This is a genomic window from Mesorhizobium sp. WSM4935 (assembly GCF_029625735.1).
In the GTDB taxonomy this organism is placed as follows: domain Bacteria; phylum Pseudomonadota; class Alphaproteobacteria; order Rhizobiales; family Rhizobiaceae; genus Mesorhizobium.
This window is the reverse complement of the sequence record NZ_JARTVR010000007.1, coordinates 1-53804: the sequence shown is the minus strand read 5'-3', so window position 1 is coordinate 53804 and position 53804 is coordinate 1. Positions and strand designations below refer to the sequence as shown.

The window sequence follows — 53804 nt, the reverse complement described above, 5'->3', positions numbered from 1 at the left end:
CGGCGAGAGCCGCGCATCGTCGGCCGCAACGGTGATCCAGTAGCTGCCGCCCCGGCGCAGAAGAACGTTCCACCCATAGGCGCCGCTCCTCTGCCAGAGGAACCATGCGCCCGAAATCAGGACGATCAGCAACAGGATAACGACGGTCGAGATTGCCTTGCGCAATGAATTTCCCCCAGGCCCACACCAGCAAGAAGCTGGCCGAAATTGTCGCCCGGATGATGTCGGATATGTGCAGAAACCGCGCAACAAAACCGGCGACAATCGGGCCGGCCACATGGGTGCCACTCACTATGCAGGTTGACAGGGCAGACGCACCGCCCTAGGGTTCGCGTTAGTGGCCACTAACGCGAAATACTGGACAGCGCTCGGCGACCCGACGCGGCGCACGATCTTCGAACTGCTGGTCGACCGACCCAGTTCGGTCAGCGGACTCGCCAACGTGCTGCCGGTGACAAGGCCGGCGGTCTCGCAGCATCTGAAGGTTCTCAAGGATGCCGGGCTGGTGGCGGACACGCGCTCGGGCAAGGAGCGCATCTACCGGATCGACCCGGACGGCCTCGCGGCCTTCCGGGCCGAGATCGACCAGTTCTGGGTGAAAACGCTTGCCGCCTACACGCAAATTGTCGAGCAGCCGACGGAGGACGAGACATGATCAAGCAGCCGGCACCCGCGCCCGTGAAACATTCCGTCGTCGTCGCGGCGCCGATCGCGCGCGCCTTCAAGGTGTTCACTGAGGGTTTCGGCAGCTTCAAGCCGCGCGAGCACAATCTGCTCGCCGTCCCGATCGCCGAAACGATCTTTGAGCAGCGGGTCGGCGGCCATGTCTATGACCGTGGTGTCGACGGCTCGGAGTGCCGCTTCGCGCGGGTGCTTGCCTACGAGCCGCCGAACCGGCTGCTCCTAAGCTGGGACATCAGCCCGCGCTGGCAGATCGAAACCGACCTGGCCAAGACCAGCGAGTGGGAAGTCCGCTTCACGGCCGAGGCGGAAGACCGGACGAGGGTCGAAATCGAGCATCGCCATATCGAGCGCCACGGCCAGGGCTGGGAAAGCGTGCGCGGCGGAGTCGATAGCGATCAGGGCTGGCCGCTCTACCTGCAGCGATACCAGGCGCTTTTTGCCCAGGCGGCCTGACAGCACCACGCAATACCGAACGGCGCGGCCGGCATGACAGCAATTGGAAGGAGCGCAGCAAATGGAAGCCTATTGGTTGAGCATTCTCGGCGTGCTTGCGCTCTGCCTGCTATCGGTGGCGCTGGCGATCTATTCCGGCTCGTCCAAGGGATTCGCGGGCAAGCTCTCGGGTCCGGTCATTCCGGCCGACGACGATAACCCGCTCTACCGGATCGACCGCGTCCACATGAACTCGGTCGAGGCGCTGGCGCCCTTCGTCGTGCCCGTGGTGCTGGCGATGATGGTCGGCGTCGGGCCGGTGACGCTCGCCGTGCTTGTCTGGATTCACGTGGCGATACGCCTCGTCCATATGGTGATTTACCTGCGTGGCGGAAACGCCGCCAAGGGCGGCAATGTCAGGACGATCCTCTATGTCTCGGGCGCGCTGGTCACGCTTGTGCTCGTCGTCGTGACGGGATGGGCGGCGCTTCACTGAGCGGCGCTCGCTTTTCGCTCCGTCGGCGGAACCCTCGGCCCGATAGGAGGTTCATCCCCTGTACAACCACGGGAGATGCGTCATGGACCACACCAGCCACGTAAGACTGACCAATGCCGAGCTCACGCCCGACATCCTCGAAGGCGCGACCATCTACGGGCCCGACGACGAAAAGATCGGCTCGGTCGACCACCTGCATGGCAGCCAGGTCGTCATCGATGTCGGCGGCTTCCTCGGTATCGGCGCCAAGCCGGTGGCCGTGACCGCCAGCCAGCTCGATTTCATGCGCGACGAGGACGGCGACGTGCATGCCGTCACCAGCTGGACGAAGGACCAGTTGAAGGCGATGCCGGAGCATCGGGACTGAAGCAGAAGCCCACCATTGTGAAATGAATGAGAAGAACCCGATCCGGCAATTGCCGGGTCGGGTTTTTTGCGCGGTGCGGCAAATAGGGTCGCCGGCGCCCATCGCCTGCCGCATCCGCTTCACACCAATCTCGCATCCGCTGAGCCGCTCCGAGGATCAGCGGCGCACGGCGCAGGCAGGCAAATACAGACCCCCCAATTGAGCGTTGCCCGCGAGCGCTAGCTTTGCCTAGACCGCATTGCCGCCCACGCCCAAAAGCAGCGCTCCGAGAAGGTTTTCGCTGACGGCAGTCCCGGCGCAAAAAACCCGCCCCGGCATGCCGAGGCGGGCGGAAATTCTAGGACAGCAATCTTACTTGCAGTCCTTGAGCATCTTCAGCGCCTTTTCGGCATTGGCCTGGGACGTGTAGGCTTTCGTCCCGGCATCGGTCAGTTTCTTGCCGTCCGGTTTCGTGGAAACCACCGAGCATTTCTTGCTGGTGGCGTCCTTTGCCACCCAATATTGTGTGGCCGCAAATGCCGGCATGCTGAAAAGCGCAACAACCGAAGCTGCAACCAGAACCTTGCGAATCATAGCGTTCTCCCAAGTTGAATTCGGCTCGGCCCATTCATCCGGAAGTGCCCATCACGCGGATAACCGAGCCGAACCGCTGGCGAGCCGTATCGCGAATTAACCGCCGAGGGCAATTTACAAAAATGTAAAGTACGGCGCGTCGGCGCTGGCGAGGTGAAGGGACTATCGGCGTACTGTCGCGATGAGACAGACGCAGAACCCCACATTGACGGTAGCGGCGACCGCGAGCGCGATCAGGACGAGATTGCCGCCGCCTGTGCCAAGAAGCAGCGCTCCGATGGAAGGAGCTGCTGCCTGGACAACGAGGCCGGGCGTCGCGAGCTTGCCCATCAGCGCTGCGTACTGCTGCGGGTCGAACAGCACCAGCGGCAGCGCGCCGCGCGCGATCGTGTGGATGCCGTTGCCGGCGCCGTAAAGGATCAAAGCTAGGGCAACGAATTTCTGGCTCGCCAGGAGCAGCCAGATTCCCGCCGCGAGCAGCGATACGGAGGTCAGCATCGTCCAGATCGGATGATGCCGGTTGCGGCCGATCAGCAGCTCCGACACCCGCGCGCCGACCTGTGACGGGCCGACCAATGCGCCGAGGCCGACGGCGGCCGCCAAGCCCACGCCGCGCAATTGCAGCAGCGTCAGCAAGTGGACGGAGAGCATGGATGCGATCATCGCGGCCAATGTCTGGATGCAAGCCAGCAGAATGAAGCGTGTCCGAGCTCTGCCCGTGGCCGACGCCTCCTTCGATCTGTCTTTCGTTGGCGCGGGCGCCGCGGGTGGAGGCGGCGGTATTATCCGGAGGTGGAGCGGCAGGCAAATCGCGAGGTGGATCGCCGCATAGGAGAGGCAGGCGGTACGCCATCCGCCATGCTCGACAAGAAAGGCGCTGAGCGGCCAGCAGACGGTGCTGGCGAAACCGCCGAACAGCGTCAGGTTGGTGATGGCGCCGCGCGCGCCCTGACCATAAAGCCGCCCGAGCGTCGCGAAGCCGGCATCGTAGAGGCCGCTCGACATGCCCAAGCCCATAAGCAGCCAGGCAATCAGGTAAAAGGGATAAGCAGTTGCCGTCGCCAGCAGCGAATGCGCGGCAGCCAGCAGCAACGAGCTCGCAGCAAGCACGGGCCGGCCTCCATGGCGCTGGATCAGCCGCCCGGTGACGGGAGAGACCAGGCCGGCAAGCAGAAGCCCGCAAGACAGCCCGCCAACGACCGACGCGAGCGACCAGCCGGTGTCCTCGGCAATAGGCGTGGCAAGCACCGCGGGTAGATAATAGGATGATCCCCAGGCGAGGATCTGCGTGAGGCCGAGGGCCGACACGAGGACATGGCGATTGTGCTCGGCTGTTGCAGACGCTTCGGGCTTCACGGATTGCTCAAAGCCCATTATCTGTCGAGGCTCGAGCGGGAGAGCAAATGCGTATCGCGGTAATCGACGAGGCCGAGGCAAAAGCGCAGCTCGGCGCCCTTGCCGAGATATTGATGCAGAGTATCGAGGATGGGGCGCTCGTCGGGTTCGTCCTGCCGTTTGGCACCGAGCAAGCGCGATCCTACTGGCAGAGCATCTTCCGATCCGTGGCGGAGCAAGAACGCCTCCTTATCTGCGCCTTTGTCGAAAACAACCTCGTCGGCACCGTCCAGCTCTATCTGTCGACGGAGCCGAATGCGCAGCACCGGGCGGAGGTCTACAAGCTTCTCGTTCATCGAGACTTCCAGCGGCAAGGCATCGGCTCGGCACTTATGGCGTCAGTGGAAGAGGAGGCAAGGAAGAGAAACCGCTCCTTGCTCCTGCTCGACACCGCGGAGGGCGGAGCGAGCGAACGGCTCTATCGGCGGATGAACTGGCAGGAGGTCGGCGTCGTGCCGCATCATTTCGTGGACCCATTCGGCAAACCAAGGGCGTCTATCTACTTCATGAAGCATCTGGCCCCGCCTAACTAATAGGCGACCTTCTCGCCATCCTCCTTAACGAATTCGCGCACCGGATCGTCGAGCAGTGGCAGCACCGCCTCCGACGGTCGGCAGAGTTTTGTCCCTTTCGGCGTTTCGACGATCGGCCGGTTGATCAGGATCGGATGGGCGAGCATGAAATCGATCAGCTCGTCGTCGCTCCATTTCGGATCGGCAAGGCCGAGTTCAGCGTAAGGGGTCCCTTTCTCCCGCAACAACTCGCGCGCAGAGATCCCCATTGCCGCAATCAGTTCGAGCAAGCGTTCGCGGCTCGGTGGCGTCTTCAGGTATTCGATCACCACCGGCTCCTCGCCGCTGGCGCGGATCATGGCGAGCGTGTTGCGCGAGGTTCCGCAAGCGGGATTGTGATAGATCGTAACCGTCATGGCTCTGCTTTCATTGGCTGGTGTTGCTCAACGGTTTCGGGCTTGAGCAGCCAGCCCATCAGCGCGAGCGCGATCAGCGCGCCGAGCAGTTGGGCGGCGATGAAGGCCGGCAGATCGACCGGTCTGATGCCCGAGAAGGTGTTGGTGAGCGAGCGCGCCACGGCGACGGCGGGATTGGCGAAAGACGTGGACGCCGTGAACCAATAGGCTGCCGTGATGTAGAGCCCGACCAGCCACGGCACGGCCCGCCGCTCGAAACGAAGGCCGGCGAGAATGACGGCGACAAGGCCGAATGTCGCGGCCACTTCCGAGAACCACTGAGCCGGTCCGGCACGCAGCTTTGTTGCGACCTCCAGCATCGGCAGGGCGAACATGAGGTGCGCCGCCATCGTGCCGGCAATGCCGCCGGCCAACTGCGCGAGGAGATAAGCAGGAAAATCGCGGGCTGGCAGCGACCCGTTTAGCCAGAACACCAGCGAAACGGCGGGATTGAAATGCGCGCCGGATATCGGGCCAAGGACGGTGATCAACACCACCAGCATGGCGCCGGTCGCGAGCGTGTTGCCAAGTAGCGCCAGCGCGGTGTCGTGCGTCAGCGTCTCGGCCATGATGCCGGAGCCGACCACGGTTGCTACCAGGAGGCCAGTGCCCAGGGCTTCAGCCACGAACCGGCGCGACAGGTCAAAAGTGTTCATTGGTCAGCCCTAGGGTCGGCAACGGGGAATTGTGCAACGGGCGTGACGATCATTGCCGGGTCCCCTCGCCCGGCGCGCAGCAAGGCGCCGCAAGCGCCGGCGCGCAGATTTCCGGGCGACCCGAGCAGCAATCCTCCATCAGGAAGCGGATCAGCCCGGACAGGGCATCGTACTCGGCGCTGTAGACGATCGAGCGGGCATCACGCCTCGCGGACACGAGACCAGACCGTTCCAATTCCTTGAGATGGAAGCTGACGTTGGACGGCGAGACCTCGACCTGTTCGGCGAGCGAGCCAGCAGCGATGCCTTCCGGTCCGGCAACGACCAGCAATCGCAGAAGGCGCAGGCGTGTATCCTGCGACAGCGCGCCAAAGGCGATCAGGGCTTGACGTTCATCCACGTTTCAATAATCCTTGAAATATTGAAATGATGAATGAGGAATAGCCGACATGCTCTCTTCTGACAACCGGAAAAACGTCGCCGCGATCGACCCCTCCGACCTGACCATTGGCGACCTGCTGGGCGCGCTGGCCGATCACAAGGACAGACCGTTGGTGTTCCGCTACGACGGACGACCGGTGAAGCCAGGCTACCATGTCACCGAGGTGAAGGCGGGACAGTTCGCGGCGCTGGATTGCGAAGCAAATCCGGAATCATGGTCGGAAATCTTCGTCCAGCTATGGGACGTGGACGAAGGCGGACCCGTGCATATGCCGGCCGGCAAGTTTACCGCGATCATTCGCAAAGTTTCGGACCATGTCGCTCTTGATGGGGCGGCGAAGCTGACCTTCGAGGTCAGCGACGGCGTCCGCCCCATGGAATTGCACCGGGCGGCTCAGCCAAGGATTGTTGGCGACGTCATCGAGGTCGAGCTGACGCCACTGCCGGCAAGCTGCAAGCCGCGCGACCGCTGGCTGAAAGAACAGAAGGCTGCAAGCCAGCCGTGCTGCGGGGCAAGCGGCTGTTGTTGACCTTGCGAATACGCCGCGCGCCGCCGTTGCTTCAGAACCGGATCATGCCATTGGCCTGCAACAAATAGAGGCCCACAAGAACGATGGCTATCAGCGCCACCCAAACGGCTGTCCCGCTCATGCACGATTCCCCGTTGACCGGCAGCCATGAACGCGCACCGCGACTGCGTCCCCGCACTTTGCCCCTGGGGCAGGATCAAACCACGAATTGCTGAGTGACGCGCGGCAGTGCATAGTGACTGCGGTGGCGCTTGGCTATGGACCGGCGAAATTGGCCATGGGCGACAAAGCGGACAATCCGGGGGTCGCGGTGTTCCCGCCGCTGCTCTTTCTCGTGGCGCTAATCGTGATGCTGGCGCTGCGCTATGTCCGACCGCTGGCAATCGGCGGCCGTCCGCTCACCATTGTGCTCGGCATCGTGGTGACCGCACTTGCGATTGCGATCATCGCCTGGGGACGCTCGACCATGTTGCGCGGCGGCACCAATGTGAATCCGACATTGCCGACCACCGCGATCGTCACCAGCGGTCCGTTCGGCTTCACCCGCAATCCGCTCTATGTCGGCCTGATGGGGCTGCTTCTCGGGATCGGCCTGCTGTTTGACACTTGGTGGGCCGTCATCGCCCTCATCGCGAGCTTCCCCATCCTGCACTATGGCGTGGTGCTGCGCGAGGAAGCCTATCTGGAGCGCAAGTTCGGCGAATCCTACCGCTCGTATAGGGCGAGCGTGCGCCGCTATCTTTGAGCGTCAGTCCTTCGGCGCGTTGCTGTAGAGCGCCACGCCGACGCGGTCGTTGCGCCGCCACCGCACCAGTGCGCGATAGGCCGTATCGTCGGCCGGAACCTCGAGCAGGAAGCGTTCCGGGACGTCCATGTCGGCGGCCACGCGCAATTCCGCACCCTGCTCGTGCTGATTCCTAAGCGAGCAGCCGATCCGGACGCCATTGGCAATGATGGTGGCCTCCTTGAGCACGAATTCGCGTACATGAAGACGGCGCTCGATCTCGGGATAATCGGCCATAGGCGACGGTCTCCTCGGGCAAGGCTCTCCTCGCCGCGAGACAGCACCATAGCAGCCAGGCGTTTCCGTTCCGTTAGCGATCGCTGAAATGGCGAAGTTCGTCTTCGCCGGCGGCCGCTCGTCGTCAGGTAAGCGCTTTCCCGGGCTATTTCGCGCCGACGACCATGCCGCTCGCATGCAGCACCCAGCGGCGGCCGTCGCTGCGGAATTCGGTGAGCGACAGCGGCTCGATGTCGATTTTCCAGACCGCGGAGAGCGGCGCGCCCAGCACATGCACCATGACGGCGCGGACCGGCACGGCATGGGTGAGCGCGACGGTGTGGCCGCTTGCGCCGGCCAGGCGCTCCATCAGCGCCGCGACGCGGTGGGCGACCGCGGCAAGCGATTCGCCGCCGTGAGGTGCCGCGTCCGGATCGGAAAGCCAAGCCGCCATCCCTTCCGGATCTTCCGCCTGCACCTCCTCGAAACCTTTGCCGGCCCAGCGCCCGAAATCCTGCTCGGCAAGCAGCGGCTCGACGGTTGCCTCGAGGCGGAGCGCGTCGGCCGTCTGGCGCGCGGCAAGCGCCGGGCTTGTCCAGACGCGATCGGCGCGGCGCAGCGAAGCGGCCAGCGAGCCGGCGCGATCGAGGGCCCGCGGCTCCAGCGCCTCGTCGTTCGGAAACCGGCCCTTGCGCGTGGCCTGCGTCGCGCCGCTTGCGATCATCGTCAGGCGGGCGAGCATCCCAAAACTCCGTGGCCCAGTGAAATTTCGGCCGCGCGAAGCCGCGTTGGCCATTACATGTCGTTGACAGGCGAACGAAGTGCTGACAAGTGTTTTAGCGCTATACGGGATTGGAAGCCGGTGCGAATCCGGCACGGTCGCGCCACTGTGATCGGCACCAGCCGAAAGTCAGGCCTTATTCCGCAGCATTGTTCGATCAACGGGACGCAGTATCCCACGGGAGGTCAATATGTCCGACACCACCTTCGCCCCCAGCTACGGTCCGGTTGCGATTCCGGTTCGCGAGCTTCTGCCCTGGGCCATCTTCGCGGGCCTGACGCTGATGATGGCGATCTATTTCGTCGGTGCGGAAGAAGGCGCCACCTCGCTGATCCGCGGCACGGCGGTGCACGAATTCGTGCATGACGGCCGTCACCTGCTGGGCCTCCCCTGCCACTGAAGCGGTTCAGCATCGCTGAACCCGCTTTCGACAAAGGGTTCTTGAACATGGTTGGAAAACTTTTGCTGCGCGGCATGCTTGTCGGGCTGGTTGCGGGGATTCTGGCATTCGCCTTCGCCCGAGTCTATGGCGAGCCGCAGGTCGACCAGGCGATCGCCTTCGAGGAACAGCAGGCCAAGGCCGCCGGCGAGACGCCGGAACCCGAGATGGTCAGCCGCGCCACGCAAGCCGGCATTGGCCTGGCGACCGGCGTGCTGGTCTATGGCGCTGCCCTCGGCGGACTGTTCTCGCTGGTCTTCGCCTATGCTTATGGCCGCCTGGGCTCGCTCGGTCCGCGCGGCACTTCGGCACTCATCGCGCTGCTCGGCTTCCTTGCCGTGATCGTGGTTCCCAGCCTGAAATACCCCGCGAACCCGCCGGCGGTCGGCAATGCCGAGACCATCGGCTACCGCACCGAGCTGTTCTTCATCATGATCGTGGTCTCGATCGCGGCGATGGTGGCGGCGGTCGGCCTGGCGCAGCGGCTATGGAACCGGCTCGGCGCCTGGAACGCCTCGATCGTCGCGGGCCTCGCTTTCCTCGTCGTCTTCGCGCTGGTGAAGGCGGCCCTGCCGGACATTAACGAAGTGCCGGAGAACTTCTCGGCGACGGTGCTCTGGCAGTTCCGCATCGCCTCGCTCGGCATCCAGCTGGTGCTGTGGACCGTCGTCGGGCTCGGCTTCGGCGCTGTTGCCGAGCGGGTGGTCGCAGTGCGCGACCAGCGCACCCCGACGCGCCGCTACGCCTGAAATCCGATGCGTTGGCCGCCATGGTTTCATGCCCTGGCGGCCAATTTCTTTTTGGCGACTACCCTGCTGGTCATTCTGGCCACATCCGCGCAAGCGCATAACGGGTCCTCGGCCCCGCCTCCCCCGGGCATCCAGATCCCCAGCCTGACCCACGGCCAGATGGCGGTGATCGCGCGCTATCGCGGCGATATCCTGGACCTTGCCCAGCGCCAGACCGCGACCGATCCGACCTTCAGACGGCTCTATAATCACGGCAATCTGCAGTTCACCTACTGCCTCTGGGGCCTGATGCCGGGCAGCCTTAGCGACGAGGAAAGCCCGTTCAACGAATGCAGCCACGCCTATCTCGCCACCGCCAAGGCGCTGCTCACCCATATGGCGACGATGCCGTCAGCCGAGCGCGAGGCCAAGGCTCTGATCTCCGACATCGATGCCGAGATGGTGCGCAGCGGCGCATCCTGGATCCTTTGCCAGTATAGCGGCGAGGCCTTCAGCACCGGCGCGGTCGTCGAACCACGCTGGCGGGATATGTTCTTCCACCTGCCGAGCCTGGCGGTGCTCCTTGCGACCATTGCAGCGCTGATCGGGGCCAGTTGGGTGATCTTCGGCGGGCCGCGGACCAGCACAGCCTAGCCGGGCGCTGCGCACCGGCGTAAGCATTGGCCATTGTCCGGCTCCCGGATTCGAGGACGGGCAGCTGACTTTCACGCGGTCGTTTCGTGATTCCGAAGGGCAGCTACGTTGGTCCGTTTGGCGTCGAACAGCCGAGCTGCGAGGCGGAAGGCAGACCATCTGCGCTGCGCGCCCTGTGTCGCGATAACGTCAGTTGGATTCGCGCCGGCACTCAAATGCCGCCCACATTACGCATGCGCGTGCTCATGGTGATGCCCTTCCGGCTCGGCCATGGCGAAAGGCAGATCCTCGCTGTCGGGACCCGCAACCAGTTGCAGCCTGGCGCTGAACTCGTGGGGCTCGGCCGGGGCGACCAAGCTTTGCAGATAGTGGTGATCGCCGCCGACCGGCGACAGCGGCAGGCTTTCGACCGCACCGTCCGCCCTTTCGATAGCGACGTTCGCCCGCAGACCCTCGGCGTGACGCGATAGGCGCAGCCGCATGCGCTCGCCTTGCGGCGTGTCGACGATTTCGAGCAGACCGCTGGCCAGCTTGCCCGAGACCAGGAACGGATCGGGCGCATGATGGTGGCCGCCTTCCGTCCGTGGCTCGGCAAAGCGCACCGTGGCGACGTCGAGCGCGGGAATGTGCGCGAACAGTTCGGCCTTGAGGGTTTCAGCGATATTGTTCGCGGCGGCGAGCAGCAGCCCGTCATTGACCGCGATCTCCACGTCGACATGCAGCTTGTGGCCGAGCCAGCGGGCCTTGGCGTCGGTCACCTTATCGATCCCGGCGACATGCTCGGCGGCGTGGTGAATCTCGCCGACAAGGCCGGGCTCGACACCGTCCAGCATACGCGTCAGGACCGAGCGCGCCGATTGCCAGACGATGCCGAAGATGGCGACCGTGATGATGAGGCCGATGACCGGATCGGCTAAAGGGTAACCGAGCCAGACGCCGACCGCGCCAGCAACGACGGCAAGGCTGGTGAGCCCGTCGGTGCGGGCGTGATAGCCGTCGGCGATCAGGGCCGCGCTGTTGATCTGGCGGCCGACGCGGATGCGGAACACCGCCACCGCCTCGTTGCCGAGGAAGCCGATCACGCCGGCCGCCGCCAGCCAACCCAGGAACTGGACCGGGCGCGGGTTGAACAGGCGGTTGACGGCTTCATATCCGGCCACAAGCGCGCTCGCCAGGATGATGAGCACGATGATGATGCCGGCCAGGTCCTCGACCCGGCCGAGGCCGTAGGTGAAGGTGCGGGTGGGCTTGCGCCGCACCAGCACGAAAGCGATCCACAGCGGAATGGCCGTGGTCGCGTCGGCGATATTGTGGATGGTATCGGCAAACAGCGCCACGCTGCCCGAGGCGATGACGACGACGATTTGCAAGGCGGCGGTGATCGCCAGGATCGCGAACGACCACTTGATCGCCCAGATGCCGCGATCGGTAGTGGCGATGGTGGCATCGATCACGCCATGCGTGTGACCGTGCGGTCCGTGACGGTCGTGGCGATGACCGCCATGGTCATGTCCGTCATGGTCAGGCCGGTCATGGTCATGGTCATGTCCATGCGCGCCGAAGCCGAACCAGTCCAGAACTTTTCCCCACATCGAACGCCTCACAGATATTTGGTGAGCTGCTTCAGCTCCTTGAGCGTATCCCTGGTCGGCTCGCCGCCTTCGACCAGGCAATGCTCCATATGGTCGTGGATCAGTTCGCGCTTGGCATTGCCCACGGCGCTTTCGACGGCATGGAGCTGTTGCGCGAGATCGAGGCAGGAGCGGCCCTGCTCGAACATGGTGAGCACGGCGGCGAGATGGCCGTGCGCGCGCTTGAGTCGGGCGATGATATCGGGATGGGAGCTGTGTATCGTCATGCCGCTATCCTATCCTCCAGGGTAGGATATAGCAAGCGATGCATCGCAGATCCACATGGACGGAACGGATTACCCGGCGATCCCGGCTTGGACGATTATCTCAGTCTTGATCAAGCAGACTTGCGGACCGGCTTCGCTTTCGACGGCGCCTTGATGCCTTCCTTGGCGAGGCTCTTCTTCAGCACCGCAGCCAGATCGATGACGTTTTCCTTCGGCTTGGGCTCGGCCTTCGGCAGCTTCTTGCCCTTGCGCTTGGCGTCGATCATCGCGATCAGCGCATCTTCATAGGTGTCCTCGAATTTCGACGGATCGAATTTCGTCACCTTCTTGTCGATCAGGAGCTCGGCAATCTCCAGCAGGTCCTTGTCGTATTTCGGCGACTTCAGATCCTCGAAGACGCTTTTCTCCGAAACCATCTCGTTGTGGGTGCGCAGTTCGGTGAGAAGCATGCCCTTGCCGAAGGGCTGGATCACCACCTCGCGGCCGCGCTGGTAGAGCACCACGCAGGACCTTGCAGCGACCCGCTTCTCCTTCATCGCCTCGCGCAGCAGGCTGAAGGCTTCCAGGGCGGCGCCGTCAGCGGGAATGAGGTAATAGGGTTTTTCCAGATAGCGAGTATCGAGGTCATCCAAGGCGACGAACTCGTCGACCTCCAGCGTATGCGCCGAAGTAAGCTTCAGCTTCTTGATCTCGTCGGGCTCGATCTCGATGAAATCATCCTTTTCCAACTCGAAGCCCTTGGTCTGATCCTCGGTCTCGACGACATCGCCGGTCTGCTCGTCGACATAAGCGCTTTTCACAGGCAAGCCGTCCTTGCGGTTCAGTATCTTGAAATGAACCTTTCCGGTTTCGCTGGTCGCGCCGACCAGCTTGACGCCGCACGAGACCGACCCGACCTTCAAAAAACCCTTCCAAACCGCGCGTGGCGCTACCATGTGCCATCCCTGGTGTCGTTTGTAATCAAAAGCAACATCTGGCGGCCCGCGTGGTTCCGCGCCACAGCAATCGGGGGCAAGACGGAAGGCATATGCGCGAGCGCGCTCGGTCTTGCGGCCGATCACCACATGCGCATCACCTTTCCGATGCCGTTGATGGCATCACCCGGCCATCGCGACTCCATGCAGTATCTGCCGCGAAATCCTTGCTTCATGTGAGCGGCCGGACCGCGGCGGCCGGCAGCCCGGAGGCAACCAAACACTTGTTTTCCCGTTTATTTCAGCAGGTGCCGGCACCAGCCGTGTCGCCAGCCAATTGGCTCCGGCCAACAACCGCACGGAGCAGAAAGGAGGCCGAAATGATACGGCCCGTTGTGGAAATAGGGGATAGGGTCGCGGTGGTCGCGACGGTGATGGAGCGCGTCAAGGACCGCGTGATGCTGACGCTCGACGGCGATAGCCATAATTATTCGATGGTCGAGCCCAACGCCAAGGTGGGCGACAAGCTCAGGTTCGAGGGAGAGGTCGTCCATGTCGATGAGGACCTCGGCCGCACGACCGTGCAGGTGCTGGGGCGCGTGAGCGTCGACACCAAGTCGGTCGAGATGATCACGCGACGTTGCGACCTCGACCATATCGGCTCCAATGTGCCTGGCCACCTGCGCCCACGCACGCCGCCGACACCACATGGCTGAACGAGCGGGTCGCGGCCCCTCTTCGCGTGCCCCTTTGGGCCGCGCCAAATCGTGAAGCTGCCTAATGGCGCTTGAAATATTGCACTTCGCGTTCGTGCTTTTCCGCGGCTTCGCGCGATTTAAAGGTGCCTAGATTGCGGCGCTTGCCAGTCCTGGGATCGACCTTACGCGAATAGAGCCGATATTCGCCAGATTTCAGCTTGCGGATCATGGCGGCCTCCTTGTGAACCAGGACTCTAACCCGGCCGGGACCGTCGCGGTTCCAGGCAGGCCGTCCCGCCCCCTTTGCGGCCCGGCAGCAAAAAGGCGCTGCTGTCGGTGAACCATTTCACGGACGCAAACGGCCAAATGTCGGAATCGACGCCGCAACGACACGATTTGGTCGGATTATTTGTATTCAAATTACTTTCGCGACGTTATGCGGATGTCGCTGAAGTGCCGCATCTGAGGAGGACGAGATGGTTACGGCGAAGCTTCATGGCGTTGAACTCGTCAGGGGCCAGAAGTGGACGGTGCGCGTCACCGCCTACGGCACGACGCTCACCTTCCCCTTCGAAGCCGAGCAGCATGCGCGCTCCTATGCCGACGGCCAGGCTTTCCGCCTCGGCGTCGAGGTTGTGGAATTGAAGGATTGCGCCTGAGCGGCCGAGCCATTGAGCGCCAAATGGCCTGGAGACCAGCGCAGCCGTATATAAGCGGCATGTCTATGCTCGATGCGGCAAAGCAGTGGGCGCGCAAGATCAAGCGCGACGTGGTGGCGCTCTGGATTGCCGCCCGCGATCCGCGTGTGCCCTGGTACGCAAAAGCCACCGCGGGTGCCGTCGCGGCCTATGCGTTGAGCCCTGTCGACCTCATTCCGGACTTCATCCCGATCATCGGCTACCTGGACGACCTGCTGATCGTGCCTGTCGGCATCATGCTCGCGGTCAAGCTGGTCCCGGCCGATCTGATGGGGGAATTCCGCGAAGAGGCCATGCGACGCGAGAAGCCGGTGAGCAAGGCCGGGCTCGCCTTCATGATCGCGCTCTGGACGCTGGCGGCGCTGACGCTCACCTGGCTGTGCTGGCCGAAGCCGGCCTAGCTACTTCAGCCGGCATGCTTGCGCATACGTTAGCGACGCCTCACCCAACAGCTGAATTAGCTATCACTTGTAATTGATGCAAATGAGGATCATGCTAGCGGAACGCGTGAAGTGACATGCGCAACGGGTGGTCAAAAAGGGGTCAGGCGTATGGAGTTCGCAGTCTGCTACGACCACAGCGGGTTTGATCTGGCGTGGTCGATCTTCCTCGATGTCACGGCTTTCTTCGCGCTCATGACGCCATGGGCGATCGCGCGGCTGGTCGAAATATCGCGCGAAGATGGCGCCGCCCGGCTACAGGCGGCCTGGGGCTGAAAGCCGCAAAAGTCTAGCCCTCGCGGATGACCTTTCGGATCGGCAAGTCGCCGAGCAACGCCGAACAATCGATCTCCTCATGGAAGTGCGCCTGCGGATCGAGCACCAGCCACGAAGCGTGGGTGCGAAGGTCCTTCAGCCTGGCGTTCTTTTCCGCGCGTGCCAGGCGCTCAGCCTCGGCAACCGAGGCCTGAAAAGGGCTTTCAGCCCTGTGACTATGAATGATCCTCGACATCGCGGCAGAAAACGCGCTTGCCCGCTCTTCGTTCCGTCGAAGGAGAAGGATCGGACGCCGCCCGTCCTGACGCGTCCCCTGTCCGAGGGAAGTGCCCCGGTCGCCATGCGTTACAATGTCGGCGCCGCAAGCATTTTAAGTTTGCGCCTTATCTCGAGCGGTATCGAGCGTGGGAGCGCGCCAGACCGGCGGCTGCGGAGCCCGGCTTGCCTTGGCGGTAAAAGAGTACGGCTCTTTGACAGGCAAGCCGGGCTGAAGCGCCGACCATTGGATTTCCTTGGGGGGAGCCGGCGCAAGGATAGAGTGTCGGCTTCCCTTTGCGCCGGCAATTGTTGCCGAGGTCCTATGCGCCAGCGCAATGGTCCGACCGGCCGGCCAATGAAAGCCATTCGGCGCCAGAGCGCCCGACCCGTCAAGTCCGCGTAAGACGGCCGCCTTTTTGCGATGTTTTCTTGACGAAAAGCTCGGCGTGCTGCGCCCATTCCGCTTCCGCGACATCGTTCTCACGGACAGACTGCCTGAAAGCTTCCCGCAGCGCCTCAAGTTCAAAGATCGACAACCGCTGATTACTTTTTTGCTTGTTTGTACCGGCGTCCATAATGCGTTGCCAAGATCCGCAAGGTTTCAGCTGATTATATAGACGGCGGTTGTTCGCCCCATCAACAGCTTGGCCATGACTTCTTTTGGGGGCAAATCTTGCTGCGTCTCCAGCGGCTTATGCCGGCACGGAGCAGCCAGCAGGGGCGCGGGGTGCGAGCGGCGTTATCCGATGGGTGGACCGCCACATAATTGGGACCACAATGAACGACAGGCGACTGTTGGACGGCCGGCATAGGCCGCCTTTTGGCGCCGTATTCGCCGGAGGATAAGTCTTTTGATATGGACCTCGGGCCTTAATGATGGTTGTCTCGGCGTCGCAGAGCCGCAAGAGATGATCCAAATCAGGTGGCAATCGGCCCGCGTCTTACCCGTCAACAGGAGCGGCGCGGGCTTTTGGCCTCGTGAAACAGAGCAGCCTTCCCTGGCTGCGAATCGGAGCCGCCCGCCGATACGGCCGGCAAATCGCCGGCCATTAACCTTCCCTACGGGCACGGACCAAGGTCGGTGTCGCAATTGCCTGCCCTCACCTATACTCTCCTGGACGGGCGGGTGAGCGGTGCCGATGTTCGGGAGGTATCTAAAACGTCTTGCACGAATCTGGGGCGGGCTCTCGCTTGCCTGGCAATTCGTGATCGCGGGCGGTATCGGCCTGCTGGCCGTGATGCTCGTGGTCGGGCTGTGGGTGACATCGCAGATCCGTGACGGCGTCATGCATAATTCCGCCGCGACCACCGCACTCTATGTCGACAGCGTGATCGCGCCGCTGCTGCCGGACATGCGCAAGAGCCGGGAGCTCGACGACACGGTCAAGCGGGCGCTGGACGAGACGCTCGGCCAGGGTGCGCTTGGGAAAAGGCTGGTGTCGTTCAAGCTGTGGCGGCACGACGGCACGATTCTCTATTCAAAGGATGCCACCCTTATTGGCAGGCAGATCAAGCCCAACGCCAACCTCATCGCCGCTTTCGCCGGCAACGTCATGGTCAAATACAACAGGCTCGAAGACGAGGAAGACGACAAGGAGCGGTCAATGGGCGTTCCGCTGCTCGAAATCTACAACCCGGTGCGCGAGCCCTGGTCGGGCGAGGTCGTGGCCGTGACCGAATTCTACGAATTGTCGGGCGACTTCGAGGAATCGCTGCACTCGGCCCTGTTGTGGACATGGCTGGTGGTGGCGGGCGCCACGGCGGCGGCGCTGGCGCTTCTCTCCGGCATTGTTTTCCGCGGCAGCCGCACCATCGTCACCCAACAGGCTGCGCTCGAGGCCAAGGTTTCCGAATTGCAGGCGGCTCTGGCGCAGAATTCGTCGCTGCGCCAGCGCGTGCAACGCGCCTCGCGCCGCGCCACCGCCATCAACGAGCGGTATCTGAGGCGCATCGGCGCCGACCTGCATGACGGGCCGGCGCAACTGGTGGCGCTCGCCGCGCTCAGGATGGACAGCCCGGTGCTGGTCGATCCGACCACATCGAGCACGCTGCGCGAGGCCGAGATCGCCGGCATCCACAAGACGCTCGGCGAAGCGATGCGCGAGATACGCGGCATCTGCAACGGGCTGGTGCTGCCGCAGATCGAGACGCAGGCCATTGCCGACATTTTGCGGCTCGCGGTGGCCGAGCACGAGCGGCGGACAGACACCAAAGTGTTGCTGACCCTGCCCGAGCGCTTGCCGGAACTCGGCACCTCGGAAAAGATCAGCATCTATCGCTTCGTGCAGGAAGGCTTGAACAACGCCTTCCGGCACGGCAAGGGCAAGGGCCAGCAGGTCAGGGCCACGACGAAAGGCGGCAAGCTCCTCGTCGAGGTTGTGGACACCGGCCCCGGCTTCGATCCGGCCCGAAGCGAAGGCCTTGGGCTTGCGGGACTCAGGGAACGTATCGAAAGCATAGGCGGACAGTTCGAAACGCTGACCGGCCCGGGAGGAACAAGACTGGTGATCACTTTGTCTGTCGAGGAGCAACCGTGAGCACGTCCATCCGCATCGCAATAGTCGACGACCATCCCCTGTTTCGCGAGGGTGTGGCGCGCAGCCTGGGCGAAATAGGCGGCTTCGAACTCGTGGGCGAAGGCGCCAGCGCCGAGGACGCCGAAAGGCTCGCGCGCGCCAGCACGCCCGATATCCTCCTGCTCGACATCAGCATGCCGGGCGGCGGCCTCAACGCGCTCGCCAGCATTCTTTCAACGATGCCCGACCAGAAGATCGTCATGCTCACCGTGTCGGAGACCAATGTTGACGTCGCCCAGGCGCTGAAGGCCGGCGCGCGCGGCTATGTGCTGAAAGGCGTCGGCTCCAAGGCGCTGGCCGAGATCCTGCGCGACGTCGCCAACGGCCAGAGCTACGTATCGCCGAGCCTCTCGGCCAGGCTGCTTTCCGACCTTTTGCAGCCCACCGGCAGCAAGCCCGATCCGCTCAGCCAGCTCACCGGCCGCGAGGCCGAAATCCTGAAACTGGTCGCGGAGGGGCTGAGCAACAAGGAGGTTGCCGCCCGGCTGTCGCTGCAGGAGAAGACGGTCAAGCATCACATGACCAGGGTGCTCGCCAAGCTCAACGTGCGCAACCGCACGGAGGCGGCGTTGCTGATGCATGAGGCGAGGGAAAGGAACTGAGGGAATTGGGGAATTGAAGAACTGAAGAACTGAGGAAGCGGGGAACTGGGGAAACGGTGATCTCTCCCTTCTTTCTTCAATTCATCAATTCTTCACTTCCTGTTCCTCCTCTAGCTCCTCCAGAACCCTCACAGGCTCAGCAGACGATTCAAGTCCTCTTCCGTCGCCTGCCGCTCGATGATGGTGCGGCCTTGCGCGTCCGTCATCTCGAAACGGCCGTTCCGGACCTGCTCCTTCATGCCGTTGCGATGGATGACGGTGACCTTGTCGCCGTCGATCGAGAGCGTGTCGCCGGTCGCGGCGTTGGTGTAGCTGTTCTTGGTCCCGGGGTTGGTATTGCCCTTGCCGCTGTTGTTGCCCGGCCCGGCATTGGGGTTGTCGCCACCGGCATTGCTGTTGCCCTGGCCATTGCTGTTGCCGTTGTTGCTGCCGTTGCCGGAATTCGAGCCGCCGGCCGAGCCGGAATTCGAGCCGCCGGCGGAACCCGAATTGCCGCCGTTGCCGTTGCCGTTTCCACCTCCATTGCCATTGCCATTGCCGTTGCCGGCATAGGCGGCGGCCGATACGAGCTTGGTCATGTTGGCCGGCGCCGACAGACAGGGCGCAACGACAACTGCCAGCGCGGCAACGACGCGCAGCACAAGGTGAGCTGGCCTTTTGCAGGCGGGTTGGTGCATTCCGTCCTTTCTTGCGGGTCCGTCTCGGCATAGCCGAAGTTCCGCCCACGGGACAGGCGCGACGGAACAGTGTTTTAATCCTGCAAGGATTCACATTCCGGCAGAAGACGGAAGCGGCCCACGACCCATGCCCCGACCGGTCGGACCATTTCCGCCACCATGACTGACCAATGTCGCAGGCGGCGAACATCGCCGCGCTGGAAAAAATTACCCCCGCACGAAGGCGGGGGTAAGGTGAGTAGCCAGGTTCTACCGCAACACGATCAGGACCGCAGAGACGAAGCAAAAGGTGGCAACCTGATTTTGCAGCGCTGACCTTCGGTCCCTTAAGATCTAATCTGGATAAAACCTCGCTCTCACAAACTCTTCAGGCGATTGAGATCGGCCATGGTGGCCTTGCGGTCGACGATAGTGCGTCCGTATTTGTCTTCCATCCTGAACCGGCCGTTCTCGATCTTCTCCTTCATTCCATTGCGGTGCGTGACCTGGATTTTGGTGCGGGTGGCCTCAATCTTGTCACCCGTCAGGGCGTTGACATGACTATCAACATCGGCGGCGCTTGCCGCACTGGTGCTGCTGTTCTTGCCGCTGTTGCCGTTATTGTTCCCGTTCCCGTTATCGCCGCTGCTGTTTCCGCTATTGCCGTTTCCGTTATTGCCGCCGCTATTTCCGTTGCCGTTCCCGTTGTTGCCGCCGCTGTTACCGTTTCCGTTCCCGTTGTTGCCGCCACCGTTCCCGTTTCCGTTGCCGCCGCCATTACCGTTGCCATTGCCGCCTTTGCCGGCATAGGCTTTGGTCACGACCGGGCCATCGAGGGAGAGACTGAAAGGCGCGACAATAAGCGCCAACGCAGTCAGCGCTCGCAAGACCAGCCTGCAGCTCCTGCGCGTTAAGCGCATTCCGCTCTCCCCATGCCAGCCCTTCAGCCCGTCGGCCGAGCTACCCCACCGGCAATGTCGCAGCATAAGCATCCCCAATCAGCAGGTCATTAGGAAGTGGCCCACGACCCTTGTCTTGTCCGCTCGGACTTATTTCAGTTCTCTTTAGGACCTAAGTCTTATCTCGGCCCCCGGATGTGGTCGAACACTTCCGTCCTGGGATGAATTTTCCAGGTCGACCAAGCTGTTAACGAGTTCGCGCTCGCGGCATGTCCGCAAGATACGCTCAGGCCGGCAATGGCACCGGCCGCCGCGACGCAACCGCCGCGCCGAAGGCGGCGGCAATGACGGCGGCGATGCCCACGCACTGCAAAAGACTGAGCTTCTCCGCCAGGAACAGGAAGCCGGTCAGCGCGCCGCCGGCCGGCTCCAGGCAGACCAGCATTCCGTAGACCTTGGCCGGCATGCGGGCCAGCACCAGCATTTCCAGATAGAAGGGCAGCGCGCTAGAGAACAGGCCGACCACCGCCGCGCCCGCCATGATGTGCGGGTCGGTGAGGTAGGCTTGAGCGGCGCTGAAGCCGAAAGGCAGCGCCAGCACCGCGGCGATCGCCATACCATAGGCGGAAGTGCGCACGCCGAGCTCGGCGCCGGCCTTCTGCGCGAAGATGATGTAGAGCCCCCAGCAGGCGCCCGCCGCCAGCGCCAGCGCCACGCCCAGCGGATCGAGCCCGCGGCTGATACCGGCAAAGGGCGACAAAAGCACGATGCCGACGACGGCCAGCGCCACCCAGACGAGGTCGAGTAGGCGCCTGGAGCCGAGCGTGGCGACAAATAGCGGCCCGGTGAATTCAAGCGCCACGCAGATGCCGAGCGGAATGCGCTGGAGCGCGGCATAAAACAGCAGGTTCATGGCGCAGACCGTGACGCCATAGGCTGCGAGCCAAGGCAGGTTTCTCCGCGAGGGCAGCACCTTCCAAGGCCTCAGCACCGCCGCCAGCATCAGCGCGCCGATGGCGAGCCTCAGCATAGTCGTGCCTTCCGACCCCAGCACCGGGAACAGGCCCTTGGCGAAAGCGGCGCCAATCTGCACCGACAGGATTGCGCCGAGCAGGCCAAGCACCGGCATTGTGCCCATGTGAGCGTCCGGTCGTGCAATCGGCGTCGACGTCACTTGCTCTCCATTTCCCTGCTCTTGTCGGGATTGGAGATAAGGCCTTTGGGGCTGCGCCGTCGTGAGGCAGCAGGCGGCGAATGGTGGGACAAGCGGCTCCGACCGAGCCTGCTGCACCGCACAAGAACTTGAAAAGCAAGGTTTTTTACAGAGGCTCTCCATAGAACTTACGGTTGCGGTCGAGCCTTCTCTCAATATTTCCCATCATACTCGCTACGGTTGCTTGGAAGCCTTCCGACATGTCCCAGCGATTGATGTTTTCCAAAACTCAGACCAATTACCGACGCTTGAATAGGACCATTGGACATCTCTGATTATATTTTTAAGGCACAACTATTTCCGTCACACCGCGACATCACATCTTGTTTCATGGGCGTAAGCATTTTGTGTTGCGCCGCAACATCGGCCGAGACAATCGTGGGCCGGGGGCATGCCTGTTGGAGGATGCCATTATTGTGACTCGGATGGGCATTCCGCGGGCCCGCACGGATTGCGCCCCCGGCCCGGACCGCGAGTCGTCGGCCCGCAGCGGCGAGGTTTGCTCGATCCCTGCCGCGCGGCGCGACCGATACGGCGGATGCCGCTGATGGCGAACGCGCGCGACATCCAGCTCGACGCCTTGCGGGGCGTTGCGGTGACGCTGGTGCTCTACTCGCATTTCTTCGCTCCAGGCGGCTCGTCATTCGTCGGCCATCTCGGGGTCAGGCTGTTCTTCGTGCTTTCCGGCTTCCTTATCACCCGGCTTTTGCTGGACGCGCGTGACACCGGTGCATTCGCCGCCGGGCCGGCGCTACGTTCCTTCTATGCCAGGCGCATGATCCGGATATTCCCACCCTATTTCGCGGTGCTGGGAGTGGTGTGGCTGGCTTCGGAACAATCCAGGCCATCGTTCGCCTGGCATGCGCTCTACCTCTCGAATTTCTGGTATGCGCAGCAAAACGACTGGACGCCCTGGCTGCTCTGCCATTTCTGGAGCCTTAGCATCGAGGAGCAGTTTTACCTGGTCTGGCCGCTGGTCGTGCTTCTCGCGCCGCGCCGGCGCATCGAGGCGATCACCATCGGCGTTATCACCTTCTCGCTCGCCTACCGGTTCTACGGGCCGATTGCCGCCAGCCCGGCGCTTGCCCGCGACCTGCTGCCGCCGGCCTCGATGGACGCCCTTGGCTGCGGCGCCCTTCTTGCCGTGCGCCGCGCCCGGGGCGCGGATGCGCCGCAATGGATGCGGCTCGGCTGGCCGGCCCTGGGGGTGATGTTCCTGCTCGTGGTCCGGTCCGATCCCGGGCTGGCGAATTCCGCCTGGGAGTGGCCTCGCTGGATCCTGGTGCAGGTGCTGCCGCTGGTCCCAATGCTGGCAATCGTCGCGGCGTGCTCGAACGGCCTCGGCGGCGTGCCGGGCAGGCTGGCCGAACTCCCGCCGCTGCTGTGGCTTGGCCGCATCAGCTACGGCGTATACCTCTATCATTCGATCCTTCTCGCCTTGACCGTCAGAGCCCAGTCGTGGATTCCGGTCAACGTCTCGGAACAGGGGCCGGGGCGGTTCTTCGTCGCGGGCGCCGCCACGCTGATCGTCGCCTCGCTCTCCTGGGTGTTTTTCGAAAAGCCGCTCAACGGTCTCAAGCGCTATTTCCCCTATGTCGAACCATCGCGCCCGCGCGGCGCGAGCGAGGGGCGCAGGTTGCGCACCGCCCCGGCGCTCGATCTGCAGCCAACGGACCGGAGCCGGCCATGACCGCGGCACCCCTCATCTCCGTGCTTTTGCCGGTCTACAATGCCGAGCCCTATGTGGCCGCGGCGGTACAATCGATCCTGCGGCAGGACTACGGCCGGCTCGAGCTTATCGCCATCGACGACGGATCGACCGACCGGTCGCTGGAGATCCTCGACCGCTGCCGCCGGGACGACAGCCGCGTTTCCATTATCTCGCGCGAAAACCGCGGGCTTGTCGCCAGCCTCAATGAGGGACTGGCGATCGCGCAGGGTGAGCTCGTCGCGCGCATGGACGCCGACGACTTCGCCTATCCCTGGCGGCTGTCGCGCCAGGCGGCGCTGTTTGCCGCCCGGCCCGAGCTCGGCTTCTGCGGCGCGCTCGTCGATATGCTGCTGCACGGCCGCGTCGCCAAGGGACGGCTCGATCCGGTGTTCCGTCTCGACCTCTCGGTGCTCTCAAAATTCTTCACGATCTTCATGCATCCGACGGTGGTCTACAATCGCCGGATCATCGGCGAGGCCGACCTGGACTACGACGGCTTCTACCGGCATGCCGAGGATTTCGACCTCTTCCGGCGGCTGGCCGAGCGCTATCCGGCGGCGCTGATACCGGAAAGCCTGCTCGTCTACCGCCTGCATCCCGGCAGCGTGACCAGCCGGCACGCCAGGGAGATGCGGCGCACGCATCTCAGAATTGTCAGCGAGAATCTGGAGAGCGAGGGGCTGACGGAAGACGGCGCGAACCTGCGCGCGATTGGCGAGACGGTCACCTTCGACACCGTGGCCCGGGCCGCGGCTTTCATCTGTGCTCTTGAGGAGCGGATCGCCGCGCTTCCCGATACGACGAGGCCGAGCTTCGAGGCCGGCGCGCTCAACCTGTTCTATTTCCTCTACCAGCTCGTCAATGACGAGGAGCGGCCGGCGCTGGCGCATGAATTGCTGACGCTAACGGGGAAATGGAACGTGATCCGCCGCCGCGAGAAATACGCGCTCATCCCTGGCGCCCGGGCACCCTGGTTGAGTCAGGCTTCGATGCGGGCCGGCAAATGCGCCGACTGGGTTGCCTATCGCTTCAAATCCGCCCCGGCGGCATCGGTGCTCGCGCCCTACCGGACGGGGGTGGCATGAACGCCGAACGCCATCCGCTGCCGCGGCACCTGCGCCCCGCCCTGCCCCCTCCTCCGTGGCCCAGGCAGCGGCCGCAGGTCTCCTTCATCGTGTGCACGCGCGATCGGGCGGCGGTGCTCAAGGCCTGTGTCGATTCGATCCACGCCGCCTGCCGGGCGCATCCCGCCTTCACCGCAGAGCTGGTGGTGGTCGACAACGGCTCTCGCGACGGCACGGCCAGCTATCTTTCAGCCGCCGCCGCGACCTTGGACATTGCGCTGACCGCAATCTCGGAGCCTCGCCCCGGGCTGGCGGCGGCGCGCAATGCGGGGCTGGCGCGGGCGCGCGGGCGGGTGCTGGTGTTCATCGACGACGACTGCCGGCTCGACAGCAGCTACCTCGTCGACCTGGAGAGGCATTATGCGAGCGGAGAGAAATGGCTGATCCGCGGCGGCCGCGTCGAGATCGGCGACGCGCGCGACCTGCCCTTCACCATCAAGCGCTGCGACAAGCGCGAACGGTTGACGCCGACCGTCCATCCGGGCGGCTTCGTGCTGGGCTGCAACATGACCATGCACCGCGACGTCGCCGCCCGCATCGGCCCCTTCGACGAACGATTCGGCGCCGGTGGAGCGCTCCGCTCGGCCGAGGACACCGACTATCTGGTGCGGGCGGTGCTTGCCGGCATGGCGGTGGAATATGTGCCCGACATGACTATCTTCCACCATCATGGCCGGCGCGATCGCGAGGCGATCGACCGCCTGCACCGCGACTATCATTTCGGCAACGGCGCGCTCTGCCTTAAGCATCTATGTCGCGCGCCGTGGCTGCTGCGACATTTCTACTGGGCCGCGCGCGCCGCTCTGCGCGAGCTTGCCGGCGGGCCCAGATTCGATGGCGAGCTCAGTCTATCGCACTGGCCCATCGTTCTGATGAACCTCGCGGGCGCGGCGAAATTCGCGTTTCTGATGCTGGCCAGACGTCCGCCGCGAAAAGCCCGAAGCGCCCAGCAAACGACCGAGGCCGGGATGGAGGCCAGCGCGCCATGAGCGGGCGGCCGACGCTGTCGATGCTGCGCCAGGCGCTCCACCGCCGGCAGCTCGGCCTGCTGCCGATCGTCGTCGCGCTCGGGCTTGCAAGCGCAGCGCTCGAAGGTTTCGGCATCGGCCTGATCATCCCGCTGCTCGGCATCGTCATGGAGCATGGCGACACAGCCGGCATGGCAGGATTCTCGGCCCTGCTGCAAAAGGTTGGCGCGGGGCTTGGCGAGCGCGAGCGGTTGATCGCGATCGCGGCCGCGATCCTCGGCTCGATCCTGCTCAAGAACCTGCTTGCCTTCGCCAATTCGGTCCTCACGGCCCATATCTACGGCAAGGCGGGCCAGGCGATCCGCGCGGCGCTCGCGGGGCGGCTGCTTGAGGTCGGCTATCCCTTCTTCCTGAAGGAGAGCCCAGGACGCTTGCTTAACATCATTTCCAATGAATCCTGGCGTGCCTCCGACGCCATCCAGGCAATGCTCGGCTCGATCGTCAGCGCCTCGGCCGCACTGATCCTGCTAGGCTTCCTTTTGCTGCTCTCCTGGAAGATGACGCTTTTGGTTATGATCGGGCTGGCGCTGGTGCAAGGGGGGCATATGGCGCTGTCGGCGCGTCTGCAGGCGCCCAGCCGCAGCGTTACGGCGCGCAACAGCGCCTTGGCCTCGCGGATGCTGCATCTGGTGCATGCCGGCCGATTGATCCGCATCTTCGGCCAGGAAGAGCGCGAAAAGGCGGCATTCGAGACGGCGTCGGACGGCGTGCGCCGGGCGGCCTTCCAGCTTGCCAACCGCCAGGGCGCGCTGGGACCGCTCACGGAAGTACTGCACGCCATGCTGTTCCTGGCGGTCGTGATCGGCGCCTGGCTGGCGGGCTTGAGTTTCCCGCTGGTCGCCGCATTCCTTATCCTGCTCTACCGCCTGCAGCCGCATGTCAGGGCGCTGCAGATGACCTGGAGCCAACTGCAGGGGCTTTCCGGCTCCCTGGACGAGGTGAACTGGCTGCTCGACCCGACGGGCAAGCCAGCGCCGCCGCAGGGCAGCCGGCCCTTCGCCACTTTAAGCGAAAAAATCGCCTTCGAGGGCGTGAGCTTTAGCTATGCCAATGAGGAGCAGCGCGCGGCGGTGCTGCATGCGGTGAGCTTCAACATAAGAAGCGGCCGCTCCACCGCGCTGATCGGTCGCTCCGGCGCCGGCAAGACGACCATCGTCAACCTGCTCTGCCGCTTCGTCGAGCCGGACGGTGGACAAATCCTCGTCGACGGCACGGCGCTCGGCGAGATCGATCCGGTCGCCTGGCGGACGCATATCGCCTTGGCCAGCCAGGAACTGGAACTGGTGGACGGCACCATCCTGGACAACATCACCTATGGCAAGGACAGGGCGAGTGTGGAAGAAGCGCGGCGCGCGGCAGAGCTTGCCGAGGCGCATGAGTTCATCGAACGCCTGCCGCAAGGCTATCAGACGGTCGTCGGCTATCGCGGCGTCAACCTGTCGGCCGGACAAAGGCAGCGCATAGCGCTCGCCCGTGCGCTGGTGCGCGATCCCGACATACTGATCCTCGACGAGGCCACCAACGCGGTGGACGGGCTTTCGGAAGCGGCGATCGTGGAAACGCTGAGATCACGCGCCGGCCGCCGCACCACGATCGTCATCAGCCACCACCACTCGACGATCTCGTTCTGCGACGACCTGGTGATCCTGGACCATGGGCGGGTGAAGAAGCAGGCGCCCTTCGCGGAGCTCGCTGCGCGCAGCATGGATGAGCTGTACCGGCCGGAGTGAGGGGCGTGGGGCGGCGTTTGGCGTCTTCGTCATCCTAGGGCGGAGCAAGGAGCGAAGCGACGCGCGCAGACCCTAGGATCCATGCCGTGACGCTAAGGCGTTGGTATGCTTATAGAATTCTGCGCCGCGGCACTCTATGCCCAAGGTCACGGCATGGATCCTCGGGTCAAGCCCGAGGATGACGAAGCGTTAGCGCAGGCCCCCTCTCCGCCCCGCTGCGCGGGGCACCTCTCCCCCGTCCTTGGCGGGGGAGAGGAATCCACGTCCTACCCCGCCATCGCCAGCGGCACGGCGCTCTTGTTGGGGATCTGGATGTCGATCTCCAGCGTCGACATGGTCGCGCCGCGATCCATCGAGACCTGGAGATAGTCCTGGTCGATCTGCACATGCTTGGCGATGACCGCCATGATCTCCTCGCGCAGGATGGAGACGAGGTCCGGCTGGCCGCGGCTTTGGCGCTCATAGGCGAGCAGCAGCTGCAGCCGCTCGCGCGCCACCGGCGCGCTGGTGCGCCGCTTGAAGAGGTCGAGGATGCTCATGCGGCCCTCCTTCCGAGAAGCCGGTCGAGGAAGCCCTTGCGTTCGAAGGGGACGACCACCGGCAGGTCCTCGCCTTCCAGGCGTCTTGCCGCTTCGAGATAGGCTTTGGCGGCGGAATTGATCGGCTCCGACAGCGTCACCGGGGAGCCTAGGTTCGAGGCGCGCAGCACATCCTGGCTTTCCGGGATGATGCCGAGCAGCGGCGTCGACAGGATTTCCAGCACGTCGTCGATCGACAGCATCTCGCCGCGCGCGGCGCGGGCGGCGTCGTAGCGGGTCACCAGCACGTGCTTCTGGATCAGCTCGCCCTGCTCGGCCTTCATCGTGCGGGCGTCGAGCAGGCCGATGATGCGGTCGGAATCGCGCACCGACGAGACTTCCGGGTTGGTAACGATGACCGCTTCGTCGGCGAAGCGCATGGCAAGCTGGGCGCCACGCTCGATGCCGGCCGGGCTGTCGCAGAAGACATAGTCGAAGACCGAACGCAGCCTTGCGATGACTTCGGCGACGCCCTCTTCGGTCAGCGCGTCCTTGTCGCGTGTTTGCGAGGCCGGCAGCAGATAGAGCGTCTCCAGCCGCTTGTCGCGGATCAGCGCCTGCGACAGCTTCGCCGTGCCCTGGATGACGTTGACCAGATCGAACACCACGCGGCGCTCGGCCCCCATGATGAGGTCGAGGTTGCGCAGACCGACGTCGAAATCGACGAGCGCCACCTTCTTGCCGGTCTTGGCCACGGCGGCGCCGAGCGCGGCCGTCGAGGTCGTCTTGCCGACACCCCCCTTGCCCGAGGTGACCACCACTACCTTGCCCATATTCATCCAGCCTCCGTTGGCGATTCTTATGCTCGGTCCTGCCGCTTGGGACACGGCCGACTCCCACTACAGTTGCACGCGAAACCGGTCCGAAGCTTGCGCATCAGCCGAGCGGCACCACGCACAGCGCATCATTGTCGAGGAAGGCCTGCACGGCCTTGCCGCGCGAGGTGCCTTCCATCTCCTCGGCCGTGGTGTACCAGCCGTCGACGGCGAGCAGTTCGGCCTCGTTCTTGCGGCAGAAGATGCGCGCCGAAACATTGCCTTCCGAGCCGGCGATCGCGCGGCCGCGCAGCGTGCCATAGACATGGATCGAGCCGCCGGCGACGATTTCCGAACCGGACGCGACCGAGCCCAGCACGATAACGTCGCCATGTGGATGGAACACCGACTGCCCCGAGCGGATCGGCGCCTTGATCATCAGCGTGCCGGCGGCGGCCGACATGTCCGCCGCGCCCTGCCCCGCATTCGTCGACCCCGATTGGGCCGTATCGCTCTGCGCCAGCTCGATCCGGACCGCTTCGAGCCTTGCCAATTCGGGGTCCACCGGTTCGTCGCCGGACATCTCTATGGGGGAAACTTCCGCCTGCGGGGCCTCCGCGGTTGACTGCGTCATCTGGGCGGCATGGACCCGCTCCTCGGCCGCGGCTTCCAGTTCCTCCGCCCGCGCCTTGCGCGCGGCCCGGCCCAGCAGCCCCTCGGCCGTCGCCTCCTTGGCGCCGGCCAAGAGCGGCGGCAGTTCAGGCCCGAGCTCGGCGCCTTCCAGTTCGATGGCATAGACGCGAATGCCGCGCGAGCCGAGCACGCCGACAAGTGCTGCGATCTCCTCCGGCCCCGGCTGCAGGACGTTCAGGTCCAGCACCACCGGGCGCCCGTTGAAATAGCCCGGCGAGTTGGCGATCCAGCGATCCAGCCCCTCCAGCCAGTCGGCAATCGGCGCCTCCGGCGTCAGCGTGAAAGCGACGAAGGAACGGGCGCGAAAGCGAATCGATTTGTTGTGCAGGGGAGCGGCGAAGGTCACGTCCAGGCGAATCCTTACTCAATGGTTAAAGGGTGCCGGTCGAATGGTTAACAAAAGGTTAATTTTGGGAATCGGCGCCGTTAAGGAAGTGGCGCGGCTAAGTTCTGTGGCTGTGTGGTGACAGGGCCTGCCGAGGCCGCTATCGTCTCGCCCCCGGCCAGCGGAAAGCAAGGGAGATCATGTCATGAGGTTGGAGGTCAGCAGACCCGAGGACGCCGCAACGGCCTTCGCCGATGCCTGGAACAGACATGACATGGACGACTTCGCGGCGCTGTTTTCCGAGGATGCCAATTTCGTCAATGTCGTGGGCATGTGGTGGAAAAACCGCGCCGAGATCGAAGCGGCGCACCGCGCCACTCACGCAACGATGTTTCGCGACAGCCGGTTGGAGGGTGTCGTCTCGTCAGTCGTCGAGCTGTCTCCCGGCCTTGCATCGGTGCATTATAGATGGACCCTGACCGGCGCGTCCGCCCCGGACGGCTCACCCGCCGGAACACGGGAAGGCATTCTGCTTCTGGTGGTGAAGAAGGAACAGTCCGGCTGGCGGATCAAGGTGGCCCAAAACACCGACATTGTCCCGGGTGCGATCGCTCCCCCTGCCAACGCAAGCAGATAGAGCGGCGCGCGATTCGGCCATATGAAATACCGGCGGTGCCAAGCCAGGCACCATCCAAAGGACCCTCCACCCTTGAGAGACAAGGAGATGGGCATGGGTAGCAGTTGGCCGCTCTCCGACCGAGCTAGGCCAAGGGCCGCATCGCTGGGCCATTGAGGACAGCTCCGTCCGGGGCGAACTGGGAGCCGTGGCAGGGGCAATCCCAGCATTGCTCGGTCGAATTCCAGTGCACGATACAGCCGAGATGGGTGCAACTGGCCGAATGGCGGTGGAGCTTGCCGTCGCGGTCGCGGCACACGGCGAACTTGCTCAAGCCGTCCTGAAGGATGCCGCCTTCGCCCGGCTTGAGATCGCCGGCCGACTTGACCTCACCGGGCAGCAAGTAGCCGGCAAGGTTCTTCACCGTTGTAAGGTTCTCATTAACATAGTGCGCAAGCGCGGCGGGCGGGGTCCGGTCGGGTGCATAGACAGCTTCCCAGGGGTTCGATCCGTCCACGATCAGATCGCGGATCAGCAATCCGGCGAATGCGCCATGCGTCATGCCCTGGCCGGAATCGCCGGTGGCGATAAAGACGTTGCCGTTGCCGGGGCTTCGGCCGATGAAGCCGCAATAATCGATCGTTTCAAGAACCTGACCGGACCACCGCGCTCTTTCTCCGCCAAGGTCGGGCACCAATGCCCTGATCCAGGCTTCGAGCGCAGCAAAGCGTGCCTCGCCGTCATCCGCTTCGCCCGATTTGTGATCGCGGCCGCCGGCGATGAGATGGTCCGTCGTGCCGTGGCCGGGGTTCAGGCGGACATAATAATAGGGATCGTCCATGTCCCAGTAGAGCGCATCCGGGAGGGTTCCCTTGGGGATGTCGAAAGCCATCGCATAAGTGCGGTAAGGCGCCATCTTGCTGTGGATCTTGACCCATGTGTTGATCGGGGAGTTGGTGGCAAACACCGCGTTCGAAGCGGTAACGGTGGAGCCGCCGTCGCATTTCAAGCGAATCTGCTCCCCTTCCTCTATCTCAAGGACGGCGCTGTCGGCGAATGCCTTGCCGCCTTGCTTCTCGAAATCGGCCAGCAGCGCGCGCAAATATTTCAGCGGGTGGAAGGTGGCCTGGTCGGGATAGCGCAGGATGGGCGCCGATTCATGGCCCTTGAGCGGCACGCCCTTGCCATGCTCAGCCTCGGCGCCGATCTTTGCCGCAGCCGCATACTCCTTGTTGCATTCTCTGGCGGCCTCTTTCTCGTCCATCCATGCGGCAGGGAAAAGAAAGCCGTCCAGCCGCCGGAAATCGCAGTCGATCTCCAGCCTGGCGACGTGCCGTTCGATGCGGTTGACGGCGGCTTGTTGGCTCTCCTGAAATCCGCGCGCCAGGGCCTCGCCGCGCATGTCGATCAGCGCGCTCAAGCCATCGTCGCAGATCGGCGCCAGATGGGCGGTCGTGCGCGATGTCATGCCCCCGAGCAACGGGCCACGATCCACGAGCACCACCTTGCGTCCTGCCAGTGCCAGTTCATAGGCAATCGAAACCCCGGCCATGCCGGCTCCAACGACGGCCACGTCGCAATGCTCGTCCTGCTCGAGGCGGGGAGCGCTGGGCAAGCTGGCGTCGAGCGTCCAAAGGGATCTGGTCGCTTCGCTGCTGACGTTCATCGCGCGCTCCGTCGATACGACATGGAATGGCCGGCGACCAATGCAGCACAGCGCGGGTTGTGGGTCATCGTGGCCGGTTCCATCCTCGCGGCTAGGTGCTCTTGAGCGTGCCGTTCATCCCGTTCGGATAAAAGCCACCCTTGCTCACACCCGATTGATCGGTCAGATAAACAATGCGCAGCACCTCCTGCGGCGTCCTTGTGAAGGCAATCGCATCCGGCGTTGAGGGAACGAAGTTGGCCTTGCCGTCGACGCGAATGCCCTGGTCTTTGTCATCAGGCCCATCGATCTTGTCGCGTGCGTCGGAAACCGCATTCGCTGCTTTCCATGCCTTCTCGCCCATGCGATAGAGCGTCGACCGCGCCATCCCCATGTGATAGGCCTCGACCGCGAGAATTCCAGCGGCGGCAGCCAAGAATTCCTTATTCTTCAGGACAGTTGCCGCACCGGCGTAGGCGGTGACACCGACATCTTCGAACAGCATGCCGCCAAGCACGAAGTTCATCTGGTTGCCGAATGGGTCGAAGTCGGCACCGAGGCCGGCCGCCTTGGCGACCGCGGCGAAGCCGGCATCGAAATCGATCGCCGGCCGGTCCACCGCATTCGACCCAAGTGTCTTGCGATAGAACCTGACATGGGCAAGTTCATTTTCCGCGACCTCCCGCATGAATTCACCGAGCGCGGGCGTTTCGAAGGCAACCTTTTTGCCGCCGACCACATCGCCGGGCTTGGAACCGACATCTGAATCCTCGATGCCTTTTCCTGTGGTGCCGCGGAGGTAATATTCAGCTTCCATATATTCTAGGTTGAGGGCGAAGCGGAAAATGTCTTCGTCCTTGATGTCATCCTGTGCGAAAGCAGGCGAAACCGGGGCAACGCCGGTCACTGAAGCGAGCGTCGCTCCGAGACCAATTTGCAATGCACCGCGGCGAGAAACATGAAGTGAAGGCGTGACACGGATCATAGCTTCCTCCCGAAGCCCGCCTATAAGCCGTCCTGGCCTCGAACGAGCGGGCCATCCCGCCAAACTCCGCTAAACGCAGAATGTTCCTGAACCGAGCCGCTAGGCTGGACCCGAGGGCCCTTGGCGTGCCGGCGTGACTCCCGAGCTGCGGTTCCTTTATAGGATAAGCTTCTTCTTCCGCCGGATCCCTTCATGACCCTCCTCCCCTCCCTCCGTTCTGCCCTCCCCACCGCCACCATCTGGGACGCTGCCGAGCTCGCCACCCGCGATCCGGGCTTCGATACCCGCAATTTCGGCGCCTCGGCGCTGGTGCGGCCGCGCGATACGACAAGTGTCACGGCGCTGGTACGGTTTTGCGCGGAGCATGGCATCAGCCTTGTCGCGCAAGGTGGGCGCACGGGGCTGGCCGGCGGAGCGGCGACGTCTTCCGGTCAGGTGATCTGCGATCTCGGCGGGCTGAACCAGATCGAGGAGATCGATCCGTTCGCGCGGGTGGCGATCGTGCAGGCGGGGGTGACGCTGGGCGCGCTGCAGGAGGCCGCAGCCGGGCATGGGCTCGACCCGGGCATCGATCTTGCCGCGCGCGGTAGCGCCACCATAGGCGGCATGGTTTCCACCAATGCCGGCGGCATCATGGCGTTTCGCAACGGCACGATGCGCCACCGCGTGCTCGGGCTTGAGGCGGTGCTGGCGGACGGGCGGGTGTTTTCCGACCTCACCCGGGTGCTCAAGACCAGCGCCGGCTACGACCTGAAGCATCTCTTCATCGGCGCGGAGGGCACGTTGGGCATCGTCACCCGCGTGGCGGTGCGGCTCGACCCGGTCGCCGGTGCCACCGCCACGGCGCTTGTCGGCGTGCCGGATGCGGCGAGCGCCCAACGCATCGTGCGGCATTTCCTGGCCTCGACCAGCGCCCGGCTCACCGCCGCCGAGATCCTGTGGCGCAATTTTGCTTCGCTCATGCAGGGGGCGCTGGGCTATGCGCCCGGCAGCCTGCCGCTCGACGCACCCTGCCTTCTGGTGCTGGGGCTCGGCGCCGACTCGATCGAGGCGGCAAGAAACGTGCTTGAGGACGGGCTGGCGGCGGTCTGGGAAGAAGCCGGCATCATCGACGGGCTGGTTGCGAGCTCCGAGGCGCAAGCCGCAGCGATGTGGCGGCTACGCGAGGAGACGGTTGAGATCGAGCGCGCACACCCGATGGCGCCCTCTTTTGACGTCTCGGTGCCCGGCGGTGCGCTGGACGCCTATGTTGCGCGCATCGAGGCCGCGTTGAAGAAGATCAACGCTTCATACGCGCCTTACGTCTATGGTCATCTTGCTGACGGTAACCTGCACATCTCCATCAACTGCGAAGGCCCGCTTTCGCATGAGCGACACACGGCGATCGAGGACGTGCTCTATGACGGCCTACGCGAGGCCGGCGGCTCATTCTCGGCCGAGCATGGGGTGGGGTTGGAGAAACGCGAGGCCTATGAGCGGCATGCGGATCCGGTGAAGCTGGATTTGGCGAAGGCGATCAAGGAATTGATCGATCCGGGTAATGTGATGAATCCGGGAAAGGTGGTGAAGCTCTGAGGCGCTTCTGCTCGGCCCCATAAAATGGCGGTGAGGTGGCTCGGCGAGGCCGAGGGGGAGCGGGAGCGCCTCCGAAGGAGTTGGAGCGAACCTGCGGTGAGGAAACCCCTACTCGCACTGTCGGCGCGGGCCCCCGTCGAAGGGCTGGTAAGTGTTGTCACGCGGGTCGTAGGAGCGATAGCGGCTGAAGCAGTAGTCGACATGGTCGGCGGAGACCGCACGGCCCTGTTGGCGAGCGGCTTCGGCCTCGGGTGAAATCTCTTCTGGCGGGCCGCCATAGGTGGTGGCGTAGCCGTCGCCGGACGCAGCGTAGCCTTCCATCTCGGCCTGGTCGTCGCTCATCCGGTCGCCACTCGCGGCACTCTGGCGGTCGTTTGCTGCTGTCTGATCGTTGGCCTGATCGTTCTGGCCGGTAGAAGCGGTGCGGTCCCCATTGGGGTCGTAATAGGGCGAGATGCAGGGGCGCAGCTCGCCGCTGTAGGAGCGGTAGCTGTTTTCCGCCGGGCGGTAGCTGCGATAGCGGGCGGCGCACCATTGCAGATGGGCAGCGGGCAGTTGCTGTTGCTGCGCCTGCCGATCGGACGCGGCCGGTTGCTGAACCGCGCTGGAATCTGTTGGAGGCTGGCCCGTCTGCGCCGCGGCGGACTCAGGCTGCCGTGACGCTGCGGGCGATCCAGGCGCGGCCACCGCCGCAGTCTGCAAGCCTTTATCGGGCTTCGACGGCTCGCCGGCCTTGGCGGCGGTCGCCTGCTGAGCGGGAATGCGTTGAAGGTTCTGCTTCTGGGGATCGACGGGTTGGGCGTCCTTCGTCCAGAGCTCGGAAACGCCGATCGCGGGCGTCGCCTGGCGCACCGGCTTGGCGGCCAGCAGCCAAGTGGCGAAGGCAAGCCCGCTGGCGAACACGGCGAGGGTTAGCACGAAGCCGCCGACAATTCCCAACAAAGCCTTCACGCAACGCTCCTTCAGCCCCCGCTCATAGAATGCGGGGCGCGGAATCCAGTTCCCAACGGGAAGAGGGCAATGTTGAGACCCGCCCAGCAGCAGCGGGAGAGCCCCGCATGCCCCGGGGAGAGGCAGGCGAGGCTCAAGGATCGCTAGAAGGGACCTAGCTTGGGACTTTCTCGGTACAGACTTTGATGATCCAAAAGGATCGAGCGCAGTGTCGCGCCTTTTCCGGCCCGCTGCATCGTGCAAACGCAGGAGTAAAAGCACGCGATCCTTCGTTCACATGGTGCTGTTTTGACAACTTCGACCCACGCTGGTCTCAGCCGGCGGGGACCACGGCCCGGCAGCCGGCAAATTGCCCCGACAGGACTGCCGGGCCGCGTTTGAGCGGCGGAGCCTCTCGCTTCAGATGTCCGCCACCACCTCGGTATAGGCCCTCTCCTTGCCGTCCTGGCCGCGAATCCTCCACGTCCGCCCTTCCCGCCCCTCGATATGGCTCGCGGCCAGCGGCACCTTGCCGCCGCCCTCCGGCAGGTCGATGACGTAGGTCGGGTTGCAGATGCCGGAAAGCCGCCGTCGCAGTCCGGCGACGAGCGCCTGGCCTTCGGCTATCGTGGTGCGGCGGTGCGCCATGCCGCGCGCGAGGTCGCCGTGATGCAGGTAGTAGGGCTTTACGCCGAGCCTGTACATCAGCTCGCGGCAGAGTTCCTCCAGCACCTCGACCTTGTCGTTGACGCCTTTCAGGAGAACGCTCTGGTTGAGCAGCACGAAGCCCGCCTGCCGCATGGCGCGGCAAGCCGCCTCGGCCGCCGGCGTGAGCTCGCGCGGATGGTTGAAGTGAGTGACCACGCTCACCATCAGGCGGCCCTGCAGCGCCTCGATCATGCCGGGCGTGACGCGTGACGGCAGCGCCACCGGCACGCGGGTGTGGATGCGCAGAAGCCGCAGATGCGGGATCGCCTCCAAGTGGGCGAGGATTTCTGCCAGCGCCTTGTCGGGCAGCGACAGCGGATCGCCGCCGGTCAGGATCACCTCGCGGATTTCCGGGTGGCCTGCGATATAGGCCAGCGCCGGTTCAAGCGCCTCGCGCGTGTAGCCGCGGCCGATGGAAGTCAGCGACTCCTTTCTGAAGCAGAAGCGGCAGTAGACCGCGCATTGATAGGTCGGGAACAGAAGCACGCGGTCGGCATGGCGGTGCGTCAGACGCGGCACCGGGCTGAAGGCATGGTCGCCGATCGGATCGTCGAGCTCGCCCTCGGTGGCGACCAGCTCATCCGGCGACGGGATCACCTGGGCACGGATCGGATCGTTCGGGTCGCTCCAGTCGATCAGGTCGAGATAGGGTTTTGGCACGCGCACCTTGTGCACGGTGGCGGCTTCCTGCGCGGCGGCGCGCTCGGCGTACGAGAGCGGCAACGGGGCAAGGTCGCGGACATGGCGCACGCCAGCGCGGATGTCGGCTTGCCAGGCGGCATCATCTTTTTGGGCGGAATGAGGATCGCGCGCGGCGGCCGGCTCTCTGAGGTCTGAGGTCATCGGGATCTCGGGTGGCAAATTCGGGCGGGATATCGGCCCAATGGACGGCGGGGTCAATGGCAAGCGACGTCGCGGCGTCCAGCATGCCCCATAGGTATTTGAGCGAAATACCGTTAGCCTGGGCTGTCCGGGGCGTCGGGGCGACAGAAATGGATTTCAGCGCAGGCCATGGCTATCTCCTCATCGGCGGTCTTATCCTTGTCGGGGCCGGGCTGCTGATCATTTCGCTGATCGTCAATCTGCGCGTGGCGCACAGCGTGCGTGACGACGTGCGCCACCGCGAAAAACTGCTGGAATATTACCGCAACATTTTCTCACAGCTGGGCGTGATCCTCATCGGCATTGGCGTTTCGCTGTTCATCTTCTTCTTCCAGCAGAACTACCAGGACCAGCGCAAGCGGGAGACCGAGCTGCAGCAGGTTCTCGCCAAGCTCGCCGCGCGCGTTGCCCGCGGCGCCCCCGTCATCGAAACGCTCGGCGAGTTCGACGAGGTGCTGGACCAGGGCGGCGCCTATATCGGCCCCGAACTCGGCGGAAACAACGCCGCCATCAGCGCCAAGGGAGCCGAACTCGGCAAGCAGGTCGAAAAGATCCTGCTGGTCGAGCGCGATGTCGACATTCGCGACTTCGATATCCTGAACCTGTCGCGCGACCTCGAAAACACCTTCGTCGTCAACGAGCTCGATCCAACGCTGTGGTTCAACATCGTGCGCGACGAGAACGAGATCAAATACGCCACGACGCAGCTCGGCCTCGACTACAAGGACCTGAACGACGCGATCGGCGACGAGCCGGTCGAGGCGGCGGTCGCCAAGCCCGACAAGGAACAGAAGATTAAGCACGAGGTGCTCGACATATTCTATGACGCCGATCTGCTGCGCCAACGCAGCAGGCGATTCCTCGCCCGCGCCTGCTGGCTGTTCAGCAAGGGCAAGAGCTTCGTCGGTGCGACACCGGTCGAGGCGATCGAGGCCGACGCCAAGTCACACCAGGAATGGCTCGACCGATCGAAGCCGGTGCTGACGCAGTCGAGATCGGGCAGCGGCGATTGCTTCAAGTTGCTCCAGCATGGCCGGGCGTCCTGACCAAAGGGGCCGACGTGGTTAGTCCCCAACCCGCTGCAGCGTGCCCAGATGATTGTCGTCGAGGAACCCGATGGTGATTGTCGATGCTTCGCCGTCCGGGCCGACGACAAAGCTTACTCCTGCCGGCCTGTCCGGGGTCTCGGCGTCGGGATAGGCCAGGAACAGATCACCGTCGAAATGTGTCAGCGAATAAGACCGCGCCCCGGCGGGCCCCACCTTGAGCAGCAGGCCGTCGCCCGCCCCCGATACGACCGCGTCACCGATGAAGTCGTTGGCGTAGCGGCCGGCATAGGCGCCAGCCGGCCGCGGCGGCGTCGGCGGAGACGGCGGCCGGGCATAGGCGGCCTTGGCCGCCTCGACCGTCGGGCCGAACAGCCCGACATAGATGCCGTTCCACGCCTCGATCCAATCCTTCTCGACTTTGCCGTCGAAGACGAGATCGGCGAAGCTGTCGGACAGTCCCTCGGGCACACCTGTCGGAAAAGCGTTGGCGAGAATAACGATGCCGAGCTTCTCCTTCGGAAAGATCGTCACCAGTGTGCGGGCGCCGACGCTGAAGGCACCGGCATGGCCCCAGCTCAGTCCGTGCCGGCCGAATTCGATGTTCCAGCCGAGGCCATAAAAGGATTCGCCGCCGGTGACCGGGTTCTTGCCGCGCGTCATCAGGGGCACGTGGGTCTGGGCCAGCGCATCGGCGGCAATCAGCGTCTTACCGGCATAGACGCCGTCGCCGAGCAGCAGGCGGACCCATTGCGCGAGATCGCGCGCGGTGGAGTTGACGCCGCCGGCGGGCGCCTGAGCGTCCGGATCGCGCTTGACCTTCGCGGCCCAGGCGTCGTCGACCCTGACGTGGAGCGCGGCACGATCGGCGTGCTTGAGGAAATCCGCATGGCGGGAGCTGGTCGAAGCCATTCCGAGCGGACGATAGAGCTTCTCCTCGGCGACTTCTTCCCAGGGCTTGCCTGTCGGCCTGGCGGCCGCGACGGCACCCTCGGTCAGTCCGAAATTGGAGTAGGAGTAGCCGGCGCGAAAGCTCGACGATGGCGGCACGAAGCGCAGGCGGTGGAGGATCGTGGCGCGATCGTAGCCTATGTCCTCGAGATCGTCCCCGGCGGTGCCCGGAAGTCCGCTGCGATGCGAGAACAGGTCGCGGATCGTGAGTTCACTCGTTGGATAGGGATCGGCAAGCCGGAAGGCCGGATCGAGGTCTGCGACCTTGGAATCCCAGGATACTGCTCCGTCGCTGACCAGCGCGGCCACGACCGTGGCCGAGACCGGCTTGGAGAGCGAAGCGATCTGGAACACCGTGTCGGCATCGACTGCCTCCGACTTTCCGACTTCGCGATGACCAAACCCCTTGAGGAAGACCACCTCGTCATTGTGCACGACGGCGATGGCGAGGCCGGGAACACCGCCATTGGCGACGACGTCTTGCGCCAGCGTTTCGAGCTTCGATAACGCAGCGGTGACCCGCTCGGGTGTGATGGGGTCGGCCGCCGCCACATGGGACCAAAGGGCGAGCCCGGCGGCCACAGCCCAAATTCTCAATTGACAGAGATTCCGATTAAGCCGCATGCGCGCCCTCCCCTCCCTGCACTCACCAGGCCATAGTACAGGCTGGCACCAGGCCATAGTACAGGCTGGCGCGCACGCGGCCAATCCTTGCACGGCCATCCTCCGCAGCTTCGGACGATTGGCAGGGAGGGAAACACTGGTGAGCCAGGGGCTCGACTTTCGCCGCAATCGACCCGCGCCCTCTTTTCGGGCAATCTCACCCAACGGCGATCATGGGGAGATGATCTGCCGTCGAGGGAGGATAGCCATGATCAAGACGCAGGCGCTGCCGCGCTATGAGGACGCCGTTCGGCGCTTCCGCATCGAGGACGAGATCGCGCGGCTGAATGGCGATCCGGCGACCGGCATCAACGCCTATGTCGAATGTTGCGGCCGCTATGCAGGCCAAAACCGGCTGGCGCTGCGTGCGATCTCGGCGGCCGGCGAACTGCGCGAATACTCCTTCGACGATCTGGCAGACATGTCCGGCCGCGTCGGCACGATGCTGAAGGCGCTTGGTGTCGGTCCCGGCGATGTCGTTGCCGGCATGCTGCCGCGCATTCCGGAATTGGTGGCGCTGATCCTCGGCACGTGGCGTGTCGGCGCGGTCTACCAGCCTCTGTTCACCGCCTTCGGGCCGAAGGCGATCGAGCATCGTCTCAGCTACAGCAAGGCGAAGCTGGTGGTGACCAACCCCGCCAATCGCGGCAAGCTCGACGAGGTGGACAACCATCCGCGCATCGCCACCATCCTAGACTCCGGTGACGTCCTGCGCGCCGGCGATGTCGATTTCCGCGCCGCCCTTGCCGCCGCCTCCCCCGACTGCGAACCAGTGATGCGCAAGGGGTCGGACCTGTTCATGATGATGTCGACCTCGGGCACGACCGGGCATCCGAAGGGCGTGCCGGTGCCGCTCAGCGCGCTGCTTGCCTTCGGCGCCTATATGCGCGACGCGATCGGGCTCACGCCCGACGACGTGTTCTGGAACATCGCCGATCCCGGCTGGGCCTACGGGCTCTACTACGCCATCACCGGGCCCTTGCAGCTCGGCATCGCCACCACCTTCTACGAAGGCGCCTTCAACGCCAAATCGACCTACGACATCATCGAGCGCCTCGGCGTCACCAGCCTTGCCGGCTCGCCGACGGCCTATCGCCTGCTGATGGCGGAAGGACCGGAGGCAGCCGCGCGCGTCAAAGGAAAGCTGCGCGTGGTGAGCAGCGCCGGCGAGCCGCTCAATCCGGAAGTGATCCGCTGGTTCGACGCCAACCTCGCCGCGCCCATCCACGACCATTACGGCCAGACCGAGAACGGCATGATGGTCAATAACCACCACGGACTTAGGCATCCTGTCCGCGCGGGTTCCGCCGGCTTCGCTATGCCGGGTTATCGCATGGTGGTGCTGGATGACGAAGGCAACGAGCTCGGCCCCAACCAGCCCGGCGTGCTCGCGGTCGACATCGCGAACTCGCCGCTGCGCTGGTTCGGCGGCTACCACGAGGCGGAGACGCCGGCGATCGCGGGCGGCTATTACCGCACCGGCGATACGGTGGAATATGAGCCGGACGGCTCCGTCTCCTTCATCGGCCGCCCGACGACGTCATCACCTCGGCCGGCTACCGCATCGGGCCGTTCGATGTCGAAAGTGCGCTGATCGAGCATCCGGCCGTCAACGAAGCGGCGGTGGTCGGCGTGCCCGATCCGCAGCGCACCGAGATCGTCAAGGCCTTCGTGGTGCTGGCGCCCGCCTTCAAGGGGAGCGAAGCACTGGCGGAGGAGCTCGCCCAGCATGTGAAGAAGCGGCTCTCAGCGCATTCCTATCCGCGCGAGGTCGAGTTCGTCAGCGAACTGCCGAAGACGCCGAGCGGCAAGATCCAGCGCTTCCTGCTGCGCAAGGCCGAGGTGGAGAAGCGGAAAGCGGAATAAAGATTTGCCTCCCTCGATTTCCGCCACGCAAAAGCCGCCAAGTCGGGCGATGGCTGCCAAGGGCATTTGATCGCTAACCTTGGGGTTGCAGCATGCGGTTGGTCTTTACGCTTCTCTTTGCACTGGCGGGCAGCATGGCACTCGCCGCCTCGCCGGAAGACGATTATATCGCCGCGCGCGACAAGGCGATCGCCGATATCACCGCGCAGGAAAGCGCCAATACGGCCATCGAAACCCTCGACGCGCAGAACGAGAAGGCGCTGGCCGATCTCCAGCAGCGTCTCGCCGCCATTCTCGGCCCGCTTTCGGTCAAGGGTTTTCCGGCGACCGGCACCAACAACATCGAAAGCCTCAACGCCTCCGACATCGGCTATGGCATGCTCGACGGGTTACGATATGCCCAGAGCGACGACGGCCCCAGCATCGTCGTCTCGACGCGCGGGCTGACCGGGCGCTGGCTCCAGTCCAAATCGGCCGAGACGGAAGCGGATTTCAAGCTGCCCACCGACATCGGCGCGGCGCTGAAGCTCGACGGTTTCTACACTCAGGCCATCGGCAGTGACGCCGCCTTCTCGGGCACGCTCGACTTTGCGCTGAAGAAGCCCGACGGCGCCGACATGGCGATCGCACGGCTCGGCGGCTGGACGCAGGATGTCGGGCCGATCTACGACCAGCATGTGGTGGTGCCGGTTGTGAAAGGCGACCGCGTGCTGATCGCCGAGGCGCCAGCCTCGCCTGCGGTGCCGAAGATCGCGGCCTGCGATTCGATCTGGGCAGCCGCCGACGCGGCAGCGCAGAAGGCCCAGCAGGCCGATCAGGGCTCGGATCAGGACGACCCGCAGGCTTCCGATCCGGCAAACGCCGCCTGGGAGAAGGGCGACGCCGACTACCGCGCCTGCATGGCCCAGCGCCTGCCCGGCGATCCTTCCTTCCCGGCGCTGCTCAAGGAGGCGCAGGACCTCGCCGACGGCATGGCGGGGAAATAGCCGGCCAGAGCGATCTCCGAAACTGCGCAGAAATTTCTCAGCTCCCGTTCGCCCGCATGTTGCGCCGGGGGACACGCCGCGGGGCGGGACGCACCGTTTCCGCGATGATCCCGTTGGCTTGAGGCGCGCCATCCTTGCGCGACCTTGCGTCGGTCACCCGATGCAGGCGCTCGTAGGGCAGCAATTCCCGGATGCGGGCATTGAGCGCTTCGACCTCGGCGCGCAGGTCCTCGCATTCCTGCTTCTGGATATCGAGCTGGATTTGCTCGGAAGCCTGTTGCAGCGAAAGCTGTGAGAGATTGGTGGTGACTACCGACAGGTTCTTCTTGTCGGCGTCGCTCTCGTCCTTGAGTACGGCGAGCCTTTCCTCCGCAATCTGGCGTTCGGTGGCAGCGTCGCTCAACTGCGCCTTGAGCCTGGTGATTTCGGCCGTGGCTTCGCCATTGTCGGTCGAGACCTGATCCAGACGCGACTGCAGTTCCTGGATCTCGGCACGCAAACCGCGCATTTCCGCCTGGCTGCGCGCCAATTCGGCGGCGCTGTCGCTTTCGGCTATCCGCGCCGCCTCGGCTGTTTCGGCAAGCTTGGCCTGCGTTGCCTCCAGCGCCTTCTGCAGCCGTGTCTCTTCCTTTTCGTGGTTGCCGAGTTGAGCCATCAGCTCGGCGATATGGGCGGTTTCGCTGGCGTGGGTTGCCGCGAACTCGTCGAATTTGTGCCGGGCTTCCGCCTCGCGCTTTTGCGCCTGCTCCAGATCGACCGCGAGGCCGACCTGCTTTTCACGCAGCAGCTTGTTCTCGGCGCCGCGCCTGTCGACTTCGACGGTCTTGGCGGTCAGGACCTTGACGATCTCGCCGAACTCCTTCTCGCGCCTGGCGTTCTCATTGCTCATCTCCACCAGCTCCAGGCGCACGGCCGCCAGCGCGGAGCGCAACTGCTCCCGGTCTTGAACGAGGCTCGCCTCGCGCTGCTGCCAGGCCTCGGCCGCGCCGTCGCGCTCACGCTGCTTGCGGGCGGCGTCGAGCAATTGTTCCGAGAGCGCCTTGTGCTCGGTGGTGAGCGCGACGTTTGCCAGCTCCAGCTCGTTGGAACGCAACACGTCGCGATGGAAGACATTGAGGATTTCGCGCGTCATATGATGCGCGGTGGCGATCTCCGCCAGTTTCGCCTCGATCTCCTGCAGATGCCCCTGCCCGTCGCGGAAAAGCCCGGCAACCGCCTCCAAGGCGGCGAGCCGCGTCTGGGTATGTGGCGTCAGCCGCGATGGAGCTGCCTCGGGCTGAGCTTCGGGCGGCGGATTCTCATCGCTTGCCACCAGCTCCTGGCCGGCAACGGTATCGTCCTCCGACGGCGGCCGTTCGTCATCTTTAAGAACGTCCTCGAATGCTTCCGCCAGATCCGATTGGAGTTCCTGAAACTCCTTGTCGACGTCCTCGGCCCGCTTGATCAGAGACTTGAAATTCATCACGGCACATCCCTTACGCTCGACGACACACCCTTTTTACGCTCGCCCCCGGGCGTACTTAACGAATTGCTAATTTATCTCTTTACCTGCCGTCCGGGAAGCCTGTGCAAAGGAAACCGAAATTAAGGTCATCGCCGGTCCCAATCTTATGCGGATCCGCTGTCAGGTGATCTCCCGTCCGTTCCTAACATACGTTAATCTTGTCTCTGGATGGATGCTCAGAGCCCGGGTCGAAAAAGGCAAAGACAGCGAGCTGCTTGTCATCATTCACATGACCGATGCGAAGACTTCTGGACGGAAAAGAGAAGCCCCGTCGCATAAATTTCTGTCCCAGGCCGCGCCTGATGGATCGGGTGCGCTGCGCGACGATCCGGTTCTCATCGAGGATTGCGACGCGGGAGGCGCATCGACCGACCTCCCGCGTCGATGCATCAGCTCTTGATGTCGATGCGCTTGACCTGCGACTGGGCCTTTTCGCTCTTCGGCAGGGTGACGGTCAGGACGCCGTTCCTGAAGCGCGCCTCCACCTCGTCTTCCTTGACCTCGTAGCCGACCGGGATGCGGCGTTCGAAGCGGCCATAATAACGTTCGGAGAACTGCCTATCCTTGTCATCCGTCTCGGAGCGTTTCTCGCCTCGCAGCGTCAGTACGCCGTCGTCGAGCAAAACCTCGATGTCTTTCTGCTCGAGGCCCGGCACCTCGGCCATCACCTTGATCTCCTTCTCGCTGTTGGAGATCTCGACGCTCGGCCAACCAGCGCCGACGGCGGAAACACCGCCAAAGGACGGTAACCGGCTGTCGAAGCCGCGGAAAACATCGTCAAACAGGCGGTTCACCTCACGATGCAGCGACAGGAACGGATCGCGCTCGCCGTCGCGGAACAAGCTTGGAACCTGGTTGCCGCTGCTCCGGCCCCAGGGAATCAGATCACGGACGCTCATGGTTTCCTCCTTTCTGTTCACCGGCTTGCAAAAGCTTCCTGCCGCGCCGGGCGATGTGCCCGGCGCGTTGCGCGGATGCGCTGACAGGCGGCTCCTCAGGCGGCCTGCTTCTCGCCTTCGATCTTCTTCGTTGCGCCTTTGGGCGCCTTGTCGGCTGCGATCTCGATCCGGCGCGGTTTCATCTCTTCGGGAATCTCACGCTTCAGATCGATCGTTAGCAGGCCATTCACCAAGCTGGCACCGACGACTTTGACGTGGTCGGCAAGCTCGAAGCGGCGCTGGAATGCGCGACCGGCGATGCCGCGATGCAGGTACTCACCCTTATCCTCGCCGGCTTTCTGGCCTGAGACCATGAGCATGTTCTGCTCCTGGGTGATGGCCAGTTCGTCCTGCGCGAAGCCTGCCACCGCCATGGTGATGCGGTAGTCGTCTTCCGCGGTCTTGGCGATATCGTAGGGTGGCCAATTGTCGACGGTGTCGATCCGGCTCGCCGTTTCGAGGGCGTTCAGCATTCGATCGAAACCGATGCTCGACCGGAACAGGGGACTGAAGTCAAACGTGGTTCTCATAGCTACATCCTCCATTGAGCAACATAGATACGAGGGGCGCCAAGGAAGCGGCGCCCCTTGACCTTGCCGGTCTCTCAAGCACCGGCGAAATCGATCTGGGAATTCAGGGCCGGGACGTCAAGGCCCAGCCCGAAGCCGCTTTCAACGTCGTGAAAAAGTCTTCGCCTGCATGCGGAAGAGCGGCCGCACGACGAGCGCCTTGGCGGAGCCGATCTTCAATGGATCGCGATGATCCCGTCGACAGCCCGCCATTCCGATGGCCTGATGAGCCGATGATGGGCGACGCGGACAGAATGCAAGGCGCCTGCCAGCTCGCGCTCCCAAAATCCCAGAAAACCCCTCAGCGTGGGGAAATCCGGGGCGAGATCATAGTCCTGCCACACGTAGAGCTGGAGCAGGCTGGGATGGTCCGGCAGATGGTAGTGGATCTCGGCAGTGGTCAAGCCATAGCCATTCATCTGCAAGCGGAATTCCGTGCTGACCGTGCTCGCCATCGCCTTCGGCCCTCACGCGCTCAGCCGGTCGACCAGTTGCCGGTGGTCGTCATCGGCAGGGCCGGTCGGCGGCGGAGCGAGCGCATCCAGCCGGCGCAGCGCATCCATGATCTCGTCGAAGGAGACCGGCCGTTCGGCCCCTGGCGGCTGGCGCAGCGCCGGCATCGATTCCACGGCGCAGGCGTCGGATGCCCAGGACGAAAGGATCGCCCGCTTTTCCCAGATGTCGAGCGAGCTGTCCTCCAGCACATCCCGCGGGTGCTGGAAATGGCTGGCCGGGGACAGCAGCCGATCGAGCGAAAGGTCTGATATTTCGGGAGCTAGGGAAGGAATGATCGGCGAAAGTGTCTGTCGGTCCATTTCTGTCCTCCGTCTCCAAAAACTCCTTGCTGTTTCAGCGTTCAATTTCTCGGCAGACCTGGCGCTGCCGGGCGCCGATAATTTTGTTCAGCTCAATCGCGAATTCAAGCCTCTCCTTTATCGGCACGATCGAATTTACCGCATGTTTTCAGCGCGCTAGCACTCCAGGGTCGAGAGTGCCAAAAATTTTGCGACACCCCCTTGAAAGTAGAAGAAGGCAAAATTAGCTCGACATGCGCGCGACGCCGAAAGGGTCGCGCGAGCCCCGCTCCGGTCCTGCCGGTCCGGAGCGGAGGAACCTCTCGCAATCTGTTTGTCCTGAAGGAGAACGATATGACGTTCCGTCCATTGCATGACCGTGTACTCGTCCGCCGTATCGAGGCCGAAGAGAAGACGGCCGGCGGCATCATCATCCCTGACACTGCCAAGGAAAAGCCGCAGGAAGGCGAAGTCATCGCCGTAGGCCCGGGCGGTCGCGACGAGAGCGGCAAGCTCGTGCCCCTCGACGTGAAGGTCGGCGACCGCATCCTGTTCGGCAAGTGGTCCGGAACCGAAATCAAGCTCAACGGTGAGGACCTGCTCATTATGAAGGAAAGCGACGTGATGGGCGTAATCGAGCAGACCGCGACGCTGAAGAAAGCCGCCTGACGGGGCCGGGTCGAACCGCAATCAGTCAATGAAAACTGCCTAAGCAAGGAGTGATCCAATGGCTGCCAAGGAAGTGAAGTTCCATTCCGACGCCCGTGACCGCATGCTGCGCGGCGTCAACATCCTGGCCGACGCGGTAAAGGTGACGCTCGGTCCGAAGGGCCGCAACGTCGTGATCGACAAGTCGTTCGGCGCCCCGCGCATCACCAAGGACGGCGTCACCGTCGCCAAGGAGATCGAGCTCGAGGACAAGTTCGAGAACATGGGCGCCCAGATGGTGCGCGAGGTCGCCTCGAAGACCAGCGACATCGCCGGCGACGGCACGACCACCGCGACCGTTCTGGCTCAGGCGATAGTCAAGGAAGGCGCCAAGGCCGTCGCGTCGGGCATGAATCCTATGGACCTGAAACGCGGCATCGATAAAGCCGTCGAGGCTATTGTTCAGGAGTTGAAGACCAACGCCCGCAAAGTGACCAGAAATGACGAGATCGCCCAGGTCGGCACGATCTCGGCCAATGGCGATGCCGAGATCGGCCGCTTCCTGGCCGAGGCGATGCAGAAGGTCGGCAACGAAGGCGTCATCACCGTCGAGGAGGCCAAGACGGCCGACACCGAGCTGGAAGTCGTCGAAGGCATGCAGTTCGACCGCGGCTACCTCTCACCCTACTTCATCACCAATCAGGACAAGATGCGCGTCGAGCTCGAAGAGCCCTATGTGCTGATCCACGAGAAGAAGCTCAGCAATCTCCAGGCCCTGCTGCCGGTGCTGGAGGCTGTGGTCCAGTCCGGGAAGCCGCTACTGATCATCGCCGAGGATGTCGAGGGCGAAGCTCTTGCGACGCTCGTCGTCAACAAGCTGCGCGGCGGGCTGAAAGTCGCCGCCGTCAAGGCTCCGGGCTTCGGCGACCGGCGCAAGGCCATGCTGGAGGACATCGCCATCCTCACCGGCGGCACCGCCATCAGCGAGGATCTCGGCATCAAGCTGGAGAACGTCACGCTGGAGATGCTGGGCCGCGCCAAGAAGGTGGTGGTCGAGAAGGAGAACACCACGATCGTCGGCGGCGCCGGCAAGAAGGAGGAGATCCAGGGTCGCGTTACGCAGATCAAGGCTCAGATCGAGGAAACCACCTCGGACTACGACCGCGAGAAGCTGCAGGAGCGGCTCGCCAAGCTCGCCGGCGGCGTGGCAGTGATCCGCGTCGGCGGCTCGACCGAGGTCGAGGTCAAGGAGCGAAAGGACCGCGTCGACGACGCCATGCATGCGACCCGGGCCGCGGTCGAGGAAGGCATACTGCCCGGCGGCGGGGTGGCTCTGCTCAGGGCTGCCAAGGCGCTTGATGCGCTGACCGTCGACAACCCTGACCAGAGATATGGCGTCGACATTGTGCGACGCGCCATCGAGGCGCCGGCCCGCCAAATTGCGGAGAATAGCGGGGCGGAAGGCTCGATCATCGTCGGCAAGCTGCGCGAGAAGACCGACTTCGCCTATGGCTGGAACGCCCAGACCGGTGAATATGGCGACCTCTACAAGCAGGGTGTGATCGACCCCGCCAAGGTCGTGCGCACCGCGCTGCAGGACGCGGCTTCGGTCGCCGGTCTGCTCGTCACCACCGAGGCGATGGTGGCCGAGAAACCGAAGAAGGAGGCCGCTGCCGCCATGCCGGCCGGCGCCGGCATGGACTTCTAAGACGCTGACCAAAGCCCGCTCCCGGCTACGGGAGCGGGCGCTTCACCAGGTACAATGGGAGGCCCTGATGGATATGATAAGCGGCAATGGCTCGATTCCGGCGCCGACGCATCCGGCAAGCGAATTCCTCGCTTATGAAGCCGAATGCCGAAGCGCGCTGAAGCCGCTGCTGGCAGGCTTGCTCGACACGGCCGAATCCGCCGGATGGAATCGGCGGACCGTCGCCTCGACGCTGATGTTCCTCGCCGCACAGCAGGTGTCGGCCACCGAAACATCCGCGTGAAACTGAACGAGATCGACCCCGCCCCTGGCGGGCGGGGTCCATCAACTGCATCGAGATGGGATGAGACGCTTGCACGGGGAACACGATTGCCATGATTGCGGGACGTTTGCGGGAATGCCTGAGAACCTTGCGATGGGATGCCGCCGATCTTGCGCAGGAGCTTGACTGTTCCAGGACGGATGCGGCGCGCTGGATCGAGGGGCGCGCGCCGGTCCCGCTGGCGGTCGCCGCCTGGATCGAAGCCCTGACCAAGGCGCATGGCGCGCTGCCCCCGCCGCGCCTGAACCAGCAAAGTTCAGCGACGCACATAACGTTGGCCGGGCCGGTGGTTGTGCACGCCTTCCCCGGCATAAGCCAGCCGCATGGCATTGTCCTGCAACCGCCCTACCGGCGCCGACATGCGCTGGCCGGGACGGCCGGCGTTCGCCCCGGAATCAGGGGCATGCATCCAACAGGAGCTTCAGACCATGACCCACGACCGCTTTGAAGAACCTGTCACCGTGCTCGTCGGCATGGGTTTGCCGGCGCGGATCGAGACCGTGGCGGAAGCCCATGCCCTTCTGCAAGATTGGCCGGCTGTGAGCAGGAGCAGCGCGCATGCGATCGCGCTCAACGCCTGCAAGGCCGGCATTGCCGGCGAGATCGACCCGGAAACGGTACGGGCAACCCTTGTTGCCTTCGCCCGCCGCCACGATATTCTGGCGCCGGACATGGTTTCGATGGCGCCCGCAGCGCTGGCAGGGCGGGCCTCCACAAGCAACAATGGCTGACGATCGAACCCCGCACGTGCTGGCGCGGCGGACAAATAACCAACCCGGGAATTTTGAATGACGACTGACACCAAGACGACGGAAACCAGGACTTTCGAGGCGGATGTCTCGCGGCTGCTGCACATGATGGTGCATTCGGTCTATTCGGACCGCGACGTCTTCCTGCGCGAGCTGATATCCAACGCGGCGGACGCCTGCGAGAAGCTGCGCTTCGAGGCGGTAAGCCGGCCCGAGCTTTTGGGCGAGGATCCGAAGCCGCGCATCATCATCGCCGCCGACCCGGACAATAAGCAGCTTTCCGTCGAGGACAACGGCATCGGCATGAGCCGCGGCGAGATGGCGGAGGCGCTGGGGACGATCGCGCGCTCCGGCACGCGCGCCTTCATGGAGCGCGTCGAGTCCGGCAAGGCGGCGGAGGACACACAGCTCATCGGCCAGTTCGGCGTCGGCTTCTATTCTGCCTTCATGGTCGCGGATCGGGTCGACGTCATCAGCCGCCAGGCCGGCAGCGACCAGGCCTTCCGCTGGTCGTCCGATGGCAAGGGCACCTATGAGATCGCACCGGCGCCACTTGAGGCGGCGCCCAAGCGCGGCACGCGCGTCGTGTTGCATCTGATGGAGGATGCTTCCTCCTACACCACGCCCTACCGGCTCGAAGGTCTGGCGAAGTCGCAGTCGGGTCATGTGCCGGTGCCGATCACGCTTATCGAGAAACCCGGCGCCGAGCCGCGCGACATCGCCGACGGCATGGCGCTTTGGGTGCGGCAGAAGAGCGAGATCAAGCCGGAGGAATATACCGACTTTTACCGCAGCATCGCCGGCCAGTATGACGAGCCGGCCTCGATCATCCATTTCCGCGCCGAGGGCCGGCAGGAATACAGCGTGCTCGCTTTCGTGCCCGGATCGCGGCCGTTCGATCTCTTCGACCAGGACCGCAAGGGCCGCATCAAGCTCTATGTGCGGCGCGTCTTCATCACCGACGACGCCGATCTCCTGCCGCGCTACTTGCGCTTCGTGCGCGGCTTGGTCGATTCCGCCGACCTGCCGCTCAACGTGTCGCGCGAGATGATCCAGGAAAGCCCGCTGCTTGCCTCGATCCGCAAGGGCGTGACCAACCGCGTTCTCGGCGACCTCGCCAAAACAGCCGAAAACGATTCCGAAACCTACGCAAAAATCTGGGAGAATTTCGGCGTCGTCCTCAAGGAAGGTCTCTATGAGGATTACGAGCGGCGCGAGCAGTTGCTGAAGCTTGCCCGTTTCCGTTCGACGGCTTCGGGCGAAGGCTGGCGCAGCCTTGCCGAGTATGTCGGAGCAATGAAGGAGGGCCAGAAAGCTATCTTCTTCATGGCCGGCGACGACCGTGCCCGGTTGGAGGCCTCGCCGCAGCTCGAAGGGTTTCGCGCACGCGGCATCGAGGTGCTCTTGCTCACCGATCCGGTCGACAGTTTCTGGGTGACGATGGCGCCGGAATTCGACGGCAAGCCGTTCAAGTCGGTGACGCAGGGCGCGGCAGAGCTTGCCGACATTCCGCTGCCCGACGATGCGGCGAAGCCGGGCACCGAAACGTCATCGGACATCGCGACGTTCCTGGCTTTCGTGAAGACGACGCTCGGCGAGGAGGTATCGGACGTGAAGGCCTCCGACCGGCTGACGGAAAGCGCCGTCTGCCTTGTCGCGCCGGAGCATGGCCCGGACCGCCAGTTCGAGCGTCTGCTCAACGCCGCCGGCCGGCTCGACAAGGCGGCCAAGCCGATCCTCGAGATCAACCCGCGCCATGAGCGCGTCGCGGCGCTGGCAAAGCTCGGCGAGGACGAAAAGGCGTTCAAGGAAGATGCCGCGCATCTGCTTTACGACGAAGCGCGCGTGCTCGACGGCGACAAGCCGGCGGACGCCAAGGCTTTCTCGGCGCGCCTCGCACGGCTGATCGATCGCGGCCTGGCGACGAAGGGGTAAGCACGCCGGCAGCGCGCTTGTACAGCCTGTCAGCGTCCAGTCGGAACTGGGCGCTGGCACATTCCCGACAGCCTGCTAAGCTTATCGAGTATTCTGCGGAATGAGCGGCGGGAGCCTCGATGAAGCGCATTGTTCTGGTCAGGCACTCGGAAGAGCCTGGCGACGATCATGTCCAGACGACCCTTGAAGCGAACGGCCATGCGGTCACGACCGCGATGCCGTTCAAGGGCGAGACGATCGATCTCGAAAATGTCGACGGCGCGGTGATCTATGGCGGCCCGTTCAACGTCTTCGACACCGAGAAGCACCCATTCCTCGATCACGAAGCGGCGCTGATCGAGCATTGCCTTGACAACGATTTGCCGCTGCTCGGCATCTGCCAGGGCGCGCAGCAGATCGCCTGGCATCTTGGCGCCGATGTCGGCCCGGTGGAGAGCGGCATCAGAGAGTTCGGCTATTTCGAGATCACGCCGACGGCCGAGGCGGGCGATTTCCTCGATCGGCCCCTTTTCCTGCCGCAGAACCATTTTCATACCTTCGACCTTCCGGCCGGCGCGGTGCATCTCGCCTCGAGCGAGATCTTTCCCAACCAGGCGTTCCGGATCGGCGACAACACCTACGCGCTGCAATTCCACGCCGAGCAGGGTCCGGCCGGCTTCCGGCGATGGCAGGAGCGCCAAGGCGCGCCTTATGGAACCCTCGGCGCGCAGGACCGGGACGAACAGGACCGGCTGATGGAAGCCCACCACGCAGCGCAGCATGCCTGGTTCAGCGGCTTCGTAACCAAGCTGTTCGGCTGAGAAGCGGTCGCTATCCCCTTAGCCCCGGCGCTTCCTGGCCGGTGCGGGCGACATATTCGGTGTAGCCGCCGCCATAGGTGTGGATGCCATCGGGCGTCAGTTCCAGCACGCGGTTCGACAGCGCCGCCAGGAAGTGGCGGTCGTGCGAGACGAAGAGCATGGTGCCTTCGTACTGCGACAGCGCCTCGATCAGCATCTGCTTGGTGGTGATGTCGAGGTGGTTGGTCGGTTCGTCGAGCACCAGCAGGTTAGGCGGGTCGAACAGCATCAGCGCCATCACCAGCCGCGCCTTCTCACCGCCGGAAAGCACGCGGCACTTCTTTTCGATCTCGTCGCCGGAGAAGCCGAAGCAACCGGCAAGCGCGCGCAGCGGCGCCTGGCCGGCCTGCGGAAAATTATCCTCCAGCGTCTGGAAGACGGTGCGCTCACCATCGAGCAACTCCATGGCGTGCTGGGCGAAATAGCCCATCTTGACGCTCGGACCGCGCGCGACCGTGCCTTCGTCCGGCTCGGAAGCCCCGGCGACCAGCTTCAGAAGCGTCGACTTGCCGGCGCCGTTGACGCCCATCACGCACCAGCGTTCGCGGCGGCGGATCTGGAAGTCGAGGCCTGAATAGATGGTGCGGCTGCCATAGGCCTTGTGGATGCCCTTCAGCGTCGCCACGTCCTCGCCGCAGCGCGGCGCCGGCTGGAACTCGAAGGCCACCGTCTGGCGGCGCTTCGGCGGCTCGACGCGGTCGATCTTGTCGAGCTTCTTCACCCGGCTCTGCACCTGGGCCGCATGCGAAGCGCGCGCCTTGAAACGCTCGATGAAGGCGATCTCCTTGGCCAGCATCGCCTGCTGGCGCTCGAACTGCGCCTGCAATTGCTTGTCGGCCAGCGCACGCTGCTCCTGGTAGAATTCGTAATTGCCGGAATAGGACGTCAGCGCACCGGCGTCGATCTCGATGATTTTCGACACGATGCGGTTCATGAACTCGCGGTCGTGCGAGGTCATCAGCAACGCGCCGTCATAGTCCTTCAGGAACTTCTCCAGCCAGATCAGGCTTTCGAGGTCGAGATGGTTCGACGGCTCGTCGAGCAGCATGACGTCGGGCCGCATCAACAGGATGCGGGCGAGCGCCACGCGCATCTTCCAGCCGCCGGAGAGTTTTGAAACGTCGCCGTCCATCATCTCCTGGCTGAAGCCGAGGCCGTCCAGCACCTCGCGCGCGCGGCCGTCCAGCGCATAGCCGTCGAGCTCCTCGAAACGGTGCTGCAACTCGCCGTAGCGCTCGATGATCTGATCCATCTCGCCGGCGCGCTCGGGATCGCCCATGGCGTGCTCTAGCTCGCGCATCTCCGCGGCCACCGCGCTGACCGGCCCCGCCCCTTCCATGACCTCGGCGACGGCGCTCATGCCGCCCATGTCGCCGACATCCTGGCTGAAATAGCCGATGGTCACGCCGCGATCGATCGAGACCTGTCCCTCGTCGGGCTGCTCCTGACCGATGATCATGCGGAACAAGGTCGTCTTGCCGGCGCCGTTCGGGCCGACGAGCCCGACCTTCTCGCCCTTCTGCAAGGCGGCCGAGGCTTCGATGAAGACGATCTGTCGGCCGTTCTGCTTGCCGATATTTTCGAGACGGATCATGGGCTCGTAGGGAGTAGGGAGTAGGGAGTAGGGAGTAGGGCCAATAAGCGAATGCACCGAATAAGTGAACCCCTCATCGCTGCATGGCCTCGACGTAACCCTACTGCCTACTGCCTACTGCCTACTGCCTACTGCCTACTGCCTACTGCCTACTGCCTACTGCCTACTGCCTACTG

61 protein-coding genes, 1 pseudogene and 1 riboswitch (1 of these 63 running past the window's edge) are annotated in these 53804 nt (G+C 64.0%); of the genes and pseudogenes, 31 read left to right on the top strand and 31 right to left on the bottom strand.

Features of this window, described 5'->3' with window-relative positions; translation table 11 throughout:
- On the bottom strand, window positions 1-165 hold the start of the coding sequence (locus P9273_RS17725; protein ID WP_278050064.1) for a phosphodiester glycosidase family protein. It extends 816 nt beyond the left edge of the window; 165 of the gene's 981 nt are visible here — the first part of the coding sequence; its start codon is at window positions 163-165; the stop codon falls past the left edge of the window.
- 172 nt (window positions 166-337) lie between these two features.
- Between P9273_RS17725 and P9273_RS17720 the strand changes: the two genes are divergently transcribed.
- From P9273_RS17720 to P9273_RS17705, 4 genes are all read left to right on the top strand, one after another.
- On the top strand, window positions 338-655 hold the full coding sequence (locus tag P9273_RS17720; protein WP_041001634.1) for an ArsR/SmtB family transcription factor: 318 nt from the start codon (window positions 338-340) through the stop codon (window positions 653-655).
- Window positions 652-1137, top strand: a complete 486-nt coding sequence (locus P9273_RS17715; protein ID WP_278050063.1) for an SRPBCC family protein — start codon at window positions 652-654, stop codon at window positions 1135-1137. Before P9273_RS17720 ends, P9273_RS17715 begins: the two co-directional genes overlap by 4 nt.
- Before the next feature lie 61 nt (window positions 1138-1198).
- Window positions 1199-1612 (top strand): MAPEG family protein, encoded by a 414-nt coding sequence (locus tag P9273_RS17710; RefSeq protein ID WP_278050062.1) that lies wholly within the window; start codon window positions 1199-1201, stop codon window positions 1610-1612.
- Between the two features lie 82 nt (window positions 1613-1694).
- Window positions 1695-1979 (top strand): hypothetical protein, encoded by a 285-nt coding sequence (locus tag P9273_RS17705; protein WP_040980340.1) that lies wholly within the window; start codon window positions 1695-1697, stop codon window positions 1977-1979.
- 351 nt (window positions 1980-2330) lie between these two features.
- Here P9273_RS17705 and P9273_RS17700 read toward each other — a convergent pair whose 3' ends face one another.
- On the bottom strand, window positions 2331-2552 hold the full coding sequence (locus P9273_RS17700) for a hypothetical protein (RefSeq protein ID WP_041001641.1): 222 nt from the start codon (window positions 2550-2552) through the stop codon (window positions 2331-2333).
- Between the two features lie 162 nt (window positions 2553-2714).
- A complete protein-coding gene (locus tag P9273_RS17695; protein ID WP_278050061.1) occupies window positions 2715-3908 on the bottom strand; it encodes an MFS transporter in 1194 nt (397 codons plus the stop codon).
- A gap of 47 nt (window positions 3909-3955) precedes the next feature.
- Between P9273_RS17695 and P9273_RS17690 the strand changes: the two genes are divergently transcribed.
- Entirely contained in the window at window positions 3956-4480 is a 525-nt protein-coding gene (locus P9273_RS17690; protein ID WP_278050060.1) for a GNAT family N-acetyltransferase, read from the top strand.
- On the opposite strand, the gene arsC is transcribed toward P9273_RS17690, so the two are convergent.
- The 3 genes from arsC to P9273_RS17675 are packed head-to-tail and all read right to left on the bottom strand — an operon-like array spanning window position 4477 to window position 5970.
- On the bottom strand, window positions 4477-4875 hold the full coding sequence (gene arsC / locus P9273_RS17685; protein WP_278050059.1) for an arsenate reductase (glutaredoxin): 399 nt from the start codon (window positions 4873-4875) through the stop codon (window positions 4477-4479). The genes P9273_RS17690 and arsC overlap by 4 nt on opposite strands.
- Entirely contained in the window at window positions 4872-5570 is a 699-nt protein-coding gene (locus P9273_RS17680) for an MIP/aquaporin family protein (protein WP_278050058.1), read from the bottom strand. Before P9273_RS17680 ends, arsC begins: the two co-directional genes overlap by 4 nt.
- A 49-nt stretch (window positions 5571-5619) precedes the next feature.
- Window positions 5620-5970 carry an ArsR/SmtB family transcription factor gene (locus P9273_RS17675; RefSeq protein ID WP_278050057.1) on the bottom strand — a complete coding sequence of 117 codons (351 nt, stop codon included), beginning with the start codon at window positions 5968-5970 and terminating at the stop codon, window positions 5620-5622.
- 49 nt (window positions 5971-6019) lie between these two features.
- Here P9273_RS17675 and P9273_RS17670 point away from each other — a divergent pair, with 49 nt between their 5' ends.
- Together P9273_RS17670 and P9273_RS17665 are read left to right on the top strand one after the other, a co-directional pair.
- A complete protein-coding gene (locus P9273_RS17670; protein WP_278050056.1) occupies window positions 6020-6541 on the top strand; it encodes a DUF6428 family protein in 522 nt (173 codons plus the stop codon).
- A gap of 277 nt (window positions 6542-6818) precedes the next feature.
- Window positions 6819-7286, top strand: coding sequence for a methyltransferase family protein (locus tag P9273_RS17665; protein ID WP_041001652.1), 468 nt, complete (start codon window positions 6819-6821; stop codon window positions 7284-7286).
- A 3-nt stretch (window positions 7287-7289) separates the two neighbouring features.
- On the opposite strand, the gene P9273_RS17660 is transcribed toward P9273_RS17665, so the two are convergent.
- Together P9273_RS17660 and P9273_RS17655 are read right to left on the bottom strand one after the other, a co-directional pair.
- Window positions 7290-7562, bottom strand: a complete 273-nt coding sequence (locus P9273_RS17660) for a PilZ domain-containing protein (protein ID WP_278050055.1) — start codon at window positions 7560-7562, stop codon at window positions 7290-7292.
- Between the two features lie 145 nt (window positions 7563-7707).
- The gene (locus P9273_RS17655; protein ID WP_278050054.1) at window positions 7708-8283 is read right to left on the bottom strand and encodes a histidine phosphatase family protein; all 576 of its coding nucleotides are present in this window, start codon (window positions 8281-8283) and stop codon (window positions 7708-7710) included.
- Window positions 8284-8368: 85 nt separating this feature from the next.
- Window positions 8369-8512: riboswitch (adenosylcobalamin (AdoCbl) riboswitch) on the top strand.
- On the opposite strand from P9273_RS17655, the gene P9273_RS17650 reads away from it, so the two are divergent.
- The 3 genes from P9273_RS17650 to P9273_RS17640 are packed head-to-tail and all read left to right on the top strand — an operon-like array spanning window position 8513 to window position 10143.
- Window positions 8513-8722: a CbtB-domain containing protein gene (locus P9273_RS17650; RefSeq protein WP_278050053.1), complete on the top strand. Its 210-nt coding sequence runs from the start codon at window positions 8513-8515 to the stop codon at window positions 8720-8722.
- 47 nt (window positions 8723-8769) lie between these two features.
- Window positions 8770-9510, top strand: coding sequence for a CbtA family protein (locus tag P9273_RS17645; RefSeq protein WP_278050052.1), 741 nt, complete (start codon window positions 8770-8772; stop codon window positions 9508-9510).
- Between the two features lie 51 nt (window positions 9511-9561).
- Window positions 9562-10143, top strand: coding sequence for a hypothetical protein (locus P9273_RS17640; protein ID WP_278050051.1), 582 nt, complete (start codon window positions 9562-9564; stop codon window positions 10141-10143).
- 227 nt (window positions 10144-10370) lie between these two features.
- Here the strand turns inward: P9273_RS17640 and P9273_RS17635 are convergent, their stop codons facing one another.
- The 3 genes from P9273_RS17635 to ku all read right to left on the bottom strand — a co-directional run bounded on the left by P9273_RS17635 (window position 10371) and on the right by ku (window position 12936).
- Complete coding sequence (locus tag P9273_RS17635; protein WP_278050050.1) at window positions 10371-11735, bottom strand: cation diffusion facilitator family transporter; 1365 nt, start codon at window positions 11733-11735, stop codon at window positions 10371-10373.
- A gap of 8 nt (window positions 11736-11743) precedes the next feature.
- On the bottom strand, window positions 11744-12001 hold the full coding sequence (locus P9273_RS17630) for a metal-sensing transcriptional repressor (RefSeq protein WP_040973109.1): 258 nt from the start codon (window positions 11999-12001) through the stop codon (window positions 11744-11746).
- 110 nt (window positions 12002-12111) lie between these two features.
- Window positions 12112-12936, bottom strand: coding sequence for a non-homologous end joining protein Ku (gene ku, locus P9273_RS17625; protein ID WP_278050049.1), 825 nt, complete (start codon window positions 12934-12936; stop codon window positions 12112-12114).
- A gap of 359 nt (window positions 12937-13295) precedes the next feature.
- Here ku and P9273_RS17620 point away from each other — a divergent pair, with 359 nt between their 5' ends.
- Window positions 13296-13631: a hypothetical protein gene (locus tag P9273_RS17620; RefSeq protein ID WP_278050048.1), complete on the top strand. Its 336-nt coding sequence runs from the start codon at window positions 13296-13298 to the stop codon at window positions 13629-13631.
- Window positions 13632-13692: 61 nt separating this feature from the next.
- Here the strand turns inward: P9273_RS17620 and P9273_RS17615 are convergent, their stop codons facing one another.
- Complete coding sequence (locus P9273_RS17615) at window positions 13693-13842, bottom strand: hypothetical protein (RefSeq protein WP_095770090.1); 150 nt, start codon at window positions 13840-13842, stop codon at window positions 13693-13695.
- A gap of 247 nt (window positions 13843-14089) precedes the next feature.
- On the opposite strand from P9273_RS17615, the gene P9273_RS17610 reads away from it, so the two are divergent.
- The 3 genes from P9273_RS17610 (at window position 14090) to P9273_RS17600 (ending at window position 15027) form a co-directional block, all read left to right on the top strand.
- Window positions 14090-14272 carry a hypothetical protein gene (locus P9273_RS17610; protein ID WP_041001663.1) on the top strand — a complete coding sequence of 61 codons (183 nt, stop codon included), beginning with the start codon at window positions 14090-14092 and terminating at the stop codon, window positions 14270-14272.
- Window positions 14273-14331: 59 nt separating this feature from the next.
- Window positions 14332-14712 carry a YkvA family protein gene (locus P9273_RS17605; protein WP_278050247.1) on the top strand — a complete coding sequence of 127 codons (381 nt, stop codon included), beginning with the start codon at window positions 14332-14334 and terminating at the stop codon, window positions 14710-14712.
- 150 nt (window positions 14713-14862) lie between these two features.
- Complete coding sequence (locus tag P9273_RS17600; protein WP_278050047.1) at window positions 14863-15027, top strand: hypothetical protein; 165 nt, start codon at window positions 14863-14865, stop codon at window positions 15025-15027.
- Window positions 15028-15040: 13 nt separating this feature from the next.
- Here P9273_RS17600 and P9273_RS17595 read toward each other — a convergent pair whose 3' ends face one another.
- Complete coding sequence (locus P9273_RS17595) at window positions 15041-15262, bottom strand: hypothetical protein (RefSeq protein WP_278050046.1); 222 nt, start codon at window positions 15260-15262, stop codon at window positions 15041-15043.
- 412 nt (window positions 15263-15674) lie between these two features.
- Entirely contained in the window at window positions 15675-15860 is a 186-nt protein-coding gene (locus P9273_RS17590) for a hypothetical protein (protein ID WP_041001669.1), read from the bottom strand.
- 564 nt (window positions 15861-16424) lie between these two features.
- Here P9273_RS17590 and P9273_RS17585 point away from each other — a divergent pair.
- Together P9273_RS17585 and P9273_RS17580 are read left to right on the top strand one after the other, a co-directional pair.
- Entirely contained in the window at window positions 16425-17822 is a 1398-nt protein-coding gene (locus P9273_RS17585; protein ID WP_041001671.1) for a sensor histidine kinase, read from the top strand.
- Window positions 17819-18463 carry a response regulator gene (locus P9273_RS17580; protein ID WP_041001673.1) on the top strand — a complete coding sequence of 215 codons (645 nt, stop codon included), beginning with the start codon at window positions 17819-17821 and terminating at the stop codon, window positions 18461-18463. The genes P9273_RS17585 and P9273_RS17580 overlap by 4 nt, the downstream gene beginning before the upstream one ends.
- A 128-nt stretch (window positions 18464-18591) precedes the next feature.
- Here P9273_RS17580 and P9273_RS17575 read toward each other — a convergent pair whose 3' ends face one another.
- The 3 genes from P9273_RS17575 to P9273_RS17565 all read right to left on the bottom strand — a co-directional run bounded on the left by P9273_RS17575 (window position 18592) and on the right by P9273_RS17565 (window position 21156).
- A complete protein-coding gene (locus tag P9273_RS17575; RefSeq protein ID WP_278050045.1) occupies window positions 18592-19041 on the bottom strand; it encodes a hypothetical protein in 450 nt (149 codons plus the stop codon).
- 455 nt (window positions 19042-19496) lie between these two features.
- A complete protein-coding gene (locus tag P9273_RS17570) occupies window positions 19497-20039 on the bottom strand; it encodes a hypothetical protein (RefSeq protein ID WP_278050044.1) in 543 nt (180 codons plus the stop codon).
- Between the two features lie 265 nt (window positions 20040-20304).
- Entirely contained in the window at window positions 20305-21156 is an 852-nt protein-coding gene (locus tag P9273_RS17565) for an EamA family transporter (protein WP_278050043.1), read from the bottom strand.
- A gap of 622 nt (window positions 21157-21778) precedes the next feature.
- Here P9273_RS17565 and P9273_RS17560 point away from each other — a divergent pair.
- Genes P9273_RS17560 through P9273_RS17545 form a run of 4 tightly spaced genes read left to right on the top strand, consistent with a single transcriptional unit; the run spans window position 21779 to window position 26824 of the window.
- A complete protein-coding gene (locus tag P9273_RS17560) occupies window positions 21779-22921 on the top strand; it encodes an acyltransferase family protein (protein WP_278050042.1) in 1143 nt (380 codons plus the stop codon).
- Entirely contained in the window at window positions 22918-24027 is a 1110-nt protein-coding gene (locus tag P9273_RS17555) for a glycosyltransferase family 2 protein (protein ID WP_278050041.1), read from the top strand. The genes P9273_RS17560 and P9273_RS17555 overlap by 4 nt, the downstream gene beginning before the upstream one ends.
- On the top strand, window positions 24024-25055 hold the full coding sequence (locus P9273_RS17550) for a glycosyltransferase family 2 protein (protein ID WP_041001684.1): 1032 nt from the start codon (window positions 24024-24026) through the stop codon (window positions 25053-25055). Before P9273_RS17555 ends, P9273_RS17550 begins: the two co-directional genes overlap by 4 nt.
- A complete protein-coding gene (locus P9273_RS17545) occupies window positions 25052-26824 on the top strand; it encodes an ABC transporter ATP-binding protein (protein WP_278050040.1) in 1773 nt (590 codons plus the stop codon). The genes P9273_RS17550 and P9273_RS17545 overlap by 4 nt, the downstream gene beginning before the upstream one ends.
- Before the next feature lie 266 nt (window positions 26825-27090).
- Here the strand turns inward: P9273_RS17545 and minE are convergent, their stop codons facing one another.
- The 3 genes from minE to minC form a co-directional block, all read right to left on the bottom strand.
- Window positions 27091-27363 carry a cell division topological specificity factor MinE gene (gene minE / locus P9273_RS17540; protein WP_040973218.1) on the bottom strand — a complete coding sequence of 91 codons (273 nt, stop codon included), beginning with the start codon at window positions 27361-27363 and terminating at the stop codon, window positions 27091-27093.
- A complete protein-coding gene (minD, locus tag P9273_RS17535; protein WP_041001688.1) occupies window positions 27360-28175 on the bottom strand; it encodes a septum site-determining protein MinD in 816 nt (271 codons plus the stop codon). Before minD ends, minE begins: the two co-directional genes overlap by 4 nt.
- Window positions 28176-28278: 103 nt before the next feature.
- Entirely contained in the window at window positions 28279-29196 is a 918-nt protein-coding gene (minC, locus tag P9273_RS17530; protein WP_041001690.1) for a septum site-determining protein MinC, read from the bottom strand.
- Window positions 29197-29380: 184 nt separating this feature from the next.
- Here minC and P9273_RS17525 point away from each other — a divergent pair, with 184 nt between their 5' ends.
- Window positions 29381-29812: an SgcJ/EcaC family oxidoreductase gene (locus P9273_RS17525; protein WP_041001692.1), complete on the top strand. Its 432-nt coding sequence runs from the start codon at window positions 29381-29383 to the stop codon at window positions 29810-29812.
- Window positions 29813-29936: 124 nt separating this feature from the next.
- Here P9273_RS17525 and P9273_RS17520 read toward each other — a convergent pair whose 3' ends face one another.
- Together P9273_RS17520 and P9273_RS17515 are read right to left on the bottom strand one after the other, a co-directional pair.
- Window positions 29937-31457, bottom strand: coding sequence for an FAD-dependent oxidoreductase (locus P9273_RS17520; RefSeq protein ID WP_278050039.1), 1521 nt, complete (start codon window positions 31455-31457; stop codon window positions 29937-29939).
- Between the two features lie 91 nt (window positions 31458-31548).
- Window positions 31549-32421: a ferritin-like domain-containing protein gene (locus P9273_RS17515; RefSeq protein WP_278050038.1), complete on the bottom strand. Its 873-nt coding sequence runs from the start codon at window positions 32419-32421 to the stop codon at window positions 31549-31551.
- A 192-nt stretch (window positions 32422-32613) separates the two neighbouring features.
- On the opposite strand from P9273_RS17515, the gene P9273_RS17510 reads away from it, so the two are divergent.
- Window positions 32614-33996 (top strand): FAD-binding oxidoreductase, encoded by a 1383-nt coding sequence (locus P9273_RS17510; protein WP_278050037.1) that lies wholly within the window; start codon window positions 32614-32616, stop codon window positions 33994-33996.
- A 108-nt stretch (window positions 33997-34104) separates the two neighbouring features.
- Here the strand turns inward: P9273_RS17510 and P9273_RS17505 are convergent, their stop codons facing one another.
- A complete protein-coding gene (locus P9273_RS17505; RefSeq protein WP_278050036.1) occupies window positions 34105-34947 on the bottom strand; it encodes a BA14K family protein in 843 nt (280 codons plus the stop codon).
- 399 nt (window positions 34948-35346) lie between these two features.
- A complete protein-coding gene (locus tag P9273_RS17500) occupies window positions 35347-36477 on the bottom strand; it encodes a KamA family radical SAM protein (protein WP_278050035.1) in 1131 nt (376 codons plus the stop codon).
- Window positions 36478-36626: 149 nt separating this feature from the next.
- Here P9273_RS17500 and P9273_RS17495 point away from each other — a divergent pair, with 149 nt between their 5' ends.
- Entirely contained in the window at window positions 36627-37562 is a 936-nt protein-coding gene (locus P9273_RS17495; RefSeq protein WP_278050034.1) for a hypothetical protein, read from the top strand.
- An 18-nt stretch (window positions 37563-37580) separates the two neighbouring features.
- On the opposite strand, the gene P9273_RS17490 is transcribed toward P9273_RS17495, so the two are convergent.
- Window positions 37581-39137 (bottom strand): serine hydrolase, encoded by a 1557-nt coding sequence (locus P9273_RS17490; RefSeq protein ID WP_278050033.1) that lies wholly within the window; start codon window positions 39135-39137, stop codon window positions 37581-37583.
- Window positions 39138-39384: 247 nt separating this feature from the next.
- Here P9273_RS17490 and P9273_RS17485 point away from each other — a divergent pair.
- Together P9273_RS17485 and P9273_RS17480 are read left to right on the top strand one after the other, a co-directional pair.
- Window positions 39385-41042: pseudogene (locus tag P9273_RS17485) on the top strand (acyl-CoA synthetase).
- 92 nt (window positions 41043-41134) lie between these two features.
- On the top strand, window positions 41135-42028 hold the full coding sequence (locus P9273_RS17480) for a hypothetical protein (RefSeq protein WP_278050032.1): 894 nt from the start codon (window positions 41135-41137) through the stop codon (window positions 42026-42028).
- A gap of 37 nt (window positions 42029-42065) precedes the next feature.
- Here P9273_RS17480 and P9273_RS17475 read toward each other — a convergent pair whose 3' ends face one another.
- From P9273_RS17475 to P9273_RS17455, 5 genes are all read right to left on the bottom strand, one after another.
- Entirely contained in the window at window positions 42066-43490 is a 1425-nt protein-coding gene (locus P9273_RS17475; protein WP_278050031.1) for a hypothetical protein, read from the bottom strand.
- A gap of 431 nt (window positions 43491-43921) precedes the next feature.
- Window positions 43922-44431 carry an Hsp20/alpha crystallin family protein gene (locus tag P9273_RS17470; RefSeq protein WP_278050030.1) on the bottom strand — a complete coding sequence of 170 codons (510 nt, stop codon included), beginning with the start codon at window positions 44429-44431 and terminating at the stop codon, window positions 43922-43924.
- Window positions 44432-44526: 95 nt separating this feature from the next.
- Window positions 44527-45000, bottom strand: coding sequence for an Hsp20 family protein (locus P9273_RS17465; RefSeq protein ID WP_278050029.1), 474 nt, complete (start codon window positions 44998-45000; stop codon window positions 44527-44529).
- A gap of 215 nt (window positions 45001-45215) precedes the next feature.
- Window positions 45216-45494, bottom strand: coding sequence for an usg protein (locus P9273_RS17460; protein WP_041001717.1), 279 nt, complete (start codon window positions 45492-45494; stop codon window positions 45216-45218).
- A gap of 12 nt (window positions 45495-45506) precedes the next feature.
- Window positions 45507-45854: a hypothetical protein gene (locus P9273_RS17455; protein ID WP_278050028.1), complete on the bottom strand. Its 348-nt coding sequence runs from the start codon at window positions 45852-45854 to the stop codon at window positions 45507-45509.
- Window positions 45855-46187: 333 nt separating this feature from the next.
- Here P9273_RS17455 and groES point away from each other — a divergent pair, with 333 nt between their 5' ends.
- From groES to P9273_RS17425, 6 genes are all read left to right on the top strand, one after another.
- Window positions 46188-46502, top strand: coding sequence for a co-chaperone GroES (groES, locus tag P9273_RS17450; RefSeq protein ID WP_041001719.1), 315 nt, complete (start codon window positions 46188-46190; stop codon window positions 46500-46502).
- A gap of 58 nt (window positions 46503-46560) precedes the next feature.
- Window positions 46561-48189 carry a chaperonin GroEL gene (groL, locus tag P9273_RS17445; protein WP_278050027.1) on the top strand — a complete coding sequence of 543 codons (1629 nt, stop codon included), beginning with the start codon at window positions 46561-46563 and terminating at the stop codon, window positions 48187-48189.
- 67 nt (window positions 48190-48256) lie between these two features.
- Window positions 48257-48472, top strand: a complete 216-nt coding sequence (locus tag P9273_RS17440) for a hypothetical protein (protein WP_041001723.1) — start codon at window positions 48257-48259, stop codon at window positions 48470-48472.
- A gap of 362 nt (window positions 48473-48834) precedes the next feature.
- Window positions 48835-49242 carry a DUF982 domain-containing protein gene (locus tag P9273_RS17435; RefSeq protein ID WP_278050026.1) on the top strand — a complete coding sequence of 136 codons (408 nt, stop codon included), beginning with the start codon at window positions 48835-48837 and terminating at the stop codon, window positions 49240-49242.
- A gap of 57 nt (window positions 49243-49299) precedes the next feature.
- Window positions 49300-51195 (top strand): molecular chaperone HtpG, encoded by a 1896-nt coding sequence (gene htpG / locus P9273_RS17430; protein WP_278050025.1) that lies wholly within the window; start codon window positions 49300-49302, stop codon window positions 51193-51195.
- A gap of 119 nt (window positions 51196-51314) precedes the next feature.
- The gene (locus P9273_RS17425; protein ID WP_278050024.1) at window positions 51315-51995 is read left to right on the top strand and encodes a type 1 glutamine amidotransferase; all 681 of its coding nucleotides are present in this window, start codon (window positions 51315-51317) and stop codon (window positions 51993-51995) included.
- 10 nt (window positions 51996-52005) lie between these two features.
- Here the strand turns inward: P9273_RS17425 and P9273_RS17420 are convergent, their stop codons facing one another.
- Window positions 52006-53628, bottom strand: coding sequence for an ABC-F family ATP-binding cassette domain-containing protein (locus P9273_RS17420; RefSeq protein WP_278050023.1), 1623 nt, complete (start codon window positions 53626-53628; stop codon window positions 52006-52008).
- Window positions 53629-53804 lie beyond the last annotated feature (176 nt).

What these genes read in the sequence shown, in the direction of transcription:
- P9273_RS17715 (WP_278050063.1), top strand. Translation starts at nt 652, where the DNA reads ATGATCAAGCAGCCGGCACCCGCGCCCGTGAAACATTCCGTCGTCGTC.
- P9273_RS17710 (WP_278050062.1), top strand. Translation starts at nt 1,199, where the DNA reads ATGGAAGCCTATTGGTTGAGCATTCTCGGCGTGCTTGCGCTCTGCCTG.
- P9273_RS17705 (WP_040980340.1), top strand. Translation starts at nt 1,695, where the DNA reads ATGGACCACACCAGCCACGTAAGACTGACCAATGCCGAGCTCACGCCC.
- P9273_RS17700 (WP_041001641.1), bottom strand. Translation starts at nt 2,552, where the DNA reads ATGATTCGCAAGGTTCTGGTTGCAGCTTCGGTTGTTGCGCTTTTCAGC.
- P9273_RS17690 (WP_278050060.1), top strand. Translation starts at nt 3,956, where the DNA reads ATGCGTATCGCGGTAATCGACGAGGCCGAGGCAAAAGCGCAGCTCGGC.
- arsC (WP_278050059.1), bottom strand. Translation starts at nt 4,875, where the DNA reads ATGACGGTTACGATCTATCACAATCCCGCTTGCGGAACCTCGCGCAAC.
- P9273_RS17680 (WP_278050058.1), bottom strand. Translation starts at nt 5,570, where the DNA reads ATGAACACTTTTGACCTGTCGCGCCGGTTCGTGGCTGAAGCCCTGGGC.
- P9273_RS17670 (WP_278050056.1), top strand. Translation starts at nt 6,020, where the DNA reads ATGCTCTCTTCTGACAACCGGAAAAACGTCGCCGCGATCGACCCCTCC.
- P9273_RS17665 (WP_041001652.1), top strand. Translation starts at nt 6,819, where the DNA reads ATGGGCGACAAAGCGGACAATCCGGGGGTCGCGGTGTTCCCGCCGCTG.
- P9273_RS17660 (WP_278050055.1), bottom strand. Translation starts at nt 7,562, where the DNA reads ATGGCCGATTATCCCGAGATCGAGCGCCGTCTTCATGTACGCGAATTC.
- P9273_RS17655 (WP_278050054.1), bottom strand. Translation starts at nt 8,283, where the DNA reads ATGCTCGCCCGCCTGACGATGATCGCAAGCGGCGCGACGCAGGCCACG.
- P9273_RS17650 (WP_278050053.1), top strand. Translation starts at nt 8,513, where the DNA reads ATGTCCGACACCACCTTCGCCCCCAGCTACGGTCCGGTTGCGATTCCG.
- P9273_RS17645 (WP_278050052.1), top strand. Translation starts at nt 8,770, where the DNA reads ATGGTTGGAAAACTTTTGCTGCGCGGCATGCTTGTCGGGCTGGTTGCG.
- P9273_RS17635 (WP_278050050.1), bottom strand. Translation starts at nt 11,735, where the DNA reads ATGTGGGGAAAAGTTCTGGACTGGTTCGGCTTCGGCGCGCATGGACAT.
- P9273_RS17630 (WP_040973109.1), bottom strand. Translation starts at nt 12,001, where the DNA reads ATGACGATACACAGCTCCCATCCCGATATCATCGCCCGACTCAAGCGC.
- ku (WP_278050049.1), bottom strand. Translation starts at nt 12,936, where the DNA reads ATGGTAGCGCCACGCGCGGTTTGGAAGGGTTTTTTGAAGGTCGGGTCG.
- P9273_RS17620 (WP_278050048.1), top strand. Translation starts at nt 13,296, where the DNA reads ATGATACGGCCCGTTGTGGAAATAGGGGATAGGGTCGCGGTGGTCGCG.
- P9273_RS17615 (WP_095770090.1), bottom strand. Translation starts at nt 13,842, where the DNA reads ATGATCCGCAAGCTGAAATCTGGCGAATATCGGCTCTATTCGCGTAAG.
- P9273_RS17610 (WP_041001663.1), top strand. Translation starts at nt 14,090, where the DNA reads ATGGTTACGGCGAAGCTTCATGGCGTTGAACTCGTCAGGGGCCAGAAG.
- P9273_RS17605 (WP_278050247.1), top strand. Translation starts at nt 14,332, where the DNA reads ATGTCTATGCTCGATGCGGCAAAGCAGTGGGCGCGCAAGATCAAGCGC.
- P9273_RS17600 (WP_278050047.1), top strand. Translation starts at nt 14,863, where the DNA reads ATGGAGTTCGCAGTCTGCTACGACCACAGCGGGTTTGATCTGGCGTGG.
- P9273_RS17595 (WP_278050046.1), bottom strand. Translation starts at nt 15,262, where the DNA reads ATGTCGAGGATCATTCATAGTCACAGGGCTGAAAGCCCTTTTCAGGCC.
- P9273_RS17590 (WP_041001669.1), bottom strand. Translation starts at nt 15,860, where the DNA reads ATGGACGCCGGTACAAACAAGCAAAAAAGTAATCAGCGGTTGTCGATC.
- P9273_RS17585 (WP_041001671.1), top strand. Translation starts at nt 16,425, where the DNA reads ATGTTCGGGAGGTATCTAAAACGTCTTGCACGAATCTGGGGCGGGCTC.
- P9273_RS17575 (WP_278050045.1), bottom strand. Translation starts at nt 19,041, where the DNA reads ATGACCAAGCTCGTATCGGCCGCCGCCTATGCCGGCAACGGCAATGGC.
- P9273_RS17570 (WP_278050044.1), bottom strand. Translation starts at nt 20,039, where the DNA reads ATGCGCTTAACGCGCAGGAGCTGCAGGCTGGTCTTGCGAGCGCTGACT.
- P9273_RS17565 (WP_278050043.1), bottom strand. Translation starts at nt 21,156, where the DNA reads ATGGGCACAATGCCGGTGCTTGGCCTGCTCGGCGCAATCCTGTCGGTG.
- P9273_RS17560 (WP_278050042.1), top strand. Translation starts at nt 21,779, where the DNA reads ATGGCGAACGCGCGCGACATCCAGCTCGACGCCTTGCGGGGCGTTGCG.
- P9273_RS17555 (WP_278050041.1), top strand. Translation starts at nt 22,918, where the DNA reads ATGACCGCGGCACCCCTCATCTCCGTGCTTTTGCCGGTCTACAATGCC.
- P9273_RS17550 (WP_041001684.1), top strand. Translation starts at nt 24,024, where the DNA reads ATGAACGCCGAACGCCATCCGCTGCCGCGGCACCTGCGCCCCGCCCTG.
- P9273_RS17545 (WP_278050040.1), top strand. Translation starts at nt 25,052, where the DNA reads ATGAGCGGGCGGCCGACGCTGTCGATGCTGCGCCAGGCGCTCCACCGC.
- minE (WP_040973218.1), bottom strand. Translation starts at nt 27,363, where the DNA reads ATGAGCATCCTCGACCTCTTCAAGCGGCGCACCAGCGCGCCGGTGGCG.
- minD (WP_041001688.1), bottom strand. Translation starts at nt 28,175, where the DNA reads ATGGGCAAGGTAGTGGTGGTCACCTCGGGCAAGGGGGGTGTCGGCAAG.
- P9273_RS17525 (WP_041001692.1), top strand. Translation starts at nt 29,381, where the DNA reads ATGAGGTTGGAGGTCAGCAGACCCGAGGACGCCGCAACGGCCTTCGCC.
- P9273_RS17520 (WP_278050039.1), bottom strand. Translation starts at nt 31,457, where the DNA reads ATGAACGTCAGCAGCGAAGCGACCAGATCCCTTTGGACGCTCGACGCC.
- P9273_RS17515 (WP_278050038.1), bottom strand. Translation starts at nt 32,421, where the DNA reads ATGATCCGTGTCACGCCTTCACTTCATGTTTCTCGCCGCGGTGCATTG.
- P9273_RS17510 (WP_278050037.1), top strand. Translation starts at nt 32,614, where the DNA reads ATGACCCTCCTCCCCTCCCTCCGTTCTGCCCTCCCCACCGCCACCATC.
- P9273_RS17500 (WP_278050035.1), bottom strand. Translation starts at nt 36,477, where the DNA reads ATGACCTCAGACCTCAGAGAGCCGGCCGCCGCGCGCGATCCTCATTCC.
- P9273_RS17495 (WP_278050034.1), top strand. Translation starts at nt 36,627, where the DNA reads ATGGATTTCAGCGCAGGCCATGGCTATCTCCTCATCGGCGGTCTTATC.
- P9273_RS17490 (WP_278050033.1), bottom strand. Translation starts at nt 39,137, where the DNA reads ATGCGGCTTAATCGGAATCTCTGTCAATTGAGAATTTGGGCTGTGGCC.
- P9273_RS17480 (WP_278050032.1), top strand. Translation starts at nt 41,135, where the DNA reads ATGCGGTTGGTCTTTACGCTTCTCTTTGCACTGGCGGGCAGCATGGCA.
- P9273_RS17475 (WP_278050031.1), bottom strand. Translation starts at nt 43,490, where the DNA reads ATGAATTTCAAGTCTCTGATCAAGCGGGCCGAGGACGTCGACAAGGAG.
- P9273_RS17470 (WP_278050030.1), bottom strand. Translation starts at nt 44,431, where the DNA reads ATGAGCGTCCGTGATCTGATTCCCTGGGGCCGGAGCAGCGGCAACCAG.
- P9273_RS17465 (WP_278050029.1), bottom strand. Translation starts at nt 45,000, where the DNA reads ATGAGAACCACGTTTGACTTCAGTCCCCTGTTCCGGTCGAGCATCGGT.
- P9273_RS17460 (WP_041001717.1), bottom strand. Translation starts at nt 45,494, where the DNA reads ATGGCGAGCACGGTCAGCACGGAATTCCGCTTGCAGATGAATGGCTAT.
- P9273_RS17455 (WP_278050028.1), bottom strand. Translation starts at nt 45,854, where the DNA reads ATGGACCGACAGACACTTTCGCCGATCATTCCTTCCCTAGCTCCCGAA.
- groES (WP_041001719.1), top strand. Translation starts at nt 46,188, where the DNA reads ATGACGTTCCGTCCATTGCATGACCGTGTACTCGTCCGCCGTATCGAG.
- groL (WP_278050027.1), top strand. Translation starts at nt 46,561, where the DNA reads ATGGCTGCCAAGGAAGTGAAGTTCCATTCCGACGCCCGTGACCGCATG.
- P9273_RS17440 (WP_041001723.1), top strand. Translation starts at nt 48,257, where the DNA reads ATGGATATGATAAGCGGCAATGGCTCGATTCCGGCGCCGACGCATCCG.
- P9273_RS17435 (WP_278050026.1), top strand. Translation starts at nt 48,835, where the DNA reads ATGGCATTGTCCTGCAACCGCCCTACCGGCGCCGACATGCGCTGGCCG.
- htpG (WP_278050025.1), top strand. Translation starts at nt 49,300, where the DNA reads ATGACGACTGACACCAAGACGACGGAAACCAGGACTTTCGAGGCGGAT.
- P9273_RS17425 (WP_278050024.1), top strand. Translation starts at nt 51,315, where the DNA reads ATGAAGCGCATTGTTCTGGTCAGGCACTCGGAAGAGCCTGGCGACGAT.
- P9273_RS17420 (WP_278050023.1), bottom strand. Translation starts at nt 53,628, where the DNA reads ATGATCCGTCTCGAAAATATCGGCAAGCAGAACGGCCGACAGATCGTC.